The sequence below is a fragment of the Paenibacillus sp. OSY-SE genome (assembly GCF_000283315.1).
Taxonomy (GTDB): domain Bacteria; phylum Bacillota; class Bacilli; order Paenibacillales; family Paenibacillaceae; genus Paenibacillus_B; species Paenibacillus_B profundus.
In genome coordinates this window covers 115,343-166,240 of record NZ_ALKF01000197.1, presented here as the reverse complement: position 1 = coordinate 166,240, position 50,898 = coordinate 115,343, and the positions used below count along the sequence as shown (strand labels likewise).

The 50,898-nt window shown below is 50.4% G+C and carries 49 protein-coding genes and 1 riboswitch; of the genes, 14 read left to right on the top strand and 35 right to left on the bottom strand.

The window, feature by feature from the left end; genetic code table 11:
* Positions 1–1,597: 1,597 nt before the first annotated feature.
* Both A372_RS0124375 and A372_RS0124370 read left to right on the top strand, forming a co-directional pair.
* Positions 1,598–2,965, top strand: a complete 1,368-nt coding sequence (locus A372_RS0124375; protein ID WP_019423531.1) for a cytochrome ubiquinol oxidase subunit I — start codon at positions 1,598–1,600, stop codon at positions 2,963–2,965.
* Complete coding sequence (locus A372_RS0124370) at positions 2,962–3,999, top strand: cytochrome d ubiquinol oxidase subunit II (RefSeq protein ID WP_019423530.1); 1,038 nt, start codon at positions 2,962–2,964, stop codon at positions 3,997–3,999. Before A372_RS0124375 ends, A372_RS0124370 begins: the two co-directional genes overlap by 4 nt.
* 107 nt (positions 4,000–4,106) lie before the next feature.
* Here the strand turns inward: A372_RS0124370 and A372_RS0124365 are convergent, their stop codons facing one another.
* The 4 genes from A372_RS0124365 to A372_RS0124350 form a co-directional block, all read right to left on the bottom strand.
* Complete coding sequence (locus A372_RS0124365; RefSeq protein WP_157259682.1) at positions 4,107–5,306, bottom strand: transglutaminase domain-containing protein; 1,200 nt, start codon at positions 5,304–5,306, stop codon at positions 4,107–4,109.
* A 288-nt stretch (positions 5,307–5,594) separates the two neighbouring features.
* Entirely contained in the window at positions 5,595–6,497 is a 903-nt protein-coding gene (locus tag A372_RS0124360) for an alpha/beta hydrolase (RefSeq protein ID WP_036705224.1), read from the bottom strand.
* Positions 6,498–6,625: 128 nt separating this feature from the next.
* Positions 6,626–7,330, bottom strand: coding sequence for a bifunctional 4-hydroxy-2-oxoglutarate aldolase/2-dehydro-3-deoxy-phosphogluconate aldolase (locus tag A372_RS0124355; RefSeq protein ID WP_019423527.1), 705 nt, complete (start codon positions 7,328–7,330; stop codon positions 6,626–6,628).
* A 46-nt stretch (positions 7,331–7,376) separates the two neighbouring features.
* Positions 7,377–8,363, bottom strand: a complete 987-nt coding sequence (locus A372_RS0124350) for an ROK family protein (protein ID WP_019423526.1) — start codon at positions 8,361–8,363, stop codon at positions 7,377–7,379.
* Positions 8,364–8,852: 489 nt separating this feature from the next.
* On the opposite strand from A372_RS0124350, the gene A372_RS0124345 reads away from it, so the two are divergent.
* Positions 8,853–9,062, top strand: a complete 210-nt coding sequence (locus A372_RS0124345; protein ID WP_019423525.1) for a hypothetical protein — start codon at positions 8,853–8,855, stop codon at positions 9,060–9,062.
* Positions 9,063–9,152: 90 nt separating this feature from the next.
* On the opposite strand, the gene A372_RS0124340 is transcribed toward A372_RS0124345, so the two are convergent.
* Complete coding sequence (locus A372_RS0124340) at positions 9,153–9,707, bottom strand: GNAT family N-acetyltransferase (protein ID WP_019423524.1); 555 nt, start codon at positions 9,705–9,707, stop codon at positions 9,153–9,155.
* A gap of 249 nt (positions 9,708–9,956) precedes the next feature.
* Positions 9,957–10,132: riboswitch (M-box (ykoK) riboswitch) on the top strand.
* A 224-nt stretch (positions 10,133–10,356) separates the two neighbouring features.
* Here A372_RS0124340 and mgtE point away from each other — a divergent pair.
* Entirely contained in the window at positions 10,357–11,349 is a 993-nt protein-coding gene (mgtE, locus tag A372_RS0124335; protein ID WP_019423523.1) for a magnesium transporter, read from the top strand.
* A 108-nt stretch (positions 11,350–11,457) separates the two neighbouring features.
* Here mgtE and A372_RS0124330 read toward each other — a convergent pair whose 3' ends face one another.
* The 5 genes from A372_RS0124330 to A372_RS0124310 form a co-directional block, all read right to left on the bottom strand.
* Positions 11,458–12,156, bottom strand: coding sequence for a YkyA family protein (locus tag A372_RS0124330; RefSeq protein WP_019423522.1), 699 nt, complete (start codon positions 12,154–12,156; stop codon positions 11,458–11,460).
* Positions 12,157–12,180: 24 nt separating this feature from the next.
* Positions 12,181–13,032 carry a polysaccharide deacetylase family protein gene (locus tag A372_RS0124325; protein ID WP_157259680.1) on the bottom strand — a complete coding sequence of 284 codons (852 nt, stop codon included), beginning with the start codon at positions 13,030–13,032 and terminating at the stop codon, positions 12,181–12,183.
* Between the two features lie 358 nt (positions 13,033–13,390).
* A complete protein-coding gene (locus tag A372_RS0124320) occupies positions 13,391–14,404 on the bottom strand; it encodes a D-2-hydroxyacid dehydrogenase (protein WP_019423520.1) in 1,014 nt (337 codons plus the stop codon).
* A gap of 60 nt (positions 14,405–14,464) precedes the next feature.
* Entirely contained in the window at positions 14,465–16,606 is a 2,142-nt protein-coding gene (locus tag A372_RS0124315) for a DNA topoisomerase III (RefSeq protein ID WP_019423519.1), read from the bottom strand.
* A gap of 157 nt (positions 16,607–16,763) precedes the next feature.
* Positions 16,764–17,552: an SDR family oxidoreductase gene (locus A372_RS0124310; protein WP_019423518.1), complete on the bottom strand. Its 789-nt coding sequence runs from the start codon at positions 17,550–17,552 to the stop codon at positions 16,764–16,766.
* Positions 17,553–17,699: 147 nt separating this feature from the next.
* On the opposite strand from A372_RS0124310, the gene A372_RS0124305 reads away from it, so the two are divergent.
* The 3 genes from A372_RS0124305 (at position 17,700) to A372_RS0124295 (ending at position 19,875) form a co-directional block, all read left to right on the top strand.
* Positions 17,700–18,344 (top strand): class I SAM-dependent methyltransferase, encoded by a 645-nt coding sequence (locus A372_RS0124305; RefSeq protein ID WP_019423517.1) that lies wholly within the window; start codon positions 17,700–17,702, stop codon positions 18,342–18,344.
* A 77-nt stretch (positions 18,345–18,421) separates the two neighbouring features.
* Positions 18,422–19,156: a TraX family protein gene (locus A372_RS0124300; protein ID WP_019423516.1), complete on the top strand. Its 735-nt coding sequence runs from the start codon at positions 18,422–18,424 to the stop codon at positions 19,154–19,156.
* Positions 19,156–19,875, top strand: a complete 720-nt coding sequence (locus A372_RS0124295) for a TraX family protein (RefSeq protein ID WP_019423515.1) — start codon at positions 19,156–19,158, stop codon at positions 19,873–19,875. The genes A372_RS0124300 and A372_RS0124295 overlap by 1 nt, the downstream gene beginning before the upstream one ends.
* A 396-nt stretch (positions 19,876–20,271) precedes the next feature.
* On the opposite strand, the gene A372_RS0124290 is transcribed toward A372_RS0124295, so the two are convergent.
* From A372_RS0124290 to A372_RS0124275, 4 genes are all read right to left on the bottom strand, one after another.
* Positions 20,272–20,988 carry a Crp/Fnr family transcriptional regulator gene (locus A372_RS0124290; RefSeq protein ID WP_019423514.1) on the bottom strand — a complete coding sequence of 239 codons (717 nt, stop codon included), beginning with the start codon at positions 20,986–20,988 and terminating at the stop codon, positions 20,272–20,274.
* Between the two features lie 72 nt (positions 20,989–21,060).
* Positions 21,061–21,225, bottom strand: coding sequence for a rubredoxin (gene rd, locus A372_RS0124285; protein WP_019423513.1), 165 nt, complete (start codon positions 21,223–21,225; stop codon positions 21,061–21,063).
* Positions 21,226–21,240: 15 nt separating this feature from the next.
* On the bottom strand, positions 21,241–22,461 hold the full coding sequence (locus A372_RS0124280; RefSeq protein ID WP_019423512.1) for an NAD(P)/FAD-dependent oxidoreductase: 1,221 nt from the start codon (positions 22,459–22,461) through the stop codon (positions 21,241–21,243).
* A 30-nt stretch (positions 22,462–22,491) separates the two neighbouring features.
* On the bottom strand, positions 22,492–23,727 hold the full coding sequence (locus tag A372_RS0124275) for an FprA family A-type flavoprotein (RefSeq protein WP_019423511.1): 1,236 nt from the start codon (positions 23,725–23,727) through the stop codon (positions 22,492–22,494).
* A gap of 259 nt (positions 23,728–23,986) precedes the next feature.
* On the opposite strand from A372_RS0124275, the gene A372_RS0124270 reads away from it, so the two are divergent.
* Positions 23,987–24,328 (top strand): cupin domain-containing protein, encoded by a 342-nt coding sequence (locus tag A372_RS0124270; RefSeq protein WP_019423510.1) that lies wholly within the window; start codon positions 23,987–23,989, stop codon positions 24,326–24,328.
* 138 nt (positions 24,329–24,466) lie between these two features.
* On the opposite strand, the gene A372_RS0124265 is transcribed toward A372_RS0124270, so the two are convergent.
* The 5 genes from A372_RS0124265 to A372_RS0124245 all read right to left on the bottom strand — a co-directional run bounded on the left by A372_RS0124265 (position 24,467) and on the right by A372_RS0124245 (position 28,493).
* Positions 24,467–24,670 carry a twin-arginine translocase TatA/TatE family subunit gene (locus A372_RS0124265; protein WP_019423509.1) on the bottom strand — a complete coding sequence of 68 codons (204 nt, stop codon included), beginning with the start codon at positions 24,668–24,670 and terminating at the stop codon, positions 24,467–24,469.
* Positions 24,671–24,688: 18 nt separating this feature from the next.
* The gene (gene tatC, locus A372_RS0124260) at positions 24,689–25,420 is read right to left on the bottom strand and encodes a twin-arginine translocase subunit TatC (protein ID WP_019423508.1); all 732 of its coding nucleotides are present in this window, start codon (positions 25,418–25,420) and stop codon (positions 24,689–24,691) included.
* 45 nt (positions 25,421–25,465) lie between these two features.
* Positions 25,466–27,187 carry a GMC family oxidoreductase gene (locus A372_RS0124255; RefSeq protein ID WP_019423507.1) on the bottom strand — a complete coding sequence of 574 codons (1,722 nt, stop codon included), beginning with the start codon at positions 27,185–27,187 and terminating at the stop codon, positions 25,466–25,468.
* 20 nt (positions 27,188–27,207) lie between these two features.
* On the bottom strand, positions 27,208–27,978 hold the full coding sequence (locus A372_RS0124250; protein WP_019423506.1) for a gluconate 2-dehydrogenase subunit 3 family protein: 771 nt from the start codon (positions 27,976–27,978) through the stop codon (positions 27,208–27,210).
* A 143-nt stretch (positions 27,979–28,121) separates the two neighbouring features.
* On the bottom strand, positions 28,122–28,493 hold the full coding sequence (locus A372_RS0124245) for a c-type cytochrome (protein WP_019423505.1): 372 nt from the start codon (positions 28,491–28,493) through the stop codon (positions 28,122–28,124).
* Between the two features lie 201 nt (positions 28,494–28,694).
* Here A372_RS0124245 and A372_RS0124240 point away from each other — a divergent pair, with 201 nt between their 5' ends.
* The 3 genes from A372_RS0124240 to serS all read left to right on the top strand — a co-directional run bounded on the left by A372_RS0124240 (position 28,695) and on the right by serS (position 31,283).
* Positions 28,695–29,171 (top strand): glutathione peroxidase, encoded by a 477-nt coding sequence (locus A372_RS0124240; RefSeq protein WP_019423504.1) that lies wholly within the window; start codon positions 28,695–28,697, stop codon positions 29,169–29,171.
* A gap of 23 nt (positions 29,172–29,194) precedes the next feature.
* On the top strand, positions 29,195–29,680 hold the full coding sequence (locus A372_RS0124235) for a MarR family winged helix-turn-helix transcriptional regulator (RefSeq protein ID WP_019423503.1): 486 nt from the start codon (positions 29,195–29,197) through the stop codon (positions 29,678–29,680).
* 325 nt (positions 29,681–30,005) lie between these two features.
* Positions 30,006–31,283, top strand: a complete 1,278-nt coding sequence (serS, locus tag A372_RS0124230; RefSeq protein WP_019423502.1) for a serine--tRNA ligase — start codon at positions 30,006–30,008, stop codon at positions 31,281–31,283.
* A 506-nt stretch (positions 31,284–31,789) separates the two neighbouring features.
* Here the strand turns inward: serS and A372_RS0124225 are convergent.
* The 10 genes from A372_RS0124225 to A372_RS0124180 all read right to left on the bottom strand — a co-directional run bounded on the left by A372_RS0124225 (position 31,790) and on the right by A372_RS0124180 (position 42,016).
* Positions 31,790–32,296, bottom strand: a complete 507-nt coding sequence (locus A372_RS0124225; RefSeq protein ID WP_019423501.1) for a VanZ family protein — start codon at positions 32,294–32,296, stop codon at positions 31,790–31,792.
* A gap of 17 nt (positions 32,297–32,313) precedes the next feature.
* Positions 32,314–33,276, bottom strand: coding sequence for a copper amine oxidase N-terminal domain-containing protein (locus tag A372_RS0124220; RefSeq protein WP_019423500.1), 963 nt, complete (start codon positions 33,274–33,276; stop codon positions 32,314–32,316).
* Positions 33,277–33,467: 191 nt separating this feature from the next.
* Complete coding sequence (locus A372_RS0124215; protein WP_019423499.1) at positions 33,468–33,878, bottom strand: RidA family protein; 411 nt, start codon at positions 33,876–33,878, stop codon at positions 33,468–33,470.
* Between the two features lie 39 nt (positions 33,879–33,917).
* Complete coding sequence (gene nhaC, locus A372_RS0124210) at positions 33,918–35,444, bottom strand: Na+/H+ antiporter NhaC (RefSeq protein WP_019423498.1); 1,527 nt, start codon at positions 35,442–35,444, stop codon at positions 33,918–33,920.
* A gap of 46 nt (positions 35,445–35,490) precedes the next feature.
* Positions 35,491–36,675, bottom strand: a complete 1,185-nt coding sequence (locus A372_RS0124205; RefSeq protein ID WP_019423497.1) for a MalY/PatB family protein — start codon at positions 36,673–36,675, stop codon at positions 35,491–35,493.
* Between the two features lie 37 nt (positions 36,676–36,712).
* A complete protein-coding gene (locus A372_RS0124200) occupies positions 36,713–37,396 on the bottom strand; it encodes a helix-turn-helix transcriptional regulator (RefSeq protein WP_019423496.1) in 684 nt (227 codons plus the stop codon).
* 372 nt (positions 37,397–37,768) lie between these two features.
* Positions 37,769–40,198: a heavy metal translocating P-type ATPase gene (locus A372_RS0124195; RefSeq protein WP_019423495.1), complete on the bottom strand. Its 2,430-nt coding sequence runs from the start codon at positions 40,196–40,198 to the stop codon at positions 37,769–37,771.
* A 77-nt stretch (positions 40,199–40,275) separates the two neighbouring features.
* The gene (locus A372_RS0124190) at positions 40,276–40,476 is read right to left on the bottom strand and encodes a copper ion binding protein (RefSeq protein WP_019423494.1); all 201 of its coding nucleotides are present in this window, start codon (positions 40,474–40,476) and stop codon (positions 40,276–40,278) included.
* A gap of 260 nt (positions 40,477–40,736) precedes the next feature.
* Positions 40,737–41,060, bottom strand: coding sequence for a metal-sensitive transcriptional regulator (locus A372_RS0124185; protein WP_019423493.1), 324 nt, complete (start codon positions 41,058–41,060; stop codon positions 40,737–40,739).
* Positions 41,061–41,341: 281 nt separating this feature from the next.
* Positions 41,342–42,016, bottom strand: a complete 675-nt coding sequence (locus A372_RS0124180; RefSeq protein WP_019423492.1) for a tetratricopeptide repeat protein — start codon at positions 42,014–42,016, stop codon at positions 41,342–41,344.
* A gap of 188 nt (positions 42,017–42,204) precedes the next feature.
* Here A372_RS0124180 and A372_RS0124175 point away from each other — a divergent pair, with 188 nt between their 5' ends.
* Complete coding sequence (locus tag A372_RS0124175; RefSeq protein ID WP_019423491.1) at positions 42,205–42,771, top strand: maltose acetyltransferase domain-containing protein; 567 nt, start codon at positions 42,205–42,207, stop codon at positions 42,769–42,771.
* 94 nt (positions 42,772–42,865) lie between these two features.
* On the opposite strand, the gene A372_RS0124170 is transcribed toward A372_RS0124175, so the two are convergent.
* Both A372_RS0124170 and A372_RS34700 read right to left on the bottom strand, forming a co-directional pair.
* Positions 42,866–43,825: an MraY family glycosyltransferase gene (locus tag A372_RS0124170; RefSeq protein WP_019423490.1), complete on the bottom strand. Its 960-nt coding sequence runs from the start codon at positions 43,823–43,825 to the stop codon at positions 42,866–42,868.
* Between the two features lie 330 nt (positions 43,826–44,155).
* A complete protein-coding gene (locus A372_RS34700) occupies positions 44,156–44,545 on the bottom strand; it encodes a rhodanese-like domain-containing protein (protein ID WP_019423489.1) in 390 nt (129 codons plus the stop codon).
* A 201-nt stretch (positions 44,546–44,746) separates the two neighbouring features.
* On the opposite strand from A372_RS34700, the gene A372_RS0124155 reads away from it, so the two are divergent.
* Together A372_RS0124155 and A372_RS0124150 are read left to right on the top strand one after the other, a co-directional pair.
* Positions 44,747–45,667, top strand: a complete 921-nt coding sequence (locus tag A372_RS0124155; RefSeq protein WP_019423488.1) for an aldo/keto reductase — start codon at positions 44,747–44,749, stop codon at positions 45,665–45,667.
* A 213-nt stretch (positions 45,668–45,880) separates the two neighbouring features.
* Complete coding sequence (locus tag A372_RS0124150) at positions 45,881–46,507, top strand: nitroreductase family protein (RefSeq protein WP_026011268.1); 627 nt, start codon at positions 45,881–45,883, stop codon at positions 46,505–46,507.
* Positions 46,508–46,583: 76 nt separating this feature from the next.
* Here the strand turns inward: A372_RS0124150 and A372_RS0124145 are convergent, their stop codons facing one another.
* From A372_RS0124145 to A372_RS0124130, 4 genes are read right to left on the bottom strand one after another with little or no spacing between them, the layout of a single operon-like run.
* Positions 46,584–47,690, bottom strand: coding sequence for a GerAB/ArcD/ProY family transporter (locus A372_RS0124145; protein ID WP_019423486.1), 1,107 nt, complete (start codon positions 47,688–47,690; stop codon positions 46,584–46,586).
* Positions 47,687–47,932: a hypothetical protein gene (locus A372_RS0124140; RefSeq protein ID WP_019423485.1), complete on the bottom strand. Its 246-nt coding sequence runs from the start codon at positions 47,930–47,932 to the stop codon at positions 47,687–47,689. Before A372_RS0124140 ends, A372_RS0124145 begins: the two co-directional genes overlap by 4 nt.
* Positions 47,933–47,935: 3 nt before the next feature.
* On the bottom strand, positions 47,936–49,138 hold the full coding sequence (locus A372_RS0124135) for a Ger(x)C family spore germination protein (RefSeq protein WP_019423484.1): 1,203 nt from the start codon (positions 49,136–49,138) through the stop codon (positions 47,936–47,938).
* A 24-nt stretch (positions 49,139–49,162) separates the two neighbouring features.
* The gene (locus A372_RS0124130) at positions 49,163–50,701 is read right to left on the bottom strand and encodes a spore germination protein (RefSeq protein WP_051004539.1); all 1,539 of its coding nucleotides are present in this window, start codon (positions 50,699–50,701) and stop codon (positions 49,163–49,165) included.
* Positions 50,702–50,898 lie beyond the last annotated feature (197 nt).

The following is a 50,898-nucleotide window of genomic DNA, read 5'->3' as shown; positions in this document are numbered from 1 at the left end:
GCACGGTCGCACATGTTGTGTGGTCAGCACACGCGGCACGGTCGCACATGTTGTGTGGTCAGCACACGCGGCACGGTCGCACATGCTGTGTGTCACACCTTTTTCGTGTACGCATATTTCTACTAACAGGCGCTTTTTCTCACAAACCGTCACGATTGTGCTTCGCATTAGTCTGCAGTGTGTACTCATGATCTGTACTAGCAGATCGAGTTCGTCCATACAGCGTCTCAATCTTGCTTCGTGCTCTCTTCGAAGCCTATTCGTCCAACCGCAGCGGCTCCCCCCTCCACCATTGGATTATGTCCAATGGAATATGAAGAATAGACAGATGAGGGGGCTTACGTTGGATTATGTACAGTAGATTTCAGAGATAAAGCGCTCTTTATCGGAAATATGAAGAATCCATTGGATATTTTCCAATAGAACGCTGATTCTTCTCACTAATCAATAAAATCCACTGTACATTTTCCAATGAAAATAGCAGGTAACAAGAATAGCAGACGGAAGCAGCCTACTCGACAGGCGCTATGAAGCTTTTCTCCATGGAAACGTAAGCATATTATTTACTTAACTGTGTCCGCTTTATATTGTTCTAAATCCACTTTTGTAACTACTCTGCACCATTTTTTATTTCAGTTGAATCAGTTGGAATCGACTTCTATGCACCACTGCAGCAGTTATGTATCGACTTGGCATCAGCTTCGATAAGCGGTTCTACATAAGTTTTGCATATACTTGGCATCAGCTTGTGAAACAGCTCTGCATCATACTAAGTTCCAGATCTTTGTCAGTTCTGTTCCAGCACTCGTTCAGATCTGCCCGAAGTCATGATTAGCACTCCCTCAGTTCTGCATCAGAACTGCATAAATCTTGGCCCAAATTCTTACTCGGTACTACTCCTTGTTTCTACTCTTAAGCTGCAATTGCTCTCATCCATTCTGTTCTACTCTTGCTCTTGCTCTGCCTCTGCTCTCACTGTTCTGTTCTACACTCGAGCTGCATTTGATTTAATCGGTTTTACTCCTTGCTTCTACTCTCAAGCTGCAATTGCTCTCATCCGTTCTGTTCTACTCTCGCTCTGCCTCTGCTCTCACTGTTCTGTTCTACACTCGAGCTGCATTTGATTTAATCGGTTCTACTCCTTGCTTCTACTCTCAAGCTGCAATTGCTCTCATCCGTTCTGTTCTACTCTCGAGCTGCAGCTGCTCTCACTGTTGTGTTCTACACCCAAGCTGCATCTGCTTCCATCTGTTCAGTTAACTCTCGAGCCGCATTTACTCTCATCCGTTCTGCTCCACTCTCGAGCTGCATGCGATCTCATCAGTTCTGCTCCACTCTTGAGCTGCAGCTGCCCTCATCAGTTCGGCCAGTTCTATGTCCTTCTTGTGTAGCCTCGCGTGCTCCCGTTGATGATTTAGACACCTGGTTATAGAAGCAATGTAAGCTATATGTCCTTCCCGTGCGCAACTAATGTAGTCCATGCGGACAACTCAAAAGCTAAATTCGCGAATAATTGGTTAATCATGTATATTAGTCAACATCCTTCCATACACTAACGTCCGAGCCGAACCCTATCCCGAAGCAAAGAGGTGGATGTATGGATCCCGTAACAATGGCCCGTGCCTTATTCGGCACCTCCATGGCCTTTCATATTTTATTTGCCACATTAGGGGTAGGACTGCCCCTTATGATTGTGTTCGCCGAAATTATGTACTGGCGCAAGAAAGACCGGGACTATGCCGTGCTCGCACGGCGCTGGACGAAAGCGCTCGGTATTCTGCTCGGCGTCGCGATTCCATCCGGCACGATCGTAGGCGTCATGCTCGCCCTCTTGTGGCCCGGATTTATGGAAATCGTAGGACAAGTGATCGCCGTCCCGTTTCAAGTCGAAATCTGGGCTTTCTTCTTCGAGGCGCTGTTCATGGCCATTTACTTGTATGCCGCCGATCGCCTGTCTTCCGGCATGCGCATCTTAAGCGTGTTCTTCGTCATGGTAGGTGCCAGCGCCTCGGCAGTGCTTATTACCGATGCCCAAGCGTGGATGAACACGCCGACCGGCTTCAAGCTCGTGGACGGCCAGATTACCGATGTCGACCCTTGGGCCGCCGTCTTCAATCCGTCCTTCTTCACGTCTGCCCAGCATGTGTTGACAACCGGCTACATGACCGGAGCGTTCTTCATCGTCACTTCAGCCGCCGTTATGCTGCTCAAGCATCGGCAAGACGAGCGCGAAGCGGCCTATCACCGCAAAGGCCTTATGCTCGGGCTCGTCATCGGCTTAGTCATGTCGCTCATAACAGCCATGAATGGGCATGCGACCGCCCAATCCCTGCATAAGCACAACCCGGAGAAGCTTGCGGCAGCGGAGGGGCTGTTTCAGACGACGACACATGCTCCGCTCGTCATTGGAGGAATTCCCGATCCCGAGACGCAGACCATTAAGTATGGCATCGAAATTCCCGGCATGCTCAGCTTCCTGGCCGCGAATTCGTTCGATACTGAAGTGAAAGGATTGAACGAGATTCCAAGGGAAGATTGGCCTCCGCTGTTCGTCCACACCTTGTTCAATCTTATGGTGCTCATCGGATTCGGATTGCTTGGCCTCTCGTTCGCAGTCGTCATGTGGCGCGCCTTCACCCGCAAATCACCGCGGCCGTTCCCGCGCTGGTTGATGCACCTCTTCGTGTGGACTGGCCCATTGTCTATGCTGGGCATCGAAATCGGCTGGATTTTCAGCTGCTCAGCAAGGCAGCCATGGACAATCTACCGCGTGCAGCGCACGACGGATGCTGCCCTGAAGAGCGACAGCATGGGCACGTTGTTCTTGCTATTCGTCACCATCTATGTCGTGCTCTTAATTATGACTTCGCTGGTCATGCGCCATTACTTCAAGCGTCATCCCGTCTCCGCCGATTTGATCGAGCATGCGGAAGATGCGAATGACACTAAGGGGGCATTCTCATGAGCGACGCCACGATTGCGATTACGGTACTGTGGATCTTCCTGTTTATTTATTCGCTCCTCGGTTCGGTTGATTTCGGAGCGGGATTCTGGGCAATGATCTTCGGGCGGAGGAGTGCAGATGGAGACACAAAAGCCGCGGGCTTGGCGAATCGCTTCCTATCCCCATCGTGGAAAATTACGAATACGTTTCTAGTGCTGTTCGTCGTCGCGCTGGTCGGATTCTTCCCGCGGGCGACGTTCTCGCTAGCCTCGCTGCTCTTGGTTCCCGTATGCCTGGTGCTCATCTTGCTTACGCTTCGCAGCGCCTTCATGGTATTCAGCTACTCCGTGCATTCCTATGATCGTGCGCTGCGCATCATTTCCGGCATCACGGGGCTGTTGATTCCCGGCCTGCTCGTTGCGGTGCTGGCGGTGACTTTGGGCGGGATCGTAACGGAAGCGCCAGACGGCACGCTAGCGCTGAATTACGGCAAGCTGCTGACCAGTCCGACGCTGTATGCGCATTTGGCATTCGGCTACGCCACGGAACTGTTCTTCTCTGCGCTGTTCCTAGCCGACTATGCCCGGGAAGCCCGGGACATGACTACCTATAGAACATACCGCCGCTTAGCCGTCATTTTTGGGCCGCTCAGCCTTATCGCAGCGGTTGGCGTCACGTTCACGATGCTGCCTGAGGCTTCATGGATTATCGCCCGCTTCCGGGATCAGTGGCTGTGGTTCCTGCTGTCGGCCGCCGCCTTCGGCATCGGATATGGCTGCTTGTTCATCAAGCGCAGGGGTGGCTTTATCGGCAGCACGCGCTTGGCCGTTATTTTCGTCGCCGTGCAGTATGCATTAGCGAGCTTCGCCTACGGCAGGGCGCACTTGCCCTATATCATCTACCCGCAGCTTACGCTGGAGGCTGGCTTCACGAACCCCGCCATCTTCCGTTCACTGCTTATCGGATACATTGTGAGCACCATCCTGCTTATCCCGGTGTTCATCCTGTTCTGGAGGCTGTTCCTGAAGGACCGGCGCTACCTTGAACAGGAATGAGATGTGATAATCGCCACACTCAACGCTGATATAGCAGACACAACAGCAACAGGCCTTGTCCCACGCGTCTCGTAATGGGCAAGGCCTGTCCATTGCTATAAGATAAGTTATTCCGGCATTTGAATCTCCACAATCAGGTCGTCACTGTCTTGTAAGGAGGACACCCGATACTCTAGCGGAGCGGACAGACCAGCCGCATCCAGCATATCATGCAGATCGGAGCGAAGCTGCAGTTCGCTCCCCGTATACCGGATTTGGAAGCGGTCGCGTCCAGATTGTCTAGCCGCCAGGAAGCGATCCGTCAAATCCGCCACATCCCGTATCGCTCTGTCCGGCAGGAGCACGTCTGCGCTCCATACCTTTTCCAGCTGAACTGCCAATTGCTTCAATCTCTCGTCATCGCTCTGATGCATCTGCAGCAAAGCTTGTTCATACGGCTCAACCACCTGCGGAATATTGTCCGATTTCCACGAATGATCCATACGCATTTCCGCATCAGTACGCAAATAATACGTGTACCTGACTTGTGCGCCCCGGTCAGGCAGCGGATCATCCCACGTTGCATCGATGTGATACCACTTGCCATCCAACTGAACCATATTCCACGCGTGGAGCATGCTGCCCGCTTCTCCTTCGACTATGATGCTCGGAATATCGGCTTCTTCGAACATCGCCTGCATGAGCAGCGCATAGCCTTGACATACCGTCTTCCCTTCGGTCAGCGCCTCGTAGGCGGTGAACTTCGTCATTGCCTCGTCATAGGCCACATTGCTCACAATATAATCGTGAATCGCTTTCACTTTTACGTGGGGAGAGTCGTTACTGTTCGTGATGTTAGCCACAATCTCTTTCGCCTGATTTCGCACATATAACGATTGCGTATACGTCTCACGGTAATCGACATACACAGTGACATTGGCGTAATCGCTGCCGCCCTTCCATTTGAAAGAATATTTGCTGACATTGTAGCGTATGAACGGATCGGAATAGAGCGCTTCCGACAACGCTTTACTGACCTGGTCCGTCAGTGTATCCGTACTTCCATCATATCGGAAGGAAGACATCGTTTCGCGTAAGGTGAATCGTTCACTGAGCCAATCGCGCATCTCTTGGTTTTCATGCAACGTCACTTGAGAGGATTGAGCTTCGACGGTAGGCCATATAGCAAAGCCTGTAATAATTCCTACGGTAATACCGCCAAAAAACAATACGCGAAACATGGATAACCAAGAGCGTTTGCGCTTCAACTCGCCTATTTCTTGGGGGTACCTTATGCCGTTCTGAGCCTTAAAATCGAACAACCGCATCACCACCTTCGCTTCGACGGTGTTGTCCCGCCTATGCTGGTACGAATCGTAACATAGGCAATTTGCAGATGCTGTCTAGTTATGGAGTGGATATAATCGAGGATGTTTCGTTCCGTTTCTATCACGATCGACAAGCTGTGGCAGCAAGAGAGCATTTCTCAGAAGATGGATGGCCCTTGTGTACCCGTTATCGAGTAGAGAAAAAGACGACTGATAGCGAATGCATGCGACATTTGCCTAAAAAAAAGCACAAGAGGAAGAAAATAAAATTCTTCGTCTCGTGCCTTATTATAAAGAGTTGCGATTCAAATGCTGCCGCAAAAATGGCAGCACTTCCGGCCAGAACGCAGGATCTCTGTCCGAGCTGCTGTGGCCGTCTGAATCGACAATCAAATGCGGCTGATGATAAGACAACCGCTGCAGCACATTTTCCAAATCGCTGGCAGGAATATAGCCGTCGTTGCGGGAATGGACCAGCAGCAGCGGTACTCTTCCCTCTGTGCGCGCATAATTGCCGGACAAGCTTTTCGCCAGATCCAGACCGTCGTAGACGGCAGTCGGAATCTGGGAACGATACAGCCAAATACGCGGTATGACCGTTGCAAGCGGAAACGTGGGCAGCTTATGCCGCTTCAGCTCTGCCGCAACCATCGTTAACGGACGGGAAGGCATCGAATCGGTAACGACAGCCTGGACGGCCAGCCCTTCATCCAACGCCAAGACAGCGCCGAAGCCGCCCAATGAATGTCCAATCACTCCGATGCGCTCGCCGTCCACATCCGGACGCTTCCGCACGTAGCGCACCGCAGCCAGCAAATCGTCCCGGAACAATAATGCGGATGGCGCCTTCACCGATCCGCTCTCTCCGTGACTGGTTACATCATACATGAGCACATTAAAGCCCGCATCTGTGAGCGGATAAGCATAACGAAGCACACGCGCACGATTGGAGCCCCAACCATGTGCAACAATGATAACCGGGGCCTTTTTGACTGGCGTATTCCCTTTTCCCCAGATGAACCAGCCTTGAAGCGTAGCGCAGCCTTCAAACGTTACCCGATCAAAGGGACGCTCGGGCTCGGTGCTCACCGGAATTTGCCGTGGGGACTGACTCTTTACCGCCAACGCCCAAGCTCCACCCGCTGCGCTGCTGACGAGAGCCAGGGCACCCACACCATATGTCCAAAGCATAGCCACTAATATCGCCTCTCTTTTATGATTGCCTCACGTTCATTGTCTATCTATTATACTTTACTCGCAGCAGCGTTATCCGAAGTTCCCAGGCGCAAAATTTCTACGGTCAGATAAACGTACAGCAATTACCCGTTCTCCAGCGCTTTTTCCTGCACGGTTAGAACAAAGCGTTGGGCGTGCTGCGCCAGCTGCTCGAACTGTCCTTCTTGAATGTAGTCGGTACGCACCAGCTTGGAGCCCAGGCCGAAGGCAGAAGCACCCGCCTTCAAGTAATCCGCAACGTTGTTCATGTCCACTCCGCCCGTGGCAATGATAGGAATGTGCTGCAGCGGGCCGCGGATTTCCCGAATATAATCCGGACCAAGCGTTCCGATCGGGAACAGCTTGACCGCCTTCGCCCCAGCTTTCCAGGCACGAACGATTTCCGTCGGTGTAAGCACACCAGGCCACACATCCACACCGCGCTCAGCCGCAAAGGAGATGACCTCCTCGTCCAAATTCGGAGAAATGAAAAACTGTGCTCCGCATGCGAACGCCTCTCGGGCTTCATCAAGATCCGTTACTGTTCCCGCGCCTATATATGCCCTACCGTCGAACCGTTCCCGCCAACGGTGGATGATCTTCGCAGCGCCTTCCGTATTCATGGTCACTTCCATGAAGCGGACGCCGCCTGTCACGAGCGCCTCTCCGGCAAGATCGGCCGCCTCTCCGGTAAAGCCGCGAAAAATAGCTATGATGCGTGTCTGCAGCATCTGCTCCGTTATGGAGATACCGGCTGCCGTTATCGAGTTATCGATTTTCATCGTTGCTTTATCGGCTTCCGTCATCATCTGCCATTCCCCCTTTCTTGTTCTCCGGACGTATTCAACAGCTCGCTTACATTGCGCCTCCGGCAGCTGCATGACGCAACTTTTCCGCCCGATTCTTCGCAAAAGCCGCGCTGCCGATCACTCCGCCATCATCAATCAACTCCCCTTGACGGATCGTCAACCGCTCCAAATAACCGTGATAGACCGAGCGCTGCAGCGTATCGCGCACCGATGTGAACAGTCGTTCTCCAGCCAGTGCCCCGCCGCCTCCGATGACGATAACGTCCGGACTGAGGAGCGAAATGGAGTACGCCAAACCTTTGCCAAGCACTTGGCCAGTATAGGTCAAAATGTCGACAGCGAGCGCATCGCCTTCGTCATAAGCTTGCGAGACATGAGCGGCGCTCAGTTCCCCGCGCTCGTATGACTCACGCAGAATGCTGTCTCGGCCCGCTTCCAGCGCTTGCTTCGCTTGGCGCACGATGCCCGTGGCGGAGACGACCGACTCCAAGCAGCCCGTAAGTCCACAGCCGCATGGTGTCGTTTCGCCGTCAATCGCTACATGTCCCAATTCGCCCGCCATGAAACCGCTGCCGTAATACAATTCACCGTTCACCACGGTAGCAGCTGCCAGCCCCGTTCCGATGGTCACACCGTGCACGACACCCGCTCCACGTCCTGCTCCGCTCATCGCTTCGCCATATACATACATGCGCACATCATTATCTATAAAAACAGGTACGCCAACCTTGACACTCAACCGTCCGGCAACGTCCACGTCATGCCACTTCAAATTGGATGCAAAGATGCTGACACCGCGCTCCGGATCAATAAATCCCGGAATGCCGGCTCCGACAGCAAGCAAGTGGCTGCGATCCAGCCCCGTTTTCGCGAACAGCTCATCAATCATGTCGGCCATCTTATCCAAAACGTGATCAACGCCGAGGGCTGCTTCCGTCGGCCGCTTCACCTTATCCACCATCTCGTAACGCTCGTTCACGAGGCCGCACACGATGTTCGTTCCACCTAGATCGATTCCTATCATATATTGCATGACTTCTCCACCTTGCCTTCCTTATAGCTGTGATTTATCCGTATTATAGCACGGAGCAGTCAACTTTTTGATTGAAAAAATCATAATCCAATTGTTGTGAATATACAACGTATTCATCGTACATTCGAGCTTTTCTGGATGTCAATGACTGCTTCTCACTTCAAGTGTTCGCCATAATTTCGCCTTAAATTTGCCTCAAACTTGGAAACAATATTAAAGACGAACTTGGTACAAATCGCTATAATAGTACTGTGATGTATGTCACACGCGCCACGCGCGATAAATCACAGCCAATTACAGCAGCAGAGCAGCCAGCCAGTTCTAAGCTGCCGTGAATCATTGTGCAGACTTAAATGCTCTCGATTCCCTACAGTATACAGGTACTTTGCTCTGGAGCGAGTCTGCTAACGCAGCTTGCCGGTCAACCGTTATTCGAGAGACCCCGGTTCAAGTATTATTTTAATTCGGATTGTAAGAGGTGAATGACCCATGACGTATGTAGACATTAGCAATATAAGCCCGCAATTGTTCGTAACGGTGCTTTTTTTCCTGCTTATCGTATGCCCGCTTCTCAGTCTCGGTGTAGTTCGTTTCTTCCAACAGCGTGTGAAGGCCGGAATTACTTATATCGCTTCCGCGGTCGTATCTTACGTCGTCTTTCTCATCGTTGCGGACTTTGTGGCCAAGACCTGGAGCTGACTCTTTCTTCGAAGGAGTCGGCTTTTTTTATTCTCGTGCCTCAAGAGGCTCCCGCTCCCGTATTCCTGACATTCCATCTTCACAATGCACCTACACGTCCGCTTCCCGTCTCATGACGAAATAACGAAACAATGCGTCTTCAAAGCGGTATTCTGTCAACCCTACTGTCGCGAAGCCGAATGACTCGTAAAAATGAACCGCCTTCGCATTGCTTTCCAGTACAGCAAGCCAGACGGCAGAAGGGACAGCTTGTTCCATTCGTGCCAGGCAGACGTTCATAAGCTCACGCCCGATACCGTGACGCTGGAAATCAGCTTGCACATAAATTTTTTGCAGTTGCATCGGATGCGGCGTATCGACGGATTCATGGCCTGAACCGTCCTTCAGCTTCATGTAGCCGGCAGGCTTCCCATCCCAATAGGCCACATAGAAGTGATTGTGCGGCTTCTGCAAGCTCACAGCCAGCTTCCCCGGGGCGAACGTCGCTTCCACATATTTTGCGAGCGTATCAGGTTGGAACAGTTCCCCGAACGTTTCTCGAAACGTCGCTGCTCCGATCTCCGCCAGCAATTCGGCGCATTCCTCACCCACATGTACAATCTCGATCACGTTATCACATTGATTTTCCGTCTTCAGTCGATCCATATAATTCTCCCTTTTTCTATAAAGCATAATGTTGATATTCGCACAGTGCGAACTAATGTTCTATTACATAAACATTACCCCCTATTCTGTGAATTTGCAACTATGAATTTTGCAACGAATATCTGTTTGCATAAGATTAAAATACTGTATTTGGACAAGCACCCGCATGCACCCAAAAAATGAATGTGCCGAAATCATTGACTTATTGTTAAAAGGTGCTATAACTATATAGAGTCAAGAACATAATTTCATATTCCTCGTTAGGTGAGGCTCCTATGTGGAGATATGCTGCTGCCCAAAAATGTCGAGAGACGCCAATGGGTCAACAGAAACCATCGACTTAAGGTGGTTTTTAACGTAGCTGGATGTCGCGTGCGTCATTCCTATGCCACATAGTGCTAAAACTCAACGAATAGAGGGCAATGGCACTTGTATTTGCTATATTTTTTAGCATGTAAATTTGCTGCGTATACCAAACATCCTCTTCGTTGCGGATGTTTTTTTCTATTTCAGGAGGTGATGAGAGATGGATGGTTCCCCCAGTCCCGAACCGCATAGCAAGCACAACAGCACATTCATAATTATATTTGGAGAACGTCCGTCTCTTATCATCTAACGAAGAGATGGACCATGAAGGAGGTCCATTACTATGGTATTAGCACCTGTTGTCATTGGAAATTACAAAGAGGATTCGGCTGGCAAGCTGATGAAAACTCAGTTCCTTGCCATTCATGAAACATTTACGGTTGAAGAAGCCATTGCTTATTACCGCAAGCATGGAAAAAACATGACGAATATTTATTATATTTATATTACGGACCACAAAGGATTGTTGAAAGGCGTCATCTCCGTAAGAGAATTATTAACCGCCGAAGATCATATTCGTGTTCAGGATATTATGATTAAGCAAGTGGTGTCGGTTACAGCCGACGTCGATCAGGAAGTGGTCGCTAAAATATTTGAGGAAAAAGATCTGGTGTCGATTCCAGTGCTGCACCAGTCGCAGCTGGTCGGCCTCATCGATGTCGATGATATTCTGGATGTCGTGCGGAAGGAAGCGACGGAAGATTTTCATAAGATGGCGCCAGTTACGTCCTTTGCGCAAAACTTGAAAACAGCAAGTATTTACACACTCTACAAAAAACGCATCCCTTGGCTCATTATTCTCGTCTTCATGAATATATTCTCAGGAGCGGGTATCGCCTCTTTTGAAGATTTAATTGCCACGAACGTGGCCCTGGTCTTCTTCCTGCCTCTGCTCATAGACAGTGGCGGTAATGCGGGTTCTCAAGCATCCACGCTCATGATCCGGTCCATGGCTGTGGGGGACATTAAGCTAAGAGATTGGTTCAAGCTGTTCACGAAGGAAGTATCGATCGCGTTCTTCCTCGGCATCACAATGGCGTTGGCCGTTGCAAGCATCGGGTGGTTCCGCGGCGGAATCGATATTGCCGTTATCGTTGCGCTAACGATGGCAGTTATTGTTATGGTCGGCAGCTTGATCGGGATGTCGCTCCCATTCATTTTCAGCAAATTGAAGCTTGATCCTGCAACAGCGAGCGCACCGCTCATTACGTCCATTGCCGATATTTGCGGCGTCTTGATTTACTTTTCCATCGCATCTGCGTACTTAAATCTGTAAAGAGCAAGGTTGCGTTAACCCGCTTGCCGTTGGACTGCATACCTACATTTTCCCAATAAAAAAAGAGGGCGCTTGGGCCCTCTTTTACTCTATCTTGATTCTGTTATACTATCCTTCTTGCTGCTCTGCGTTATCGTCCTGATTGCCTTCCGTCTTGGTCACCTGGAGGCCAGCTCCCTTATAAAAATCGGACTTCAACGTGTTAAATTGGGTCGTATAGTCATTGAACTGTGTCTTTAATTCCTCCACTTGCCGGTATACTTCATTCCGTTCGGAAATCCCTGTCGTAATCGACTTCAGCTTCGTATTTTGCGACTTCAATTCGTCATAGATGAATTGCTCGCGTTCCAGCCATTGACCATACTTCTCATGCAATGCCTTGAACGTGTCATATCGCTTCACATAAGCGGTGTACGCCTGTTCCGCCTGCTTCTTCAACTCTTCATCCTTCAGCTTAGCGATGGCCTTATCCAATTCTCCCATCTGGCTGCGCGCGTCATCAAGGTGCACCTTCACTTGCTCAATCGCCTGTTTGCGTTCTTCCAACGCTTTGTTCGTATTATCAATCAACGTTTGCACGTTGCGATTGTCTTGTTTCCCTTGATCTAAAATATTGATATATTGCTTCTCGTCCTTATCTTCCAACGTCTTCAACGTTTCCAAGGCGGTCGTAACGTTCACTTCTGCCGAAGAAGCCTTCTCGAACGCTTCGAATATCTTCGTCGTCGGCGCAGCGCCGCATCCGGTCAATCCTACTACTACAGATAACAATGCCGCGATAGCGGTAAATTTCTTCCAGCTTGCCAATCTCTTAACCTCCCAGTCCGAATGCTATAATCGCTTGTCATGATGGAAATTGCATACGAAATGCGCATTCGGGTCATACACTTCAAATTCATAGCCCTTGCTCTGAATATATTCAATAATGGAAGGCAAAGCTTCCAATGTCTGCTGACGATCGTGAAGAAGAATAACTTCCACGTCTGCCGTTAACGTTCCTTTGATCTGCTCGAGAATCCGGTTCGGCTGTCCGATAAACTTCCAGTCAAGCGAATCGAGCGTCCAATCCCACATTTTAAAGCCCGCATCCGCAATATCCTTGCGGAACGACTCGCCGATTTGCGGCGCGCTGCCGTATGGTGCCCGAATCAGCGTCGGCTTAAATCCGGTCAGATTCTCCACGATACCCTGCGCTTCCTGGAACTCCTTGATGAAATTCCCTGAACCGCCGCTTTTATAGAGCTTGTTGAAATCGTGCGTCATGCTATGTAGCCCAGGATAATGGCCCTCTTCTACCATTCGCTTGACGGCATCCGGATAAGTGTTCATATTATCGCCCAACATGAAATAAGTCGCTTTAATATCGTGTTGCTTCAATAAGTCCATCATATCGTTAGAGTATTTACTCGGTCCGTCATCGAACGTCAAATAGGCAACTTTACGAGTCATGCCATTAAACTCTTTTGGTGTCTCTTTCTCTTTCGCCGCCGAGGCGAACGTGGCTACTTCCGTCACGATCAGATCGCTGCCAGAGGCCGATACCGTGCCAAGCAAGCTCTTCCCTGCGGCATATATGCCTATGCCGATTGCCACAAATAGCAAAAACAGAATCATACGTCCTATAAATTTCTTGCGACTTCTCCGGCGACGTTTGCCGACCGTCACCATTCCTCTATCCACCATTCTACATATCCACTTCCTTCTAGCGACTTCGTTCGACATTACTATAATATAAATCTACCATTTTGGCATTACAGAAACGTTACAAGATAAGAAGTTTTGTCAAAAATTTAGATACAATGTTGTTACCATTTTAGGGAGCGGCTGTAATGGCGCTTACAAATGAGAAAAATGACCTTTGTTCGCTCTAACTGCATTTGTGCACTGTTTCTGCCTTCTTCCGATATATGGCCGTTGAGCTGTAAAAATGCATACACTTTACTTACAAAAACGGCAAAAAAACCGACGCTGATTAAAAACCAGCGTCGGCTCTAACATCCGCACCACGGGGTGTGGATGACTTCATGATGGATGTATAGTCTTACTGTCTGCTGTCCATGTGGCGAGAGACGACGTGCTGCGGCATGCCGTTCAAATAAGCCGCAATATTGCCAGAAGCAATATCCAGCAAGCGGCGTCTCGCTGCTTGGGACGCCCATGCCATATGAGGCGTAATGATAATCCGCTCTTGCTTAGCAATGAGCGGGTGATGCTCCTGCGGCGGTTCCTCGGACAGCACGTCGAGCAGGGCGCCCTCAATTACATATTGCTCGACTGCTCCGGCTAACTCAGCTTCATTAACGAGCGCGCCCCGCGCGGTATTTATCAGAACTGCCGTCGACTTCATCCGATTCAAGAACGTCTTGTTCACCATACCCTTCGTCTCATCATTTAACGGACAATGAAGAGAGACCACATCGGACTGTGCCAGCAGTTCGTCCTGCGTCACAACTTGAACATGCGGAACGTTCAGCGCATTTCGCTGGCTGCGGGAGGTAATCAGCACCCGCATGCCGAACGCATGCGCCAATTGCGCTACCTTCTGTCCGATGCGGCCATACCCGATAATGCCGAAGGTCTTCCCCGCCAGTTCCGTCTGCGGAGTCAGCCAGAAGCTGAAATCTGGTTGTCGGGACCATGCACCCCGTTTTACGGCCTGATCATGAGCTTCTACTCGGTGGCACCATGACAGCAGCATGGCAAATACGTATTGGGCAACGGTATCCGTTCCGTATGAAGGCACGTTCGTAACGGTAATGCCCTGTTGAATTGCGGCTTCCACATCGACGACATCATAGCCTGTCGCCAGCACTCCGATGTAACGCAATTGCGGCAGCTGCCGCAACGTCTCGCCCGTCAAAGGTGTCTTATTGGTGAGTATGATAGACGCTTCTCCTACACGACTTACGATATGTTCCGGCTCTGTCCGCTCATATGTGCTCAATTCCACAATCGAAAGCGGCAGGTTCGCCGCCTCCGCTACAGCGGAACGCACCACTTCCCAGCTCAAGTCGCCCGGGTTAAGCGCGTATCCATCCAATATGACGATGTTCATCCGTAAGCATCTCCCTTGGACCTTCTCTTCATAATCGCGCTTGCTGAGATGTTGCCGGTCTTAGTCGTCCTGCTTCGACAGCGCCGCCTTCAGCAGCTCGCCCAAGTTGTTGCCTATCGGCTCTTGCTTCTCGTATTGCTTGACTAACTGCCGTTCTTCCCGCTTGCGGACCTTGCCTCCGCCTTCCTCCAGCTTCTCCGTAATGTTGCACGGCAGACACTGGACGAATTTCCCCGCCTTGCCGATCTTGAATTCCATCTTCTTATGGCACTGCGGGCAGCGGCGATTGGATAGATTTTTCTCCTCGGAGCGTTTGTATTCGCATGATTTGCTCGAGCAGATGAGCCGTGTGCCGCGCTTGCCCTTGCGTTCCATGAGGCGGGAACCGCACTCTGGACAGAAGCGGTTGGTCAAATTGTGCGGCTTGTATTCGGCAGCACTCGTCTTCACTTCACTGACCAATTGCTCTGTCATCTGCCGGATATGCGTCATGAATACGGACGTGCGCGCTTCACCGCGCGCAATTCGTTCCAGCTCCCGCTCCCATTCAGCCGTCAACTCCGGTGACCGCAGCAGTTCGGATACGAGGTTAATCAGCTGTGTCCCCTTGCCGGTCGGTTGAAGCGATGAGCCCTGCCGCTCAATCGTATCCGACGAGACCAGCTTCTCGATAATATCTGCACGTGTCGCCGGCGTGCCGAGTCCATGCTTCTCCATCTGAGTGAGCAACGTTGCTTCCGTATATCGGGCAGGCGGCTTCGTACGATCACGACGGGTGAAGACGCGCTTGACATTCAAGCGGTCCCCCTGGGACAAGCTTGGGAAACGCTGCTGCTCTTCCTTCCAAGAAGACCGCGCATCGCCGTCCTCCTCCTCGGAAGACGCGTCGTCCCAATCGTCCTCATATGCTTTGCGCCAGCCGGAATCCAGCATCGTCCGGCCCTTGGCATACAGACGCTCGCCGCCCATTTCGACGACAATGGTCATTTGCTCATAACGTACCGGCGGGAGGAATAGCGAAATAAAGCGGCGCGCGATCAGATCGTACAGCTTTCGCTCGTCCGATGAGAGCGCCGCTAGCCGCAACGGTTCATCGGTCGGAATGATAGCATGATGATCCGTCACCTTGCTGTCATCGACGATCCGCTTCGTCACTGGCAGCTTCGAGCGCAGCAGCGGTCTGACCAGTGCTGCATAAGGACCAACCGCCATAGCATCCAACCGCTCCGGTAGTGTGCTCGTCATATCAGACGATAAATAACGGCTATCTGTGCGCGGATACGTAACGAGCTTATACTGCTCGTACAGACGCTGCAGCACGTTCGAGGTCTGCTTGGCCGAGAAGCCGTAGCGGCGGTTCGCGTCACGCTGCAGCTCGGTTAAATCATATGCGAGCGGATGCGGTTCGCTCTTCGCCGCCTTCTTCAATTCGGCAACAACCGCCTGCTTGCCCTGCAAGCGGCCAACCGTGGCTTGAGCCGCTTGCTCATCAAATACGCGCGAATCGCCATTCTTGCCGCGCCAGGCCGCCTCAAAGCCGCCGAAGTCCGCGAAAATCGTATCGTAATCCTGTGATCGAAACTCGCGGATCTCCTGTTCCCGATCCATAATCATCGCCAACGACGGCGTCTGCACCCGACCAGCCGACAACGGTGTCTCGAACTTGCAGGTTAAGGCACGCGTAACGTTCAAGCCAATAAGCCAATCCGCCTCGGCACGGCAGCGGGCCGATTCGTACAGCCGATCGAACTGGCTGCCCGGCTTCAATTGACGGAAGCCCTCGCGAATCGCTTTGTCCGTCTGTGACGAAATCCACAACCGACGAAACGGCTTGTTCCATTTCACCATCTGCATAATCCAGCGCGCCAGCAGTTCCCCCTCCCGCGCCGCATCGGTAGCAATGATGAGCTCCTTCAAGTCTTGACGCTTGCTAAGATGCTGCACGGCCTTGAATTGATGCGCCGATTCGCGCAGCACCGTCAATTTCATGCGCTCCGGTACCATTGGCAGGTCCTCTAAGCGCCAAGTCTGATATTTCTTATCATAATCTTCCGGTTCGGCCAAGCCGACGAGGTGGCCGAGTGCCCAAGTGACCACATATTCCGGTCCTTCAAAATATTGCTTATGATTCGTACGGCATCCGAGCACCCGAGCAATTTCACGGGCGACGGACGGTTTCTCCGCAAGAACGAGTGATTTCATAGCTCCAATCCTTCCATTCCCTTTGGTTTTTCTTATTATACCATGCTGAACAAATGAGAGCGGTCAACGGAACGGATGATTCCAACCTTCTAGCGATTACACAGAAAATAGGCCCGCTGCGCTTGGAGAAAGCTTGTGCCAACTGATATAACCGGTACTATAGCGATCGCACCGCTCCTCCATCCGCCAATAGAGCTTGTCCTGTCATATAGCTGTTTGCCGGCGAGGCAAGGAAGGCGATCAGCCTGCCCATTTCCTCGGGCTCCCCGTATCGTCCGATCGGAATCCGAACTCGCTCCTCTTCCGCGATTTGCTCTATGCTGACCTGCTTCGCGCGCGCCGCCAATTCATCTAATTGAAGCACGCGGTCTGTAGCGAATCGACCCGGCCCGACTGTATTGATCAATATGTTATCCTTCGCCAACTCAGGAGCCAATGTCTTCGCTAAACCTAATACACCGACACGCAGCGTAGAGGATATAACCAAATTCTCGATCGGTTGTTTGTGAGCGGAAGACGTAATATTCACAATCCGGCCGAACTGCTGTTGCCGCATGTAGGGCAGAACAGCGCGGATCGAGCGCACGTAGCTGAGCAACGTCAATTCAAATCCATGCTGCCAGGCCGCATCATCCATGTCATCAAATGTACCCGGGGCCGGACCGCCGCAGTTGTTTACCAAAATATCTACGGTTCCGTAACGCTCAATCGTTGCTGCCGCGACCTTCTCGATATCTTGCGCTTTCGTAATATCAGCAACAGTAGAGAATGGTTTTGTCCCCGTTCGTTCCTCTATGCTGCGGACTGCTTCAGCTACAGTGTCCTCATGCCGGCCCACCAGCATAATTTGAGCTCCTTCCTCTGCCAATGCGGATGCTGCTGCAAATCCTAAGCCTTTAGAAGAAGCCAGTATGATAGCTGTTTTACCTTGCAATTGTAAATTCATTTTTCAACTCCCCTTTCTGTTCATCATTCCATTGAGACAAGTTACCAATAGTATACCAAATAAAACCACAATTTGAGGGGAGTGCCGGAGAATAGCTTCCCCGCATCGCGACACACTAAACGGTACGGGCTAAAGGAGGACATCCATTTGAAATCAGTCGATGCAAGCCGCCGTTCCAGCATGCTTGAATGGTGGGATAAGGCTCTCTTTTTTTATAAATTCATAAGATCTCCTCAACAGATCGGGAGCATCTTCCCCAGCTCAGAAGCATTGGCCTCGCAAATGACCAAGCCTGTCGATTGGCTTCTGGCTGAAGCTGTAGCCGAACTCGGTTCTGGGACAGGCGTCGTGACCAAGCATATCCGTGCAAAAAAGCAAGCACATGCCGCAATGCTGCTATTCGAAAAAGACACAGATATGCGGCGTAAACTGTCCTATCAGTATCCAGATGTCTTCATCGGCGAAGACGCGCTTCTGCTCTATACTACGATGCAGCAGCAGGGATTAAGCCAATTGGATGCAGTGATTAGCGGGCTACCGTTCGCCATGTTTCCCTTCGCTGTCCGAGAATCGATACTCGACACCGTGGAGCAGTCGTTAAAGCCGAACGGCCTCTTCGTCACCTTCCAATACACGCTCCATATGCGCAAACGATTAGAAGAACGCTTTACCATGGAGCATATTCAATTTGTACTGTGGAACTTGCCACCCGCTTTCGTCTATGTGTGCCGCAAAAAACCGATGGGCAGTATGTGTGCCGGAATAATAAAAACCTCTTCCTTCTCTCGCTAACGGTGTCCCGTCCTCCTATGCTATGATTAGTCACGATGACGGGACATTCGTTGTTCCTTGGGAGGAGGTTCGCCTTCTTGCGTTTCAATGCTTATCAGCTCAAGTTGTTCGCGATGGCGCTTATGCTGCTGGACCATATCCACGCCTTCATTCCGGGCTCTCCCGATTGGTTCCACTGGCTCGGGCGAATCGCTGCGCCTATCTTTTTCTTTTTCCTCGTTGAAGGCTTCGTTTACACGCGGAACCGGGAGAAGTACATGCTCCGCATGCTCATCTTTACAATCATCATGGCCGCAGGAAGCGATGCGCTTGTCCTTTTGCTGCCTGGCGGCAGCATCCCCAACAACATCTTTTTGTCGATGTTTGCGGCGCTCATGCTCATGACGACACTCGACTGGGTGCGTCAATCTCGCCAGTATGTGATAGGCTCCACGCTGAGCATCTTACTTAGCATAGTGATGGTGTTCTTTGTAGAATTCAGCTGGCTTGCGGTATCGATGACGCTTGTCTTTTATGTATTCCGTGGGCGCACAGCCGCTCTCGTTATTGGCTATGTCATCTCTTCTCTGCTGCTAACGCTGGGGCCATACGCGCTTATGCCGGATGCGGCCACCAAGTGGACGTACGACGAACTGTTTATTCTGCACCCACAGTGGATGATGATTGCCGCAGTCGTTCCGATTCTGCTTTATAACGGATCCCGGGGGAGCAGTTCGAAGCGAACGAAGTATATGTTTTACTTGTTTTATCCCATACATATCTGGTTATTGTATGTAGTCGGTTACATCGATTTTGACAGGGGGAGCCTCTGATGCGTTTGAACGGATTTCAATTGAAGCTCTTGGGGATGGCGCTTATGCTCCTCGACCATCTGAAGCAATTCATTCCCGGTATGCCGCTCTGGTTCGGTTGGCTGGGAAGAATTGTGGCGCCTATCTTTTTTTATTTCATCGTGGAAGGCTTTTTCCACACGCGTGACCGCAAAAAATACATGCTGCGTCTGGCGATATGGGCTGTTATCACCAAAGCAGGCAGCACACTGCTGCAATATGCCCTGCCTGGCGGCTCTCCGATTATGAACAACATCTTCCTGTCGCTTCTCTTGGCGCTCCTGCTGCTGACGGCGATTGAATGGACGAAGGCAACGGGCCGCATAGCGCTAGGCACGCTATATATCGTTCTGGCAATCATCGGCGGAACCTTTACCGAAGCTAGCATTCTCGGCGTCATGATGACATTCGTCTTCTATTTCTGCCGCGGGAATAAAGGCAACATGGCCCTTGCTTATGTCCTGTCCATGCTGTTCATTACGCTTGGTTTGGAGTTCAGCAGTCCGAATCCCATGTTCACATATGAGAATTTGTTCCTGATCAACTACCAATGGATGATGATTTTCGCGATTATCCCGATATTGCTGTACGACGGAAGCCGCGGCTATCACGCCCCATGGTCCAAGTACATGTTCTACGTATTCTATCCCGTTCACATTTGGCTGTTGTACACGTTCAGTTACCTCATTGCGAATCCTTAAATAGCGGGCGGTTGGAAAGGATAGCTCGGTATTCCTTTTGAATCGCTCTTCCTTCTCGTCAGGTTCTCTCTTTTGTTCGCTTAGCTCCACTCTCCCTTCTCATCAGAAACATTTTTAAAAGGTCTTGGCCATAAGCCACCCCTTGGAATAACAGCGTTCATTTCTTATGAAAAGGTATTATTGATTTGATGAGTTGCAGCTCCTTTTCTGAACAAAGGGGAGAATGAGGCTAAGCACTGGAATACAGTCTTATGGAGCTAGATTAGAAATAAATTCCACACCATATATGCTGACAAGTCATTACGATTTCACAAATGTGCATAATGCGCACAAAAAAAAGCCGCAGACGCGCGGCTTTTTGGTCATCCCCCTGTCAAGCAGACAGATGAAAAAAGCTTAATCTATATATTCGTTTAGCTTTTGCATATTTCGTATCGTAATTTCCCGTGTGCCTTTGATTTCAATAATACCCAGTCGTTCAAACTTGCTGAATTTGCGGCTGATGGTTTCCCGCGTGACTCCGACATAGTTGGCCATTTCTTCGCGTGAAAGAGGGAGTTCAACCTTTATCCGTCCCTGCGCTCCCTGCGCCGGTTTGCCATATTTATTCCCGAGTTCCAAGATCATATAGGCAATACGTATTTCAGGGTCCTTTGTAGCCAAGCTTTGGGCCAGGTTTTCCGTGTGCGCCAATCTTTTCGTAACCGTTTTGAGCAGCTTCAACGAAATATCCGGGTTGCTTCGGACAAGATGCTCCATATCATCTTTGGTAAACATGCAAATGTCGGTTTTTTTCAGCGCATATGCGCTAAAATTACTCAATTCATCACTGTTGAAAATATTCAACTCGCCAAAAAAATCTCCATTGGACAGGATATGCAAGATTTGCTCTTTTCCTTGAGGCGTCATTTTCAGCAGTTTGACATGGCCTTGCTTAATAATGAACAATGTGTCCGAAGGTTGTTCCTCCAGAATCAGCGCTTCGCCTTTCTCATACTTTCTGTGTCTAATCATCGCGCTGACTTTGGCCAAATCCTCATCAGAAAGAGAGGCGAAAATGGGTACTTTGCGGGTGCATGGCTCCTCGGCGTATTGGCAGGAATTTTCTGTCATCGTATCCACTCCATTCACTCTATCTGCTCCATGTACAGTCCGAAAGCATGACCGCACAACGTTTCATTGCTGTTAGCCTTCAATAGGCGCAAATTGGCTCTTGTCTTCGCCGCAAACCGGACAAACCCAATCCTCGGGAAGATCCTCAAAAGCTGTACCGGGTAAAATATCTTCATCAGGGTCACCAATGCTCGGATCGTAAATATACCCGCAAGGCTGACATATATATTTTTTCATAGTTTTCTCTCCTTGTCATTGCAATCTTCTCGTGACTTCGTTCATTACTTCCTCTACGTCGCAGATTGCTAAGTCTATTCCATCAAGATTAAGGCTTTGTTCAATAGCGGCTTTATACGGTAAGGAAGCGGCAACGTTTTCGAATGCAATAGCTCCGCAAAGGGAGTTGTTTTTAATAAAAATCCGTTTATACCGCTCTTGAGCCGAATCGGTTATGCTGGTAGCGCACTGCTGTTCTTCCACCAGGCCGATAGAGAATAAGGGGGTGTTAAAAGTGTTGGACAAGGTCATTGGAACCGACCGTTGGTAAACCGCTTTGTGGTTGGCCATATTGGCCCCGGCCACTTTCCCCTGCTCGATGGCACATCCCCACAGACCGTCCACCTTGCCCTGGAATTCGGCGCAGTCCCCCGCGGCATAAATATGAATGTTGTTTGTTTGCATTTGATCGTTTACGATAATGCCCGTCCCGACTTCCAGATCTGCCTCGCGGGCAAGCGCAATGTTCGGAATCACTCCGATTGAATAGACGACATGCTCACAGGCAAGAGTCGAGCCGTCTTCAAGCTCTATACCTTCTGCGCGGCTTGTGCCAATAATGCGTTTGACACCTTGCCCAAGTCTCACCTCTGCTCCGAATTCAACAGCTTTTTTCATCAACATCGCCGAGGATTGGGCATCCAGCTGCCGGGGCATAAGCCGCGATCCAGCCTCAATAATAGTGACGGGATATCCGGCCTGGATAAGCGACCAGGCGGTTTCCAATCCTTGAATGCCGCCCCCGATGACACAGATCCGATCCCCAATCCGCAAGGCGTTCTTGAACTTGTCCGCATCACGCCTGTCCCGAATGTTATGCACGTTTGATAGAGAAGCGCCTTGCAGACTCAGCTTGCGATTTGTGGCTCCTGTACACAGAAGAAGTTTATGATACGCAATCGTCTGGCCGTCAACGGTCATAACCGCTTTTTTTTCCGTATCAATGGAAGCGATCCGGGTACTGTCATGTACTGTAATTCTATTTTCGCGGAACCATTTTTCTTTCTTGATCAATACTTTTTCACTGTGTAGATCTGTAAACAAGCCTTTCGAAAGCTTTACCCTGTTGTACGGAAGGGCCGACTCCTCCCCAAAAATGGATATTTGCGCTTCGTCATCATGATCTCTGATTGCTTTGGCTGCATTTACGGAGGCAACTCCGCTGCCAACAATAACATAATGGTTGTTCTCGGCCATACTTATCTTCCTTTCTATAGCCTGATCTCGTTAAACCGCGCTAAGCAGCAGGTCTGAGATGAATTCGGCAGCATTTCTGATTTTTTTGATTTTTTCTTCTTCCTTTGGTGAGAAGCGCACACGCACAGGGAACTCTACATGCGTCATTCCGGTTGACTTGATTACGTTAGAGGTGCTTTGCACGGTCATGTTCGTCTTATTCAAATAATCCTGAACGACTTCAATGGCTTCGCCGCTCCAACCGTAAGAGCCGAAGGCTGCTGCAAGCTTCCCTTCCAGGTCCATCTTCTGCATCTTCTGCAAAAGGGTCTCCAATTTACCGGTCATATCCGCATATTTAGTCGAGCTGCCGATAAAGACGGCGTCCGCAGCCCCGATGCTGCTTAATATCTCAGTCTCGTCAGCCTTGTCCACGTCCCACAGATCCACGCTGATATTGTTTTCCACAAAACAATCCCTCAGGATATGGGCCATTTTTTTGGTGTTATTTTTAAGCGTTGCATATACAATCGTTACTTTCTTGTTGTCCTTTGTTTCGGTGCTGAACTCATCATACAAGCTGATGTACTTAGCAATGTCACGCCGTAGTATAAAGCCATGGGAAGGGGCAATGATGTCGATCTCCAAATCCCGGATGGCTTCCATCAGTGTCCGTACATATCTTCTGTGCGGATGGATAATTGCCTGGTAATATCCGGTGAAATCCTCGGTGATATCATATCCCGCTTCATCTGCAAACAAATGCTCCACGGCTACATGGGTGCTGAAAATATCGCAGGGAAACAATATTTTATCCTCTATACAGTAAGTAATCATTGTTTCTTCCGTATGCAGATAAGGAGTTTCTTTGAAGAGAAGCGTCTTGCCGCCAATATCAAGCTGATCGCCATCTTTGACCACAAGATAATTGCGGTGCTGAAGCTTGTACATTTGTTGAATTTCCGGTACAGCGATTTCCGTGCAGACAATCGTGGCATTGGTTGCTTTGGAAGCCAGCGCCGCCAGACCGCCTGAGTGATCGGGTTCGGTATGGTTAATGACAATATATTGGATATCCAGCGGATCTATCATTTCGGCTATTTTTTCGGCGAACTCTCTTCCGAACTCCATATCTACCGTATCAATCACGGTTGGTTTGCCAGTTTTGAGCAAATACGAATTATAGGTTGTACCTTTTGTTAAAAGAAGACGATGAAAGGGAACCTCGCGGCTATCAATCTTTCCCACCCAGTAAATATCTTTGGACAGCTTAAATCCGGTTTGCATGACAATAACCTCCTGCGGATCATTTTTAACGAACACCCTGATTCTATGCCTATTTGCCGAAAAGAAAGAGGATTGAAATCAAATTTCCGAAAATAACACAATGGTTCCGAAGCCGGGCTGTGACTAATTGCGGCTTATGTGACTGGAATCACAAATTGTAAGCAGAAGTCCAATATAATAGAAATTAATTCAATCATTCAGCAGTTAAGAACAGGTGAACAGGAAAATAAATAACAACCTAACAGGAGAGTGATATCTAATGCAAAAGAGTAACCTTGCCCAGTTTCAAGAATATCAGGAGAACAAATTTACGAAACGCATTATTCACAAGGAAGCGGAAAATGTTATTTTCATTTTGAATTTTAGTCCGGGAGCCGAGCTGCCGACACATAATCATCCGGGCGCCAACGTATATATTCTGGTTCTTGACGGGAAGGGGACCGTAACCAGCAATGGGGCGGAAACAGCAGTAGTAGAAGGGGATATCATGCATATCACTGGAGATGAGAGTTTCTCTTATCGCAACGGAGCAGATACCGTCTCCAGCCTTTATGTGGTCCTGACGAAAACGCCGAACGAGCGTTATGCCCAAAATATCTGACAATTGCTAAAAAGAGGTCAGCCAGAAATCTCTGGTTGACCTCTTAATACGAAAATCCCCTCCAAGCTTTCTTGCGCCTTATGATGGCACAAGGTATTTTTGAATGTCTACTTCAAGGGGATAATACCATTTACAGAGTTAAATGAGCTTTTTCAGATCTTCGATGTTCTCTTTGTCCGCTTCATCCTTCACGTCATCCACCATACCTCTTGTCGAGTTGCGGAATTCGCGCAGCGTATCCCCGAATGCGCGGCCAAGTTGAGGCAGCTTCGCTGGCCCGAATATGACCAGGGCGATGAGCAGAATAATAATCAAACCCGAGACGCCAATATTGTTGAACATGTGAACTTCCTCCATTCGTTAACTGTTGGTAGGCAAAGCCGTCAGCCTGCGATAGTACAAGCTCGAAATGACGACACTGCATTCAAACAAGATGATTAACGGCACGACTACTGATAAATGCGACACGAAATCCGGTGGGGAAATGCATGAGCCGACGATGGCCAATCCCAAATAGGCATGCTTCCTTATGCCTCTTAGCTTCTCCGGGGTCAACAGCCCGAGCCGGGTCAGAAACAGGATGACGATCGGCATCTCGAACGCGACGCCAAGCGGGAACACGACATTGAACATAAACGAAAAGTAGCGGTCGATCCCATACGTTTCCATCGCGCCGATGCTCTGGTTCATTTTCATCAGAAACTGAAGCATCATCGGAAATACGACGAAATAGCTGAATGAAATGCCGATGAAGAATAGAAGAAACGAAGCCGGCACATAAGCCAAGGTCACCCGCGCCTCCTCGTCCGTCAGACCGGGCCGCACAAAAGCCCAAATCTGATAAAACAGTACCGGCAGCGAAATTAGTATTGAAAACAAAAACGCGCATTTCATATAAATGAACAACCCGTCGGTAAAGGAGAATACGTTCCATTCGATTCGGACGAGAAGCGGCCGCGATTTTAACAGCAGCAAAATGTGTGGAGACAAATATAACCCTGCGCAGAGCGCTAGCACGAACCAAATGAAGAACAAAATCAATCGCTTCCGGAGCTCGGTAAGATGAACGATTAACTCTTCCTGGCTGTTCATCATGTCACTCTCCTGTCGTCATATGCATTCAGGGGAGAAGGACCTCTATACCAAAGGCCCTCCCTCTTTCACATACTTCAAAACACCTTCAGCCGCTCGGTAAGCGAGCGCCCCCACGGTCCCCGTCGGATTGTAGCCGCTATTGTGGGCAAAGGCCGAGGCCCCAACGACGAACACGTTATCGGCATCCCACATCTGCAAGTAGTTGTTGATCGCTGATGCAGCCTTGTCCGCTCCCATAATGACTCCGCCCGTATTGTGCGTCGATTGGTATGGCACGATATTGTAGGCGGCCAGCTGGCTGCTCGATCCGATGGTGGTTGGTTTCATTTCCTGCATAATTTGCTTTGTTTTCTCCGACATAAATTTCACAAGCTCACGGTCCTGATCCTCGAAATCATACGTAATCCGCACGAGGGGGATACCGTAGGCGTCCTTATAGGTAGGGTCCAAATCCACATAGTGGTGTCTCCATGGCATACTGGCGCCCTGCGGAGCTATCGTCAGCACCCGGTTCGCATACTTGATGGACGCTTGTTTAAATTCCTTGCCCCATGTCGGCGTACCCTTCGGCACGGAATTGTTCGCTATCGGGCGCAATCCGGTTTGGGACAAGCGTATGCCGGCACCGTGAATGAAGTTGAGATCGGCATGATCGAAGTTGTCCCCGTTGAAATCGTCGATTTCGCTGCCCAGCGCGCCCGCGCCCGCATATAAATTGAACTCCTTATCGTCGTAGAAACCAACAGCGCTTCCGCCTTGCACTTGGTAGGCATAGTTTTTGCCGATAATCCCCGTTCCGTCTGCAGGGTTGTATGGCTTGCCCAGCTTGGAATGAAGCAGTAATCTGATGTTATTGAACACATAGCTGGCCAAAATGACAACGTCGGCCGGCTGTTCGAATTCTTCCCGTGTCATCGGGTTGATATAGATGACGCCCGTCGCTTTGCTGCCGTTATGCAGCAATCTCGTGACGTTAGCATAGGTTCGGATCTCAAGGTTGCCCGTCTTCTCGGCCACCGGTATGACGGTAACGACCGGATCTGCCTTCGCGCCGTACTCGCAACCGAAGCGTTCGCAAAACGCGCAATATTGGCAGGCCGCCCGCGCGATGCCGTCCGGATTCGTATAATTCGCGGACAAGTTCGCGGATGGCATCATATAGGGATGGAACCCGAGCTTTTTGGAAGCATCCTCGAACAGTGTAATGGCCGGTGTTTTCTTCATCGCCGGTGTCGGGAACGGATTCGACCGTTTGCCTACCATTGGATTTTGCTCCGGTTCGCCAGAGATGCCCGCCATTTTTTCGTACTTGTCGAAGTACGGCTCCAATTCGTTGTAGGTAATTCCCCAATCCTGAATGGTCATGCCTGCCGGAATCTTATTTTTCCCGTACCGTTCCACCGTCTTGGAATATATCTCAAAATCATAGGGCAGAAAGCGGAACGATTGGCCATTCCAGTGGATGCCTGCGCCGCCCAATCCTTCGCTGAGCAGGAACGATCCGTGAGTGCGCATCGGGAGGGCACGCACCTTCTCTGTATTCCGAAATGTAACGGTTTCCTTGGACAGGTCCTGCATTAAGTCATAACGCTGTGCATAGCGCACCTCGTCATGGACCATATAGTAGTCCGAGGTCTGCCTGCTCTTGCCCCGCTCGAGGCCGACGACTTTTATGCCTGCTTTCGTAAGCTCAGCGGCGATGATGCCACCAGCCCAACCCATACCGACAATAACGACAGGTACTCTAGGTAGTTTCGTAGCCATACGCAGTCCGTTCCCCTTACTTAATGAGTCATATGTTCGTGCAAGCTTTTCGGTTCGATCTTGACGAAATCCGGCTTATCGATAATGTTCAGGTAGCTCATCTGATTGCCCGGGTAGTTCCGCATCTTCCAGCCCAACATATTTTTGTTGCCGCCATACAATGGATCGGAATAAGCGCCTTCCAGCGTCAAGGAGCGCAGCATTTTGAAGAAGGAAGCGGTCGTATCGCCGTTCGACAAGATCACATCCTTACCGGCCTCGAACGATTTCAGCACTTCATCCTTTTCGTTGTCCGCCAGTTCGGTGAACGGCTTATTGTATTTTTTCATACTGAAGCCCTTCAATGCATCGAGCCCCATCGAGAACAATTCGTGCCGCTTAATGCTCGGATACTCACCTTGCGTCATTTCCCCTTTGAAAAACGGACCCATCATATAATCCCGCGCATTAATGCCCCATTGGTTCGCCAGCTGATGGTCGATATAATAGGCAGCACCAAGTTCAATCGCTCCAGGCCCGAGCTCGTCCTTAGGGAAAATCCGCTCGACAGCCGCTTCCGTAATGCGGAACTGCTCCTGATTGAAATACATGAGCGCCTGATTGAAATCCGCTGCTGGAGGCTGCTCCTCCGGAGTTGCCGCAGGTGGCTGTTCCTTCGGCTTAGTGAGCGAATTGTTGAGAACCGCCCCTACGACCCCGCCGACGACGACACCCCCAAGCGCTGCACCTGACACTTTCAAGAAATTGCGCCGGGAGCCGCTTCGAGGCTGGTTTTCTTTATGTTCTGGCACAGTACTCCTCCTCGTCTTGCATCCAATTCTTCTCTTTCATGTTGGTAAACTTACTATTTCCGCCATATCGGAAACTATGCACAAAAAAGGCAGAGCTCCTGCCCCGCCTCATGCTTGCACTATACTGCTATGCATCGATCTTGTTACTTCTTAGCCGCCAGCCAATCTGTGAGCGCCTTGATTTCATCTTCGCTCAGCACGCCCTTAAATGCCGTCATCCCATTGCCGCCGTTGTGAATGATGTTCGAAATTTCTTCCGGCGTTCTTTTAGCCCCTACTTTCTGTAAATTCGGTCCGACCTGTCCGCTGAGATCAGATGCATGACAAGCAAGACAGTTCTGCTTATATACAGCTTCAACATCAACATTAGTTGTAGTTTGGCCCGGGGTCTGCCCTTGCGTTTGACCTTGATTCTCCTTTTGGGACTGTTCTTTATCTGTATTGGTCTTTGAACCGCATGCGGTTAGTCCAAGGACAAGAACGACTGCCAGCAGCATCATTGTAACTTTCTTCATCACTTTACACCTCTAATCATCCTAGGAATAGCGTTAGGTTATCCGAAAGACTTACCGTTCATTCTCGGTCAGAGGCGAGAACTATTAAATTAAATTGTGCACAATTTAATTGACTGAAATTAAAATTGATGGTATAAATAATAATAGAATTAAGCGATTGCAAATATCATTGAGTATGTGAATGCAAAGGAGCGAACAATGATGACAACGGTTTATGATTTCTCAGTCAAGACGCCAAGCGGTGACATGAAATCTTTGCGAGACTATGAAGGTCAGGTCATTCTGGTCGTCAATACGGCAAGCAAATGCGGCTTTACGCCCCAATTCACAGAGCTGCAGCAATTGTATGATAAGTATAAAGAGCGCGGCTTGGTCATCCTCGGATTTCCGTGCGATCAATTCAACAAGCAGGAGTTTGACGACATCGGTGAAACAATGGAATTTTGCCAATTGAACTATGGTGTCAACTTCCCGATGTTTGCCAAGGTGGACGTGAAAGGGCCGGAAGCGGAGCCGCTCTTTACACATTTGATTTCGGAGAAAAAAGGACTGCTCGGCAGCGACGTCAAATGGAACTTCACCAAGTTCCTCGTGGACCGATCCGGTCAGGTCGTGAAGCGCTGCGCGCCGCAGACGAATCCTGCTAAAATGGAAGACGAAATTACGGCCTTGCTGTAAGGTGTAACGAGGAGTTGCTTACGATGTCAACACAGTCTGAAGCTCACGAAGCGAACGATAACGATAGCTTGCTAAAGCTGGATAATCAGTTATGCTTCGCCGTTTATGCCGCATCGCGGGAGATGACGAAGCTGTACCGTCCGCTGCTGGAGCGGCTGGACATTACGTATCCGCAATATTTGACGCTGCTGGCGTTGTGGGAGCGGGATGGAATGACGGTCAAGTCATTGGGCGCCCGGTTGTATCTCGATTCCGGCACATTAACGCCGATGCTGAAGCGCATGGAGCAGCAAGGGTTGCTAGAGCGGATGCGCGATCCAGAGGACGAGCGCAAAGTCATTATTACGCTCACGGATAAAGGCCGGGCCATGAAGGACGAGGCAAAGTGCATCCCTCAGCAATTGGCTGGGCAGGTATGCAAGCTGACCGACGCTCCCGATAAACTGCTGCAGGACCTTCATTCTCTCCTGGCACTGCTGCGGCAAGCGAATGCGGAAGTTCATGAATAAAACGTTGACTTCCGGGAAGGATGTCATATAATTAAAGTTGTTTTAAAGGTCAAATTGCAACCACTCATTATATGTACAATCAGATATAGTCATTAAGCCGATGATGAGCATCCAACTCAGAGGCGTTCTCGTTAAGGCATCGGCATTCCGATGCTCCTAAGCTAACCGGCACCGCCCGTTACCGCGGAACCAAGAGGATCCACGGCGCATATGCGCCGTGGATCAAGTTGGGTGGCACCGCGAGCTTGCGCTCCTCGTCCCAATCGGATGAGGGGCGCTTTCTGTTTATTTTCGGATATGCGAACGGTGAAGGAGACGATGAACGATGTTGGACATGAAATGGATACGAACGAATGCGGAACAGGTACAGCGGGCGGCCCAGCTAAAGGGCATGGCTTTCGATGTGCAGGAGCTCCTATCATGGGATGCGAAACGAAGAGACTTGCTGCAAATTACGGAAGCGATGCGTCAGGAACGCAACACCGCTTCGGGGCAGATTGCTGTGCATATGCGCGCAGGGGACAAGGAACCAGCCGAGCGGTTAAAGGAGCAGGTCCGCCGGCTGAACGAAGAGCTTGGCCGGTCAGAGCAGGAATTGGAGGAGGCCGAACGGCAATACCGCCGGCTCCTGCTGCTGGTGCCCAATCTTCCTTCGGATGATTCGCCCGTCGGCCTTACTGATGCGGACAATGTCGAAGTACGGCGATTCGGAGAACCCCGCACGTTCGACTTCCCTCTGCTCGACCATGTGGAATTAGGTGAACGGCTCGACCTGTTCGATATCCCGCGTGGCGTGAAGGTGGGCGGCGCACGGAGCTATTATTTGAAAAATGCTGGGCTCCTGCTGCATCGCGCCGTGCAGCAATTCGCGATCGACATGCTGATGGATCGCGGCTTCACCATTATGGATGTGCCGTTGATGGCGCGCCGGGATGCCCTCATCGGCACGGGCTTCTTCCCGCTCGGCGAGGACCAATGCTACGCCATTCCTGAGGAGCAGCTATGGCTTGTAGGCACCTCGGAGGTGAGCCTCGTCTCCTATTATGGCGACGAGATCGTCGATATGAGCGAGCCGATCCGGCTCGCCGGCGTGTCGGCCTGCTTCCGGCGCGAGGTCGGTTCGGCAGGACGGGACGTGCGCGGCTTGTACCGCGTGCATCAATTCGCCAAGGTTGAGCAGGTCATTCTCGCCCCGAACGATGCTGCGGTGTCTAACCGCCTGCTGGAAGAGATGGTCGGCCATGCCGAAAGCATCCTGCAGGCGCTGGAGCTTCCTTATCGCGTCGTGGCTGTCTGCACCGGCGACATGTCGCAGAAGACGTTCAAGCAGTACGACATCGAGACATGGATGCCTAGCCGCGAGGCTTATGGCGAGACCCATTCGGCGTCGAACCTGCACGACTTCCAAGCGCGGCGCATGAACATCCGCTACCGCGACGCGGAGGGCCAGCTGCAGTATTGCCATACCTTGAACAATACGGCGGTCGCCACGCCGCGCATCCTCATTCCGCTGCTTGAGAACCATCAGCAGGCGGATGGCTCGATCCGCATACCCGAGGCGCTTCGCCCTTACATGCGCGGCATGGCAGAGATCCGGCTGTAGCCGCTATATGCAATAACAACATGCGGATGCCCGCTATCCTGTCTTCATTTGCCATGGATAGCGGACATCCGCTTTAGCTTTTTATTCCGGTTGAGTGGCCTTCATATAACGTTCGGTACGTCCATTCCTTAGCGATTTTGTCATCTTCCAAGGCAAGGATAGGATGTTCGCAGCATCTATTGGAAATTGTACAGTAAAATGTAGGAAGGATGCGGCTAAACGTCATTTGGACTGTATTTAGTCCAGTGGATCGGCTGTTTTTCAGTGATTGCTGCGGAATGAATGTCAAAACATTGGATAAATTCCAATGGAACCCGCCATTAAGAAATTTACGTGCTGTTTCATTGTACGTTATCCAATCTAGGATGAGAGAAGAGAGAGCCGGCCTTCCCCTTCTGCCTTATAGGTGTGCAGATTCAGGTTCACATATCGTTCTTTCGTGTCTTGTTTTCGAACGCTGGCATCTATAGACGGAAGTCCGTGTACCCAGAGGCTGCTGCCGTCTATCAGTATCGCGAACGCCTTTTACGCCTGCCGAGCGCGCCTGCCAGAACGAAGCCGATGATGACGAGCAGGATGCCAATGCTGTCAACGCCGACATCGATGGCGTGTCCGGTCCGACCGGGGACGAAGCTCTGATGCCATTCGTCGGACATCGCATAGAGCAAGGTGAACAGCGCCCCGAGCACAATGCCCCCTGCTCGCTGCAGACGCAGCGCCAGAGCTAATTTGATCGACAAAAAAGCGAGCAGCGCGTACTCCGCGACATGTGCCGTCTTGCGAATGAAAAATTCCACAAAATCATACGGCTTCGTCCACGTGACAAGACCGCCGTCATAATAGAACTCCATCTGCGGAATCCAACGCTCCACCAAGTCCATCGGCAGCCATGACGCCAGCGTAGGCCGGAGATCCTGGTGTGTGTAGGGCTCCGACGATTTGTAGAAAATAAACGCCATCCAAAGCAGCGTCAACACGAACCACCATATGGCCCGCTTATTGCGTAAATTCATTACTTACAGGACCTCCCTTATGCCTTGTTATCTATCTGTTCGCCATCCGTCCGTTTCTCGCCCGGTATCGCTGTAATCGCATCCGCGTGAGAGCGCAGTGATTTCGTCACTTCGAACTTGCCCAACTGCGTAGTGCTGCCATCCCCGCCGATCTTGCCGTAGGTTACTGCATCCTGGACCGGGAACGAATGGCTGAAGTAGACCGCCCTGTCTTCTTGCTCCGGCTTCTTGCCGAACTCTTCGATAAATTTATCGGAGTTGCTGCCCATACGTCCTTGCCATATCACTTCGGCCAAGCCATCGCTATTAATAACGACATAGCTCATAATGTCTTTGACGCTGTAATAATAGCGCAGCGCCTCCCCTTCAGGAAACTGAATGCTTACCGCAAATCCTTCAGCACGCGGCAGCAGCTCCCGATTCGGATATACGGTTGGTAAACGAAGCACTTCCTTGCGCGCATCCTCCAAGCTTCCGGTTCGAATAACCTCATCCCGCTTCACCCGCTCGGGCGTGCGGATGACGGCTGTCTTCTTCGCTTCGTTCCACACCACTTTGCCTCCCAATGCTTCACTAATGAAGCGCAGCGGCACATACGTATGCCCATCGATAATGCGTACCGGCGCGTCCAGATTCACTTGTTTCCCGTTCACCGAAGCGTGCGCTTCGTCAGCCACCAGCTTTACTGTCTTCGTTTTGTCAGCGGGATACACCCAGACCGTCTTGTTCTTCGCATCCCAATTGTACGTAATATCCTGCTTGTCTTTTTTGTCCTGCTTATCAAAGTAGCTATAATCGTCGAATGCAAAAAGAGGAACCATAATATAGTTGTTTTCCCATTTCCATTCCGATATATCGTACCCGTTCAAATACACCTTCACGTCGCTCTTCGACGAGGCCGCTTGCGCTGATTGTGCCGCTGTTCCGACGAATCCGAACCATAAGGACAGACAGAGTGCGGCGACTAACCATTTTCTCATTTCACTTCTGCTCCTCTCTTAGTGGATGTACATTTGACTTGAGCGCTTCTTTTTCTTCTTTAATGCTTCTCTCTTCTATAGACCGAACCCTTCTTGCAAATGTTGCAAATTTCGACGCATTCCGTTCGATACACAAAAAACATCCCCCGCAGCGATAATTATCGCCCGAGGGATGCTCTATAGGTCTGACGTTATGGGATGACAGCAATCACTTCAATCTCGACAAGCCCGTCCTTCGGCAGACGCGCTACTTCTACGGCGCTTCGTGCTGGATACGGCTCGGTGAAGTATGAGGCATATACTCCATTCACCTTCTGAAAATCATTCATATTCTTCAAGAACACCGTCGTCTTGATGACATGTTCCATACCGGAACCCGCCGCTTCCACAATAGCCTTCACGTTGTTAAGCGAAAGCGCCGTCTGCTCCTCCACGGTCGGTGGAAACGCTCCTGTCGAAGCATCCATGCCCAACTGGCCGGAAGTAAACAGCAGCTGTCCGTACCGGACCGCTTGAGAGTAAGGGCCGATCGCTCCCGGTGCAAGCGTTGTGTTAATCTGGTGTGTCGCGGGATGTTCCGCGGGGATTGCAGCTTCATGCATTTCAACCAACTCCTTCTTGAATTTGTAGCGTTGCGGCTGTTACAAAGATACCGTCTTGCCTGCTCCGCCAGAGACCGACGAATTGTGAGATTGCTCTTCGTCAGATTGGTACTCCTTCAACATCTCCGCCTGCTGTTCTGGCGTCAGCTTGGCAATACCGAAGCCAGTGAAGCCCCAGATCGTCGCGAAGATGATGCCTGTCCAGCATAGGACCGCCCATGGCAAATAGTCGAGCGTCGCTACGCCTAGCGTGCCAGCCATGTAAGCCCCGGCCGCAGTCCACGGCAGAATCGGTTCGGTTATCGCAGCGGAATCCTCTACGGTACGTCCGAGGTTCTTCGGATGCAAGCCGCGGCGGATATACGCCTCGCGCAGCATTTCCCCTGGCATCAGGATAGAGACTTGGCCGTTGCTCGTTACCCCAATCATCGTCAATCCGGTGATGATGGTCGCTACAATCAGCGACCCTGTGGAATGAACCAGCTTCAGCAGCTTGTTGACGATTAATTCGAGTGACTTCGTTACAGAAATCGCTCCGGCGAACGATATCGCACAGAAGCAGATGAGCAGCGTTCCCATCATGGAATTCATGCCGCCGCGGTTCAGCAAACGCGGAATATCGGCGATAACCGCGGAAGCATCGAAGCCAGGAAGGGTAACCATTGAGATATTAAATCCGTTCACAACGGATGCCACCACATCGTGCAGCGAAAATCCTTGAAATATCATTCCGTTCGCCATCGCGAACATGGACGAGATGAGCATAACCGGAATCGTCGGCTTTTTCCCTATTGAACCATATAAAATAATGAGCACAGGGACGACGAGCAGCAAATTCCAGTCGTATATCGTGTCGAGCGTGCTCATAATCGTGCCGACCTTCTCCGGAATTTCCACACCTTCCGCATTCGTGTTCAGACCGGTAATGACATACACAATTCCTGCAACGACGAAGGAAGGAAGCGTCGTATAGAGCAAATGACCGATATGCTCATACAGATTCACGCCAGTGGACAGCGCAGCAATGTTCGTCGTATCGGATAGCGGAGACAGCTTGTCCCCGAAGTAAGCACCAGCGACGACCGCACCGGCGACAGCGGCCAGATTGGCGTCCATTCCAGCTCCTACTCCCATGAACGCCACGCCAATCGTTCCCGCCGAGCCCCATGAGGTGCCTGTACATACGGACACGACCGAAGTGACCAGGAAGGCTGTTACGAGCAGGAACTGGGGATCGATGATTTTCAAGCCGTAATAAATCATCATCGGGATCGTACCGCCAATCATCCATGCGCCGATCATAAGTCCGACCGTAATCAAAATAAGCATGGCCGGCATCGTCTTGGCAATTTTGTGCGAGATCGAATCCAACACATCATTGTAGCTGTATCCAAGCTTGATTGCGATGATGCCTGCAACCACCGCTGAAATAATAATGAGCGGCTCCGGCGGAAGCTCGAACAACACATACCCTAAGCTAAGCAGAATAACCATCGTGATCACTGGAAGTAAAGCTAAAAATAACGTTGGCTGCCGTTTCAAACTTCCCGTCTGTTGTTTAGCCATGTGAGTACTCCCCCTGGGATGTAATAGATGTTAGAATCTGTCTTGCTTACACTTTGCGAAGCGGATACGTTCGTTTCATACGGTTCAGTGCTTCGGCAAGCAAGGCGCGCGGAGTGGCGACATTCAAGCGGATAAATCCTTCCCCGCCCGGACCGAAGGAAGTACCCCAGCTTACGCTGACTCGGGCCTCTTGCTCGAGCCAGCGCTTCAGTTCCTCTTCCTTAGCGCTTAGCGCTGTACAATCCATCCACAGAAGATAAGTTCCTTCTGGCTTGTCGATGCTCAGCTCTGGAAAATGCTCGGCGAAGAACGATCTCGTAAACGCGATATTATCGTCAATGTAACCCCTTACAGAAATGAGCCAGTCGTCACATTCAGTGTAGGCCACCTCCAATGCCGGTATGGCAAAGAAGGTTGGATTGTGAATTCCCGCCTGCTGCAAGCTCATCTTGAAGTGATCTCGCAATCGTTCATTCGGAATGATGATGTTCGCAATTTCAAGACTGGCCAGATTGAACGTCTTCCCCGGAGAGGTGCAGATGATCGAGCGCTGTGCAACCTCCTCCGACAGCTTGGCGATAATCGTATGCTCATGCCCTTCGTGGATGAAGTCAGCGTGAATATCGTCGGACACGATGAGCGCATCGTAGCGGCAGCACAGCTCCGCAATACGCTCCAGCTCTTCACGAGTCCACACCCGTCCGATTGGATTATGGGGAGAACATAACAGCACAAGCTTGACCCCTTCCCGCATCCGCTGTTCCATGTCCTCGAAGTCGATGACATACTTCCCTTGCTCGCGGAGGAGCGGGCTTTCCACCAGCAGGCGCTCATTTAACGTAACCGTTTTCGCAATCGGTTGATATGCAGGCGTATGGATTAAGATCCGGTCGCCCTTCTCTGTGAACTGCTGCACGACGAGAGATACCGCCTGTACGATGCGCGGGCAAAAGACGATCCACTCCTCGGGCACGCTCCAGCCGTAAGCGCTATCAACCCATCGCTGAACGGCCTGATAATATGGCGCGAACGGATCGGTATATCCGTAAATGCCGTGCTGTGCCATCTCCGCCATTTTGTCAATTACCGCTTGCGGTGTACGCAAGTCCATATCAGCAACCGACAGGGCAAGCATGTCCTTGCCCATCGTCTCCGCCATTCCATCCCATTTGGCGCAATTCGTGCCGAAGCGGCTGACGATTTCATCAAAAATTGCTGGATTCACAGCCATTACCGCCACCTTCCTTTCGTTTCATTTCGTGGTGTATTTATTTTAACTTCTGCAAATACCGATAGACGGTAGGTTCGGAAATGGACAGCGCCTTAGCTACTTGGGACACGCCACCCTTCATCAGGAACACTCCCAGCTCATTTAATTCCTTCACGATATCCATTTTCTCCTTGGAAGACAGACGTTCCGGCGGCACGCTCACTTTCCCCAACACCGACGTAATCATGTCATGAAGCAGGTCATCGACGTTGCCTTGCAAATATTCCGCAGCCGGATTTTCCTCTGGGGCATTCAGCTCCGCAGGCGCAGAGAGAGAGCCTCCAAGAAGCACATGCTGAATCCATTCCGCCGCCACATCCAGATGAGAGATGTCGATGTTCAAGCACATCAGTCCGACGAGCTCTTCCCCATCATTTTTAATGAAATAGGTAGACGAGCGGAATGCTTGGCCATGGGAACCCCGTGCTTTGTAGTTCGTGATGAACTGCTGTTCCCTATAGGCCCCGCCCTTCAACAACTTCAATACAAGGTCGGTGGATCCGTCTCCCACTTTGCGGCCGCTGATGTGGCCGTTCTCTATAAAAATGATGGAATGCTCCGGGTCGCTAATATCATGCACGACCACTTCACATTTCGGACCGATAATCGAAGCGATAAATGAGGCCATAGGGAAGTAAGATTGCAATAGAACCCGATTGGGGTGTGCCGCAAGTTGTTCCATAAGAGCCCTCCTTCCTGTATGTAACCAATTAAAAGATAATGTTTAATAATGACTATATAAGTCGAACTACAAGGGGATACGGTAACTAGATGCATTTCTTATAATAAATTATTATCTTGATAATATATTATTATCTTTATAAAACGTTTTCAATAGTTATTTTTGGAAATTGAGAAAAAAAAGAAAAAGCCCCGTAACGGCAGCGGCACATTACGAGACTTCGTAAGACTTGGCATAACTTTATAGGGACACTTTGCATGTTCCATACTTCCTCTTGAAGCTTATTTATCGTCATCCGGTGGCAACATCCGACATGAACAATTGCGCGAGAGAGGCTTTAATCCCTTTCCGTTCGCCCCCGATAACGACGTATTACAGCTTCACCCGCTGCAGCCGCAGTGCATTCAGCACGACAGATACCGAACTGAGCGCCATGGCCGTGCCCGCAATCCATGGAGCCAGCAGTCCAAGCGCCGCAATCGGAATGCCGACTGAATTGTAGGCAAGCGCCCAAAATAAGTTCTGACGAATGTTGCTCATCGTCTTGCGGCTCATGTAAATCGCATCAGGGATGCTGTTCAGGTCGCCGCGCATCAGCGTCACATCAGCCGCTTCCATTGCGACGTCGGTTCCGGTGCCAATGGCCATCCCGATATCCGCCATCGCCAGCGCCGGCGCGTCGTTGATGCCATCGCCGACCATCGCGACTTTCTTGCCTTGCGCCTGCAGCTTCTTCACTTCCGCCGCTTTGCCTTCCGGCAGCACTTCAGCCAACACATGCTCGATGCCAGCCTGAGACGCGATTGCCTGGGCCGTGCGTTCGTTGTCCCCGGTAATCATGATGACTTCGATTCCCATTTGCTTCAGACGCGCAACCGCTGTTTTCGAAGTGTCCTTAATCGTATCGGCGACGGCAACGATGCCCGCGTATTGTCGATCGACCGCAATTAGCATGGCCGTCTTGCCGTCTTGCTCCAGTCGGGACATGCGTTCGAACGCATGCTGCGCTTGTACATCGTATCTGCCCATCAGCTTGCGTGTACCGGCAAGAACTTCTTTGCCTTCCACGACAGCGCGTATCCCGTACCCTGGCATTGCTTCAAATTCATCCGTTGCCGTCAATGCAATCCCTTTGTTCACTATCCCGCTCACGATCGCCTCCGCCAGCGGATGCTCCGAATCTTTCTCGGCAGAACCGACCAAGCGCAGGAACGCGGCTTCATCGATGCCCTCAGCAACAACATCTGTCAGTTCCGGCTTGCCTTTCGTAATTGTACCGGTCTTATCAAGTATGATTGCTTCAATTTTGTGCGTAGATTCGAGATGCTCTCCGCCCTTGAACAGAATGCCCCACTCGGCAGCGCGGCCCGAACCAGCCATAATTGAAGTCGGCGTAGCCAGACCGAGAGCGCATGGACATGCGATAACCAGTACGGCAATCGCGATTTCAAGCGCACCTGCGAAGTTGCCGGGAGCTACCGCGAAATACCATACAAAGAAAGAGATGAGCGCAATACCGACCACAATCGGAACGAAGATGCCGGAAATAACGTCGGCGACCCGCTGAATCGGGGCTTTCGAGCCTTGCGCTTCTTCCACGACTTTGATGATTTGCGCCAAGGCGGTTTCCCTCCCGACCTTGGTCGCGCGAATTTTCAATCTGCCGTTTTTATTAATCGTCGCGCCGATGACTTGGTCCCCGGCATTTTTATCGACAGGAATACTTTCTCCTGTCAACATCGATTCATCGACAGAAGATGTTCCTTCCAGCACTTCTCCATCCACTGGAATCTTTTCGCCCGGCTTCACCAGCACGACATCCCCGGCAAGGACCTCCTCCACCGGAATGGTCAGCTCCTGTCCGTCGCGGACGACCAGAGCCGTCTTGGCCTGCAATCCCATCAGCTTCTTAATCGCTTCAGAGGTGCGGCCTTTGGCAAGCGATTCGAACAGTTTGCCGAGGATGACAAGAGTAATGAGCACGGCACTAGTCTCGTAATACATTTCCGGACCATGGTGTCCGTTAGCGCCTTGCACAGCCCATTGAATGGTCAGATAGAGGCTGTAAAAGTAAGCCGCCGAAGTCCCCAGCGCAACCAACACGTCCATGTTGGCGCTCTTGTTGCTGAGCGCCTTGTACGCTCCGACATAGAATTGCTTCCCGATATAGAATTGGACCGGTGTGGACAACGCCAGTTGGAACCACGGATTCATGAACAATTCAGGCAGCCATATCCATGACGTGAAGGAAAAGTGGCTGACCATCGACCATAGAAGCGGGAATGATAGAATCGCAGATGCAATCAGCTTGCGCTTCTGGCGCGTCACTTCCTGCTTGCGGTGCTCCGCTGGCTCTCCCTGAGCCTGCTTCGGCACTGCCGTATAGCCAAGCTTCTCTACCCGCTGCTGCATATCTTGAACCGACAAGTCCGCCGGATTGTATTCCACACGAGCCGTTTCCATTGCAAAGTTAACTGTGGCTGAAGCAACGCCAGGGATCTTGTTGAGCGTCTTCTCGATTCGAGTTGCGCAAGCCGCACACGTCATACCGTCAAGCTGCAAATCGACCGTATCCTTCACGGTATCATAACCAAGCTTCTGAATCGCTTCTTCCATTCGTCCGGCATCAGTCTTGCCTGGATCATACGTGACCGTCGCCCGTTCCATGGCAAAATTCACATTCGCTTCCGCAACGCCCTCGATTTTATTCAACCCTTTCTCGATCCGATTTGCGCAAGCTGCACAGGTCATGCCTGAAATTTGTAAAGAGGTTTGCTTTATTCCCTTACCAGTTGCGTCCATAAAATAACACCTCACCTGCTTCTTAGCCTCGCGTTCGTTCTGAAAAGAAAGCCGCCCTTGCGTCGGACGGCTTGTCATTACACGATGTCGTAGCCCTGATCTTCGATTGCTTCTTTAATCGCATCCAGCGTCAGCTGGCTCTCATCGTACTCTACCGTTACTTTACCTGCCGCCAAATCCACTTTTCCGCTCGCACCCAATTGCTTCATCGCATTTTCAACGGAGCTTACGCAGTGTCCGCAGTTCATTCCTTCTACGTTCAACGTCACAGTTTGCATCTTATTCAAATCTCCTTTTATATATCATTTCATTGAATTGTTAACCCTCATCGATACGTACAGCGTTCGTTCTTCTAGTGTGCCGCATTCGCACCCTGAGTATCATGCGGCTTGCCGCAACCGCTAGCGACCGGAAGAAGTTCACCTCCTCGTTTTTAGTATACCCCTCTACCCTATATCAGTCAACAACTTTATACAGTAGGTACCCACCCTATTTTATAATGCATAGAAAATGGGATTCTCTCGAATCCCTGCAACTTTCATTTCATTAATTTGTTCATTGTCGTCAATATTTCATCAATCACTTCGTGATCGCCCTCTTGGATGCGTTCGATCACGCAGCTCTTCATATGATGCTCCAGCAGCAGCTTGCCCACACCGTTCAAGGCCGCTTGAATCGAAGAAATCTGATTCAACACATCGTCGCAATACGTGTCCTTCTCAATCAGTCCTTTGACGCCGCGTATTTGCCCCTCGATTCGGTTGAGACGGGTAATTAAATTCTTCTTCGTCTTCTCAGAGTGGTGGCTCTTGCGATCATTAGAGACTGCACAACAGTCATGTTCTAGATTATTCTCGTCCATACAATCTCCTCCTAGAGGTTGTTCCAAAAGTCCCCTTTTGAACAAGCACATCTCTATATGAATCACAGTGTAGCATAGTCCCCCCACCTATGCAAAACGACTGTTGATTATACATTCATTCATTGTCAGCTTGTATGACCCCGCTTCGCAAGGAACTGTCTTCCGAACTCGCCATGGTCATGCAGGCGATGATGCTTCTCATGTAGTTATCTTGCGAACAAAAAAGGTCCTGCATTCCCATTCGGAAATGAAGACCTGATTTCCCTTCATCTCACGTGCCGTTACGCAATTCCTCTCTTGAAGCGACACTTCATCATCCATTTGCGCTCATGACGCTTCTTATAGCGCGGCAGCGCTCGGTAGATGTGAATCGCTTCCTCCCATGCGTTCTTCGCTTCCTCTTGCTTCCCGATCTGCTCGTATAATAATCCTAGACGATAATAGGCTTCGCAGGAAGAAGATTGGATATGCTGGAATGATTGCAGCACTTCTATTGCCTTGTTCTTATCTGACTGCGAATACATCGCGGCCAGCCGCAGGTAAGGCTCGCCGTATTTGACGCGCGGATTGATTGCCAACGCGGTGCGAATCGCCGCGTCTCCCCTCTCGGGGTCTCCCGTATGAATGTAGCTGGTGCCGAGGTCATCCCAGTATTCAGCCGAATGGTCCATTGACTCCTGCAGCGGCTCCAGCAGGTGGCGGGCTTCACGGTAGTTCTTCCGCTCCATGAGCAAGCGCGCCAGTTCTTGCTTAGCCGAGATGTCATGCGGATTCGTGTGCAGCTGTTGCTTCAGCTTCGAAATACGGTTCATCCGTTTCAAAGGCTTAATCATGCTCGGTGAAAGACCGATAAACTGCCGGTCAATAATATAGATAAGGAGAAGCAATACGATAACGGCCAAAAACGGATTGCCTAACAGCCACCACAGCATGCTGAACCCAATTATCTTACTCACGGCAACGTTCACATCCCCTTCAAAGATGAACCTATCATACCATATTTTTGCTATTCCTGTGAATTCGGTTGCACATCGCGATCTATCTGGGACGTGACCGCATCGCTTGCCAAAACAGTGCGCATCGTTTGATAATGAAAGGTAAGAATATCGCTATAAAACTTCAACTCAGAAGGAGATACAAGACAGTGACAACACGATCTGAAAAAGAAAAAATGATTTGCGGCGAAATATATTTGGCAGGAGACGAGGAGCTTGTACGCGAGCGTGAGCAGGCAAGACGACTGACACGTCTATATAATCAAACAACGGAAACGGACGCTGAAGAACGCACTCGGCTGCTGCAAACGTTATTCGGAACGGTCGGCGAAGGGGTGTATATTGAACCAACCTTCCGTTGCGATTACGGCTATAACATTTATGTAGGCAAAGGGTTCTATGCGAACTTCGACTGCGTTATGCTGGATGTGTGTGAAATCCGGATCGGAGACAATTGCTTTCTCGCACCGGGGGTCCACATTTATACGGCAACCCACCCGCTTCATCCGCTGGAACGAATCTCCGGCTATGAATACGGCAAACCGGTAACGATCGGCGACCGCGTCTGGATCGGCGGACGTTCCGTCATTAACCCGGGCGTGACGATCGGCAATAACGTCGTCGTCGCTTCCGGAGCTGTCGTCACGAAGGATGTGCCGGACAATGTCGTGGTCGGGGGGAACCCGGCGCGCATCATCAAGACGATTGAAGTATAGACATGCGCAGCAGGCATGATGAAAAAGGCTATCCCGCCAGCACAATCCACTGGTGGGACAGCCCCTTTGTCTATGTACACATCCTGTACATGTTCTACACTTGCAGCAACGTTAGAATAATCGAGGTCAGACCGAAGCACAGGTTAATCAGCAGCAGAAATGCCACAGCCTGCTTCTGATTCAAGCCAATCGCGAGCAAACGGTAATGCGCTTGGGAAGCATCCGCCTTGTACACCGGTTTCCCTTGCAGGAAGCGGCGGATGACAACGAAGACGTTGTCGAAGATCGGTACGCCCAAAGCCAGAATCGGGATGAACAAGGATAATACCGTCGCCTGCTTGAAGGCGCCGTCCAGTGCGATGACCCCAAGAATGAACCCCAGGAACGTCGCGCCTGCATCTCCCATAAATACCTTTGCCGGAGGTTTGTTATAACGCAAGTAGCCAACGGAAACCCCCACCAGAATAATAGCCATCATGGCGGATACGCTCTGTCCTTGCGCCAAGGCGACCGCAAAGAGCGTTCCTCCGGAAATCGCCGTCAGGCCGCCTGCCAGACCGTCCATTCCATCAGAAAAATTAATAACCGTCGTAACGCCGAATATCCACATGACCGTCAAGATGAACTGCATCCATCCAGGCAAACTGACGAATTCGTGCGTGAACGGATTGGTAAATCCTTCAAACTTAATACCGGCGCTAAAGACTATAATTGCAGCACACACCTGCACCAACAGCTTGGGCAGCGCGGGGAATTCTTTGCCGTGCGTCTTATACCAATCATCCACTGTACCGATTATCAGGATGAGCAGACCTCCGCCAAAAATGGCGATCGACTCCACCATGACATTGCGCACAAGCAACACGTAAGCGATGAAAAAACCGATAAAAATGGCAAGGCTCGCCGTTAACGGGATCGGTTCCCGATGTATCTTCCGTTCACTATCTTTCCGCGGCTTGTCTACAAAGTCAATGTGGAATGCCATCTTCCGCAGCGGCGGGATAAGGAACATTACGATTAGGGATGAAATCAAAAAAGCCGATAGGTAGAGCATAAATTCCTCCTATATTATGCTTTCTTCGAATAAAACAACCATACGATTCATTATAAGGATTTTCCCGTCTACGGCAACTAGCACCCTGTTCCTGCACCGATATCGAGCACCGTATCGTGCGCTTGAATCGGCAGCATCGTTATAATTTATTCAGCGGGAAGCATCTTTCTTCGTTCTGGAGAATCCAGCCTCCCCATCAGGCTCGGGTCAAATCGGCGTTCCGACATTCAAAATCCTCCTCGTATGCTTAAGTAAATCTCTCTCGAAGCCTTTCGAAGATGAGCAACCGGTTTTCGTATTTTTTCCATTCTACCATAATTCGCAATCGTCTCACCATGATGCTTCGGCAGCACACGGCTTGCATCGATAAGCGTGCACAGCGTACAGCTTAACGAACCCTCTTCGCTTCAGGATACGGGCCGCCTTCCTTACTTCTTTAGAACGGGACCCAAGAATGACGACGGAATCAAGCGTCGACAGTTCCTTCCTCCATACAAAAGGCAACCTGCCCACATAAATCGATGTCGAGCCCTCTATATGGCATTCTATATAGTCTACAGGATCCCGAATGTCGATGAGCTTGATAGTTGGATCCATCTGTATGAATTGGCACAAGGCAGCCGGTGTTACATAGGTTAGACCGGCGACCGGCCACATTTGCCAAATTTGATAACACAGAAACAGAATAATGAGCACCGCCAGCTCTATCCACCAATTCACGTCATTTCCTCCTCCATGAATCCTCTGCAATCACATACCCTACCAGGTATAAAAATCATATTAGCTATCATTATTAAAGTCAACCTTTCTTCAGTCCAAAATACAGGATTCGCAGCAGCCTGCAAAAATAGATTATAGATGTACCATATGCTATCATCAGAGTAGAAATTCGATGTTGAGAAGAAAGGTGTGAATCGTTGAATGCAATATCGCAAACTCGGCAAAACCGGATTGAAAGTATCCGTCATCGGCGTCGGAACGTGGCAGTTCGGCGGTGAATGGGGTCATGATTACACGCAGCAGGAAGTAGACCGAATTTTACATAAAGCAAAAGAAACAGGCATCAACCTGATCGATACGGCGGAATGCTACGGGGATCATCTGTCCGAATCGTTTATCGGCAATTTTCTGCAGCGGAACCAGCGGGAAGATTGGGTCGTCGCCACAAAGTTCGGGCACAAGTTCCACTCCCATCTCAAGCGGACGACCCAGTACGGTGCAGCAGAGGTGCTGCAACAGTTGGAGGATTCCTTGCGCGCATTGCGGACAGACTATATTGACCTATATCAATTCCACTCCGGAGACGATGAAGCATTCGACAATGACAGCTTGTGGACGATGCTGGATAAGCAGATACAGGCCGGCAAGATCCGCCATATCGGCTTGTCATTGAACAAGAGCAACAGCATGCATCAGACTTCCACTGCCAGCAAGGTCGGCGCCAGCGCGATTCAAGTCGTCTACAACCGCCTCGATCGTGAACCGGAAGCAGACGTCTTCCCTTCCTGCATCGAGCAGAACTTAGGCGTACTGGCGCGCGTTCCGCTCGCGAGCGGCTATTTGAGCGGCAAATACAGACCTGGAGCGGAATTCGCGGCGAACGATGTGCGCCATAACCACGATCGCGCCGCAGTCGATGAGAAGCTGAAGCAGGTCGAAGAAATTCAACGCACGGAAGTGCCAAAGGATGTCAACATGGCTGAATGGGCGCTTGCTTGGTGTCTGCGACACGAAGCGGTCACTTGCGTCATTCCCGGCTGCAAAAATGAAGCTCAGGTCGAAAGCAATGCTCGCGCTGCCCTTCATGCTCCAACTGACCATCCGCAGATTTGGCAAAATTGATACCGAAGAGTTCAGGACACGCCTGTGAAGCACGAGGTGTGTCTTTTTTTTGAATAAATAGCAGTATGTAATTTAATTCACAGAATAATCCCGCCACTTATAGTAACTTAAATATTGTTCATATGTTTATATTATTTACTTACTTTTTTAAAGTGATAATGCTATACTAGTGTTACCAAATATCCCGATGAATTCGAGGAGGAAAACGAAATGATGAATGATTTCTTGACCGTCATCAAGGAAAGACGTTCCGCCAACAAATTTTTGCCAAATATCGAAATATCCGCTGAGGAGCTTGATGATATTTTCTCGCTCGTCAAATTCGCGCCATCCGCGTTCAACCTTCAGCATGCGCACTATGTAACTGTCACGGACAAAGCGCTAATGGATCAGATCTATGAAGCTGCCAATAAACAGTATAAGGTCAAAACCGCCTCAGCTGTCATTATCGTGTTGGGTGATACGGAAGCCCATCTGAACGCGGGAGAATTAAACGAAGGACTGCTTCATCTCGGCGTCATGAGCAAACAAGAGTACGATATGACAGTGGAGGGCACGATACAATTTTATGAAGAACGGGGAGACACATTTAAGAGAGAGGACGCCATTCGCAACGCTAGCTTGTCCGCAATGCAATTCATGCTTGTTGCCAAAGCGAAGGGCTGGGATACTTGCCCAATGATCGGATTTGATCCCGATCAAGTGCAGTCCATCCTTAATATCCCTGACAAATACATACCGGCCATGTTGATTGCGATCGGCAAAGAAGACACCTCCAGTCAGCGTCCGCGCGGTTACCGCAAACCGGTCCGTGAATTCGTTACACATCAATCTTTTTAATATAGAGTTTGTGCATCCAATCAGGGTGTCTCCATCGTCAATATCGTTGAAGTGGCGCAGAGGCACCCTCTCCTTTTTACTTACTCAGCTCCCGCACCTGATTTTTCAAGAAGGATATCAGCCACAGTCCAACCGGAAAGCACACATATAACACAATGGCCAACACCGGCCAAATGCGGGTATCCCACCAAATCTGATAGGATGTATTCGGATATAGGATTAACGAAAGCACCGTGCAAATAATCGCCCAAGGGAAAATCAACGAGCGGCCGTCTTTTAATTGAAGCACATGCTCGAGCGCTTTAATTCCGAAATAAAAGTACATGCTCATTTTAAAATATAAGGTAGTGAGCCAAAGCGTCGCCATCAATACTTCAATTCGGGTTATGAAATCCGCAATATTGATTTTCTGCGCAAGCATATAACTCGGAAATGAGGCTCTTGCCGTACTCTCGCTGCCCAATACTAAAATACACATGAACGTCATCAGAAATAAAAAGAAACCTCCGATTGCATGTCCGATTACAAATGCCCGAATTTTGGATCCGCGGTTGCCATTCACTTGGGGATACAACGCCCAAAAGGAAAACAGCGTCAATGTCGTAAAGCTTAAATAGTGAATGACTGTCCGTGAATAAGCGGCTCCGTTCGCTTCAAACATCGGGAGAATATTATCGAGCTTGGCTTGGGGAAACACGAATACCGTCAAGGCAACAAACGTGATCGTCATTACAATGGCAAATAGTTCACCGGCCCTCGCTACCGTTCTCATTCCTAAACGCAATCCGATGACGACCGCCACTATAAACATCGCCTGCACCGCCATACGCGGTGTCTCCGGAATGATTTGAGTCGTCAGGAACGAACCCAAATAGCTTAACAAGGAAGCTACTCCGTCCAGAAACGACACAAAAGCGTACAATAGAATGAGCACGCTCCCCAGCCATTTTCCAAGGGTGTTATCTATGTAATCAAAAATCGTTTTTTCGGGGACCGTCCCCAGCCATTTTGCATAGAGGATAGCTACACCTGTACTCGCTAATATGGCAACCATCACCGCAAGCCATCCATCCTGTTTGCTGTAATACGCCGCGGCAGACGGCACATACAGGACGGATGAGCCCACCGTATGCAATACAACCAAACATAATAGCTGGCGAACATCAATCTGTTCCCTTCTCATTGCTGCACCATCCTGTCCAAGCTATCGATAATAAGACGGCTAAGCGGCTCCATCACCCAGGCAAACCACTGATTCGGATTTGGCAGCGGCACATCCAACAAATAGACCAGAGCCAGTACCATGGCGCCTGCAAACATGATGTTAAAGCACGGGAGCCCCTTCGAGCGATTCTGACGCCGCAATTGCGGAACTTCAATCCACAGGATCAGAACGCCGATAACGGCCAGAATCAAGATAGCCATAAGCTAATCCGCCTTCTCGTAAAATTTAAGATAGGAATTGAGCTGTGTCCCTGTTTCGTTCAAGTTGACATGCGTTGTAATATGAACTGGGACATCGGGGTAAATAGCATTCCATTTGCTTTTGATCTTCTTCCATTCCGTAAAATCCGCCTTATGCAACGCCTTCCCGAATCCAAAAATATCGGAACGGAATACACGCTGCGCCTTATAGACGGATGCGCGAAGCAGATCGGAAAAATTCTTCTCCGTATCCCGTTCCACGCGAGCGATGACTTCCGGCTTAACCAGATCAATATTGCAAGCGGCTTCTGCCACATTCACATCTACCGTTATGTTAATCCGTATTTCGGGCTTGCCGTTGCGGAATTGGCCAGTCACCGAACTGTCGGCGCGCTTTACCTCCAGTCCGATAATGCCCCCGCCCGGACAAGGCGTAATCCCGATTGTGCTGCTGACATTTCCCGTAATATAGTTATATCCTTTGCTCTCCTCTTCATTGAGCCATCCGATCAGCTTATCTTGTCTGAATACGCCGAGTGTACTAAATTTCGTTATGGTCAGATCTGACGTTCTTTGCGTATTTTCCACCTTGTTTGCGGATTGGCCGGGATTTTCGATAGTGACGCCAGGAAGTACCGGTTCCTTGCCGACGAGGAACGACTGCTGCAAGAAATCATTCAACAGCACGCCTCTCGTCGGGGCCCAGTTCTTCTCCGACTGCTCCAACGCCATGTACAGCTTATTTGCCGACATGCGTTCAAACGGCGTTATTACCTCGAGCACATGTTGCGCCGACGTGTTGCGGGCTATGACAACGTAAAAATCACCCCGAATTTCATGATCGCGCGACAGATCGAGCAAATACTTCATCCCTTCTCTGGCTACCTCCTCGCTAATTACTAGGATACGCATATGGGATAAATACACTTTGCGCGGAATTTGCACAGTCATATGGCGGAAGGCTTCCAAAAGTATGCGTCCCTTCTCTTGGACGACTAATACAGGTGCAGCCGTAGAGCCCCCCTTTTTGGCGGCAATCGCGCTGACGTTGGCAAGTTGCGCGGACACGATATACTCGCCGTCCTGCTTGTCGATTCCGATACCCAGGGCAATGCCCAGCGTATCCAACTCCCTCCGGTTCCAGCACGATGTCAGCAGCAGGGCAATCATCATCAGAGCCAGAAAGGCTCCCGCCATTCGTTTCATTGGACATCCTCCCATGCTTCATAATTACGATGATGACGAATCCGAACCGCCTCTCTTCTCTGTTGATTCGTCAGGCGGCTCTCTGTACACATTGGTGTGCAGCAGGCTCGGCCGCGTGTACATCATCCACCACGGTGCGCGCACCAATGTATCCTTTTGATCCGGCAAGCGGAACGGCGCGAGCGGCGACATATACGGCTTGCCGAACGATTCCAGATGGCACATGTGCATGACCAAAATAACCGATCCGATAAATATTCCGTAGAAGCCGAATGAGGCCGCCAACCCCATAAAGACGAACCGAAGCAGCCTAATGGATATGCCGACTTCCGGATTCGGAAAGATCATGCTTGTAATGGCGGTAATCGAGACGATGATGACCATGACCGGAGATACCAAGTCCGCTTCGACCGCGGCTTGTCCCAACACTAAGGCGCCTACAATCGAAATCGCCGTGCCGACAGCGCGCGGCATCCGTATCCCGGCTTCATACAGCAGCCGGAACGTAATCTCCATCATGACGGCTTCCACAAATGCGGGAAAAGGAACCCCTTCCCGCTGCGCGGCAAGGCTGATCAACATCTGGGTCGGAATCATTTCCTGATGGAAGGTGGTCAAGGCGATGTATATAGATGGAGTCAATAAGGTAATGACAAAAGAAACAAAGCGGAGCATGCGCGAAAAACCGAAATCATAGCGCTGGTAATAATCTTCCGCCGACTGCATAAATTCGGTAAACAAGGACGGCACAATCAAGACATGCGGCGAGCCGTCAATAATAATGGCGACTCTTCCTTCCAATAATGCGGCCGCCACTACATCGGGCCGTTCTGTATTGTTCACTGTAGGAAAAAAGCCGAAGGTGCTGTCCTGAATGAACTCTTCCACGTAATTGCTTTCTAGCACACCGTCAATCTTTATAGACTCCAAGCGCGAATGAAGCTCGGCAAGCACGCCCTCGTCAACGATCCCTTGTATATATATGACGGACACGGACGTCTTCGTCAGCAATCCGAGCTCCTTCGATTCGATACGTAAATCCGGATGTTTAATGCGCTTGCGGACCAGCGCCGTATTGACGCGAATTGTCTCTGTAAAAGCTTCCTGCGGCCCTTTGATGACCGTCTGGGAGGTCGGTTCGCTGACAGTGCGATGCTCCCATCCGTTCGTGCATACTGCATGAGCTTCATCATGCCCGTCGATGACCAGCACCGTCTTGCCGCACAGTACCGCATGCAGCAGATCATCCCGCCGCTTAAGCGGCTGCACATCCCCTGCCGCAATTCCCAGCTGCTGTATCCAAGCTCCCGCATCAGACGTCTGGTTCGTTGTCATGTTCAGGTCCACACGGTCAGATCGCACCAGAAAGGACTGGATCAAATAATATACAATTGTCGGGTTGACCATTCCGTCCAAATAAATAAAGGCAACGTCCGTCTTCCCGTCCTGACCGGCCTTCAATTGCCGAATAACGAGATCGGAGCTATCGCCCAGCGCCTGACGCACTTCATCCAACTGTGCAATCAAATCGGGTTGAAGCGGCTGCTTGTCATCTTCCGTCATAAGACCATCCCGCTCCTTGCTAAGAGACAGCGGACCCACCCTCCTAATTGTTTCGTTCTTTTTTATCCTGAAAAAGAGTTTTTTTATGGTATGCCCATCCGAGAATAAAGACATGCGCTGACGATCTCCTGTAGAACAAGAAAACGTCTCATCCTGGAGGATGGATTCGTCTGCTTGCGGCATTGCATCCCGCGGCA

Coding starts and splice junctions, on each gene's coding strand:
- A372_RS0124190 (WP_019423494.1), bottom strand. CDS start 40,476: ATGCAAACTGTGACGTTGAACGTAGAAGGAATGAACTGCGGACACTGC.
- A372_RS0124360 (WP_036705224.1), bottom strand. CDS start 6,497: ATGCTTTGGACATATGGTGTGGGTGCCCTGGCTCTCGTCAGCAGCGCA.
- A372_RS0124225 (WP_019423501.1), bottom strand. CDS start 32,296: ATGAATTTACGCAATAAGCGGGCCATATGGTGGTTCGTGTTGACGCTG.
- serS (WP_019423502.1), top strand. CDS start 30,006: ATGTTGGACATGAAATGGATACGAACGAATGCGGAACAGGTACAGCGG.
- A372_RS0124245 (WP_019423505.1), bottom strand. CDS start 28,493: ATGAAGAAAGTTACAATGATGCTGCTGGCAGTCGTTCTTGTCCTTGGA.
- A372_RS0124140 (WP_019423485.1), bottom strand. CDS start 47,932: ATGGCTATCTTGATTCTGGCCGTTATCGGCGTTCTGATCCTGTGGATT.
- A372_RS0124320 (WP_019423520.1), bottom strand. CDS start 14,404: ATGAACATCGTCATATTGGATGGATACGCGCTTAACCCGGGCGACTTG.
- A372_RS0124340 (WP_019423524.1), bottom strand. CDS start 9,707: ATGGATCGACTGAAGACGGAAAATCAATGTGATAACGTGATCGAGATT.
- A372_RS0124315 (WP_019423519.1), bottom strand. CDS start 16,606: ATGAAATCACTCGTTCTTGCGGAGAAACCGTCCGTCGCCCGTGAAATT.
- A372_RS0124325 (WP_157259680.1), bottom strand. CDS start 13,032: ATGGTGGATAGAGGAATGGTGACGGTCGGCAAACGTCGCCGGAGAAGT.
- rd (WP_019423513.1), bottom strand. CDS start 21,225: ATGAAAAAATATATATGTCAGCCTTGCGGGTATATTTACGATCCGAGC.
- A372_RS0124295 (WP_019423515.1), top strand. CDS start 19,156: ATGCGTTTGAACGGATTTCAATTGAAGCTCTTGGGGATGGCGCTTATG.
- A372_RS0124205 (WP_019423497.1), bottom strand. CDS start 36,675: ATGGCTGTGAATCCAGCAATTTTTGATGAAATCGTCAGCCGCTTCGGC.
- A372_RS0124265 (WP_019423509.1), bottom strand. CDS start 24,670: ATGTTCAACAATATTGGCGTCTCGGGTTTGATTATTATTCTGCTCATC.
- A372_RS0124280 (WP_019423512.1), bottom strand. CDS start 22,461: ATGGCCGAGAACAACCATTATGTTATTGTTGGCAGCGGAGTTGCCTCC.
- A372_RS0124240 (WP_019423504.1), top strand. CDS start 28,695: ATGACAACGGTTTATGATTTCTCAGTCAAGACGCCAAGCGGTGACATG.
- A372_RS0124255 (WP_019423507.1), bottom strand. CDS start 27,187: ATGGCTACGAAACTACCTAGAGTACCTGTCGTTATTGTCGGTATGGGT.
- nhaC (WP_019423498.1), bottom strand. CDS start 35,444: ATGGCTAAACAACAGACGGGAAGTTTGAAACGGCAGCCAACGTTATTT.
- A372_RS0124185 (WP_019423493.1), bottom strand. CDS start 41,060: ATGGACGAGAATAATCTAGAACATGACTGTTGTGCAGTCTCTAATGAT.
- A372_RS0124310 (WP_019423518.1), bottom strand. CDS start 17,552: ATGAATTTACAATTGCAAGGTAAAACAGCTATCATACTGGCTTCTTCT.
- A372_RS0124275 (WP_019423511.1), bottom strand. CDS start 23,727: ATGCAAACCGGATTTAAGCTGTCCAAAGATATTTACTGGGTGGGAAAG.
- A372_RS0124130 (WP_051004539.1), bottom strand. CDS start 50,701: ATGACGGAAGATGACAAGCAGCCGCTTCAACCCGATTTGATTGCACAG.
- A372_RS0124345 (WP_019423525.1), top strand. CDS start 8,853: ATGACGTATGTAGACATTAGCAATATAAGCCCGCAATTGTTCGTAACG.
- A372_RS0124150 (WP_026011268.1), top strand. CDS start 45,881: ATGAATGATTTCTTGACCGTCATCAAGGAAAGACGTTCCGCCAACAAA.
- A372_RS0124155 (WP_019423488.1), top strand. CDS start 44,747: ATGCAATATCGCAAACTCGGCAAAACCGGATTGAAAGTATCCGTCATC.
- A372_RS0124365 (WP_157259682.1), bottom strand. CDS start 5,306: ATGCGGTTGTTCGATTTTAAGGCTCAGAACGGCATAAGGTACCCCCAA.
- A372_RS0124200 (WP_019423496.1), bottom strand. CDS start 37,396: ATGGAACAACTTGCGGCACACCCCAATCGGGTTCTATTGCAATCTTAC.
- A372_RS0124370 (WP_019423530.1), top strand. CDS start 2,962: ATGAGCGACGCCACGATTGCGATTACGGTACTGTGGATCTTCCTGTTT.
- tatC (WP_019423508.1), bottom strand. CDS start 25,420: ATGAACAGCCAGGAAGAGTTAATCGTTCATCTTACCGAGCTCCGGAAG.
- A372_RS0124375 (WP_019423531.1), top strand. CDS start 1,598: ATGGATCCCGTAACAATGGCCCGTGCCTTATTCGGCACCTCCATGGCC.
- A372_RS0124195 (WP_019423495.1), bottom strand. CDS start 40,198: ATGGACGCAACTGGTAAGGGAATAAAGCAAACCTCTTTACAAATTTCA.
- A372_RS0124215 (WP_019423499.1), bottom strand. CDS start 33,878: ATGCATGAAGCTGCAATCCCCGCGGAACATCCCGCGACACACCAGATT.
- A372_RS0124135 (WP_019423484.1), bottom strand. CDS start 49,138: ATGAAACGAATGGCGGGAGCCTTTCTGGCTCTGATGATGATTGCCCTG.
- A372_RS0124235 (WP_019423503.1), top strand. CDS start 29,195: ATGTCAACACAGTCTGAAGCTCACGAAGCGAACGATAACGATAGCTTG.
- A372_RS0124270 (WP_019423510.1), top strand. CDS start 23,987: ATGCAAAAGAGTAACCTTGCCCAGTTTCAAGAATATCAGGAGAACAAA.
- A372_RS0124220 (WP_019423500.1), bottom strand. CDS start 33,276: ATGAGAAAATGGTTAGTCGCCGCACTCTGTCTGTCCTTATGGTTCGGA.
- A372_RS0124170 (WP_019423490.1), bottom strand. CDS start 43,825: ATGCTCTACCTATCGGCTTTTTTGATTTCATCCCTAATCGTAATGTTC.
- A372_RS0124355 (WP_019423527.1), bottom strand. CDS start 7,330: ATGATGACGGAAGCCGATAAAGCAACGATGAAAATCGATAACTCGATA.
- mgtE (WP_019423523.1), top strand. CDS start 10,357: ATGGTATTAGCACCTGTTGTCATTGGAAATTACAAAGAGGATTCGGCT.
- A372_RS0124290 (WP_019423514.1), bottom strand. CDS start 20,988: ATGACAGAAAATTCCTGCCAATACGCCGAGGAGCCATGCACCCGCAAA.
- A372_RS0124145 (WP_019423486.1), bottom strand. CDS start 47,690: ATGAGAAGGGAACAGATTGATGTTCGCCAGCTATTATGTTTGGTTGTA.
- A372_RS0124350 (WP_019423526.1), bottom strand. CDS start 8,363: ATGCAATATATGATAGGAATCGATCTAGGTGGAACGAACATCGTGTGC.